This window comes from Wenjunlia vitaminophila DSM 41686, from assembly GCF_000380165.1.
Taxonomy (GTDB): domain Bacteria; phylum Actinomycetota; class Actinomycetes; order Streptomycetales; family Streptomycetaceae; genus Wenjunlia; species Wenjunlia vitaminophila.
In genome coordinates, this window is the sequence record NZ_KB904724.1 from 57,672 (window position 1) to 114,647 (window position 56,976).

General features: G+C 71.7%; 50 protein-coding genes and 2 tRNA genes (2 of these 52 running past the window's edge). 28 read left to right on the plus strand and 24 right to left on the minus strand.

What is annotated here, in order from left to right:
• The 5 genes from A3IG_RS31360 to era all read left to right on the plus strand — a co-directional run.
• Positions 1-567, plus strand: the 3' portion of a protein-coding gene (locus tag A3IG_RS31360) for a PhoH family protein (protein ID WP_018386501.1). Its footprint begins 522 nt before the window's first position; 567 of the gene's 1,089 nt are visible here — the last part of the coding sequence; its start codon lies beyond the left edge, outside the window; the stop codon is at positions 565-567.
• 15 nt (positions 568-582) lie between these two features.
• Entirely contained in the window at positions 583-1,050 is a 468-nt protein-coding gene (gene ybeY, locus A3IG_RS0125920; RefSeq protein WP_018386502.1) for an rRNA maturation RNase YbeY, read from the plus strand.
• 76 nt (positions 1,051-1,126) lie between these two features.
• Positions 1,127-2,455 (plus strand): hemolysin family protein, encoded by a 1,329-nt coding sequence (locus tag A3IG_RS0125925; RefSeq protein WP_018386503.1) that lies wholly within the window; start codon positions 1,127-1,129, stop codon positions 2,453-2,455.
• A gap of 44 nt (positions 2,456-2,499) precedes the next feature.
• Positions 2,500-2,865 (plus strand): hypothetical protein, encoded by a 366-nt coding sequence (locus A3IG_RS0125930; RefSeq protein WP_018386504.1) that lies wholly within the window; start codon positions 2,500-2,502, stop codon positions 2,863-2,865.
• Between the two features lie 74 nt (positions 2,866-2,939).
• Entirely contained in the window at positions 2,940-3,929 is a 990-nt protein-coding gene (gene era / locus A3IG_RS0125935) for a GTPase Era (protein WP_018386505.1), read from the plus strand.
• 30 nt (positions 3,930-3,959) lie between these two features.
• Here the strand turns inward: era and A3IG_RS0125940 are convergent, their stop codons facing one another.
• Both A3IG_RS0125940 and A3IG_RS0125945 read right to left on the minus strand, forming a co-directional pair.
• Positions 3,960-4,226 (minus strand): protealysin inhibitor emfourin, encoded by a 267-nt coding sequence (locus A3IG_RS0125940; RefSeq protein ID WP_018386506.1) that lies wholly within the window; start codon positions 4,224-4,226, stop codon positions 3,960-3,962.
• 27 nt (positions 4,227-4,253) lie between these two features.
• A complete protein-coding gene (locus tag A3IG_RS0125945) occupies positions 4,254-5,372 on the minus strand; it encodes a M4 family metallopeptidase (RefSeq protein WP_018386507.1) in 1,119 nt (372 codons plus the stop codon).
• Between the two features lie 363 nt (positions 5,373-5,735).
• Between A3IG_RS0125945 and leuA the strand changes: the two genes are divergently transcribed.
• The 6 genes from leuA (at position 5,736) to A3IG_RS0125975 (ending at position 12,069) form a co-directional block, all read left to right on the plus strand.
• Positions 5,736-7,508: a 2-isopropylmalate synthase gene (gene leuA, locus A3IG_RS0125950; protein ID WP_018386508.1), complete on the plus strand. Its 1,773-nt coding sequence runs from the start codon at positions 5,736-5,738 to the stop codon at positions 7,506-7,508.
• Positions 7,509-7,748: 240 nt separating this feature from the next.
• Complete coding sequence (locus A3IG_RS0125955; protein WP_026220678.1) at positions 7,749-8,444, plus strand: TerB family tellurite resistance protein; 696 nt, start codon at positions 7,749-7,751, stop codon at positions 8,442-8,444.
• Positions 8,445-8,733: 289 nt separating this feature from the next.
• Positions 8,734-9,480 carry a DNA repair protein RecO gene (gene recO, locus A3IG_RS0125960; protein WP_018386510.1) on the plus strand — a complete coding sequence of 249 codons (747 nt, stop codon included), beginning with the start codon at positions 8,734-8,736 and terminating at the stop codon, positions 9,478-9,480.
• Between the two features lie 3 nt (positions 9,481-9,483).
• The gene (locus tag A3IG_RS0125965; RefSeq protein WP_018386511.1) at positions 9,484-10,299 is read left to right on the plus strand and encodes an isoprenyl transferase; all 816 of its coding nucleotides are present in this window, start codon (positions 9,484-9,486) and stop codon (positions 10,297-10,299) included.
• Positions 10,300-10,454: 155 nt separating this feature from the next.
• Positions 10,455-10,859 (plus strand): winged helix-turn-helix transcriptional regulator, encoded by a 405-nt coding sequence (locus tag A3IG_RS0125970; protein WP_040912369.1) that lies wholly within the window; start codon positions 10,455-10,457, stop codon positions 10,857-10,859.
• Positions 10,860-11,214: 355 nt separating this feature from the next.
• A complete protein-coding gene (locus tag A3IG_RS0125975; RefSeq protein WP_018386513.1) occupies positions 11,215-12,069 on the plus strand; it encodes a dioxygenase family protein in 855 nt (284 codons plus the stop codon).
• Positions 12,070-12,126: 57 nt separating this feature from the next.
• On the opposite strand, the gene A3IG_RS0125980 is transcribed toward A3IG_RS0125975, so the two are convergent.
• From A3IG_RS0125980 to A3IG_RS0125995, 4 genes are all read right to left on the minus strand, one after another.
• A complete protein-coding gene (locus tag A3IG_RS0125980; RefSeq protein WP_026220679.1) occupies positions 12,127-12,534 on the minus strand; it encodes a Fur family transcriptional regulator in 408 nt (135 codons plus the stop codon).
• Between the two features lie 63 nt (positions 12,535-12,597).
• Positions 12,598-13,497, minus strand: coding sequence for a metal ABC transporter permease (locus tag A3IG_RS0125985; protein WP_018386515.1), 900 nt, complete (start codon positions 13,495-13,497; stop codon positions 12,598-12,600).
• The gene (locus tag A3IG_RS0125990) at positions 13,494-14,345 is read right to left on the minus strand and encodes a metal ABC transporter ATP-binding protein (RefSeq protein ID WP_018386516.1); all 852 of its coding nucleotides are present in this window, start codon (positions 14,343-14,345) and stop codon (positions 13,494-13,496) included. Before A3IG_RS0125990 ends, A3IG_RS0125985 begins: the two co-directional genes overlap by 4 nt.
• On the minus strand, positions 14,342-15,277 hold the full coding sequence (locus A3IG_RS0125995; protein WP_018386517.1) for a metal ABC transporter substrate-binding protein: 936 nt from the start codon (positions 15,275-15,277) through the stop codon (positions 14,342-14,344). Before A3IG_RS0125995 ends, A3IG_RS0125990 begins: the two co-directional genes overlap by 4 nt.
• Before the next feature lie 187 nt (positions 15,278-15,464).
• On the opposite strand from A3IG_RS0125995, the gene A3IG_RS0126000 reads away from it, so the two are divergent.
• A complete protein-coding gene (locus tag A3IG_RS0126000; protein WP_018386518.1) occupies positions 15,465-16,847 on the plus strand; it encodes a glycine--tRNA ligase in 1,383 nt (460 codons plus the stop codon).
• Between the two features lie 121 nt (positions 16,848-16,968).
• Here A3IG_RS0126000 and A3IG_RS0126005 read toward each other — a convergent pair whose 3' ends face one another.
• Positions 16,969-18,480, minus strand: a complete 1,512-nt coding sequence (locus A3IG_RS0126005; RefSeq protein ID WP_018386519.1) for an MFS transporter — start codon at positions 18,478-18,480, stop codon at positions 16,969-16,971.
• Between the two features lie 102 nt (positions 18,481-18,582).
• On the opposite strand from A3IG_RS0126005, the gene A3IG_RS31365 reads away from it, so the two are divergent.
• The 4 genes from A3IG_RS31365 to A3IG_RS0126025 all read left to right on the plus strand — a co-directional run bounded on the left by A3IG_RS31365 (position 18,583) and on the right by A3IG_RS0126025 (position 25,542).
• Positions 18,583-19,695 (plus strand): helix-turn-helix transcriptional regulator, encoded by a 1,113-nt coding sequence (locus tag A3IG_RS31365; RefSeq protein WP_018386520.1) that lies wholly within the window; start codon positions 18,583-18,585, stop codon positions 19,693-19,695.
• Positions 19,595-20,803: a tRNA dihydrouridine synthase DusB gene (dusB, locus tag A3IG_RS0126015; RefSeq protein WP_026220681.1), complete on the plus strand. Its 1,209-nt coding sequence runs from the start codon at positions 19,595-19,597 to the stop codon at positions 20,801-20,803. Before A3IG_RS31365 ends, dusB begins: the two co-directional genes overlap by 101 nt.
• A gap of 531 nt (positions 20,804-21,334) precedes the next feature.
• Positions 21,335-24,088 (plus strand): pyruvate, phosphate dikinase, encoded by a 2,754-nt coding sequence (gene ppdK, locus A3IG_RS0126020; RefSeq protein ID WP_018386522.1) that lies wholly within the window; start codon positions 21,335-21,337, stop codon positions 24,086-24,088.
• A gap of 281 nt (positions 24,089-24,369) precedes the next feature.
• The gene (locus A3IG_RS0126025) at positions 24,370-25,542 is read left to right on the plus strand and encodes an FAD-dependent oxidoreductase (RefSeq protein WP_018386523.1); all 1,173 of its coding nucleotides are present in this window, start codon (positions 24,370-24,372) and stop codon (positions 25,540-25,542) included.
• A 117-nt stretch (positions 25,543-25,659) separates the two neighbouring features.
• On the opposite strand, the gene A3IG_RS0126030 is transcribed toward A3IG_RS0126025, so the two are convergent.
• From A3IG_RS0126030 to A3IG_RS0126045, 3 genes are all read right to left on the minus strand, one after another.
• Positions 25,660-26,580 carry an oxidoreductase gene (locus A3IG_RS0126030; RefSeq protein WP_026220682.1) on the minus strand — a complete coding sequence of 307 codons (921 nt, stop codon included), beginning with the start codon at positions 26,578-26,580 and terminating at the stop codon, positions 25,660-25,662.
• Positions 26,581-26,665: 85 nt separating this feature from the next.
• Complete coding sequence (locus A3IG_RS0126035) at positions 26,666-28,819, minus strand: glycosyltransferase family 4 protein (protein ID WP_018386525.1); 2,154 nt, start codon at positions 28,817-28,819, stop codon at positions 26,666-26,668.
• A gap of 442 nt (positions 28,820-29,261) precedes the next feature.
• Positions 29,262-30,359, minus strand: a complete 1,098-nt coding sequence (locus tag A3IG_RS0126045) for a M23 family metallopeptidase (protein ID WP_026220683.1) — start codon at positions 30,357-30,359, stop codon at positions 29,262-29,264.
• A gap of 261 nt (positions 30,360-30,620) precedes the next feature.
• Here A3IG_RS0126045 and A3IG_RS0126050 point away from each other — a divergent pair, with 261 nt between their 5' ends.
• Positions 30,621-31,892, plus strand: a complete 1,272-nt coding sequence (locus A3IG_RS0126050) for a deoxyguanosinetriphosphate triphosphohydrolase (RefSeq protein WP_051087641.1) — start codon at positions 30,621-30,623, stop codon at positions 31,890-31,892.
• Positions 31,893-31,947: 55 nt separating this feature from the next.
• Here the strand turns inward: A3IG_RS0126050 and A3IG_RS0126055 are convergent, their stop codons facing one another.
• Positions 31,948-32,715 carry a TSUP family transporter gene (locus A3IG_RS0126055; protein WP_018386529.1) on the minus strand — a complete coding sequence of 256 codons (768 nt, stop codon included), beginning with the start codon at positions 32,713-32,715 and terminating at the stop codon, positions 31,948-31,950.
• A 355-nt stretch (positions 32,716-33,070) separates the two neighbouring features.
• Between A3IG_RS0126055 and A3IG_RS0126060 the strand changes: the two genes are divergently transcribed.
• The 3 genes from A3IG_RS0126060 (at position 33,071) to A3IG_RS0126070 (ending at position 38,003) form a co-directional block, all read left to right on the plus strand.
• Positions 33,071-34,336 (plus strand): NAD(P)/FAD-dependent oxidoreductase, encoded by a 1,266-nt coding sequence (locus A3IG_RS0126060; protein WP_026220685.1) that lies wholly within the window; start codon positions 33,071-33,073, stop codon positions 34,334-34,336.
• A gap of 95 nt (positions 34,337-34,431) precedes the next feature.
• Positions 34,432-36,390, plus strand: a complete 1,959-nt coding sequence (dnaG, locus tag A3IG_RS0126065; RefSeq protein ID WP_018386531.1) for a DNA primase — start codon at positions 34,432-34,434, stop codon at positions 36,388-36,390.
• A 254-nt stretch (positions 36,391-36,644) separates the two neighbouring features.
• Positions 36,645-38,003 carry an RNA polymerase sigma factor gene (locus A3IG_RS0126070; RefSeq protein WP_086019991.1) on the plus strand — a complete coding sequence of 453 codons (1,359 nt, stop codon included), beginning with the start codon at positions 36,645-36,647 and terminating at the stop codon, positions 38,001-38,003.
• A 29-nt stretch (positions 38,004-38,032) separates the two neighbouring features.
• Here A3IG_RS0126070 and A3IG_RS0126075 read toward each other — a convergent pair whose 3' ends face one another.
• Entirely contained in the window at positions 38,033-39,499 is a 1,467-nt protein-coding gene (locus A3IG_RS0126075) for an FGGY family carbohydrate kinase (RefSeq protein WP_026220686.1), read from the minus strand.
• Between the two features lie 131 nt (positions 39,500-39,630).
• Complete coding sequence (locus A3IG_RS0126080) at positions 39,631-39,924, minus strand: hypothetical protein (RefSeq protein WP_026220687.1); 294 nt, start codon at positions 39,922-39,924, stop codon at positions 39,631-39,633.
• 316 nt (positions 39,925-40,240) lie between these two features.
• Between A3IG_RS0126080 and A3IG_RS0126085 the strand changes: the two genes are divergently transcribed.
• From A3IG_RS0126085 to A3IG_RS0126095, 3 genes are all read left to right on the plus strand, one after another.
• Positions 40,241-40,313, plus strand: a tRNA-Asn gene (locus A3IG_RS0126085).
• 212 nt (positions 40,314-40,525) lie between these two features.
• Positions 40,526-40,599 (plus strand) — tRNA-Ile (locus A3IG_RS0126090).
• A 425-nt stretch (positions 40,600-41,024) separates the two neighbouring features.
• Positions 41,025-41,873, plus strand: a complete 849-nt coding sequence (locus A3IG_RS0126095; protein WP_018386535.1) for an SAM-dependent methyltransferase — start codon at positions 41,025-41,027, stop codon at positions 41,871-41,873.
• Positions 41,874-41,933: 60 nt separating this feature from the next.
• Here the strand turns inward: A3IG_RS0126095 and A3IG_RS0126100 are convergent, their stop codons facing one another.
• Together A3IG_RS0126100 and A3IG_RS33085 are read right to left on the minus strand one after the other, a co-directional pair.
• Positions 41,934-42,764 carry a helix-turn-helix domain-containing protein gene (locus tag A3IG_RS0126100; protein ID WP_018386536.1) on the minus strand — a complete coding sequence of 277 codons (831 nt, stop codon included), beginning with the start codon at positions 42,762-42,764 and terminating at the stop codon, positions 41,934-41,936.
• A 185-nt stretch (positions 42,765-42,949) separates the two neighbouring features.
• Positions 42,950-43,210, minus strand: a complete 261-nt coding sequence (locus A3IG_RS33085; RefSeq protein ID WP_078500953.1) for a DUF397 domain-containing protein — start codon at positions 43,208-43,210, stop codon at positions 42,950-42,952.
• A gap of 677 nt (positions 43,211-43,887) precedes the next feature.
• Here A3IG_RS33085 and A3IG_RS34430 point away from each other — a divergent pair.
• Both A3IG_RS34430 and A3IG_RS32150 read left to right on the plus strand, forming a co-directional pair.
• Complete coding sequence (locus A3IG_RS34430) at positions 43,888-44,061, plus strand: hypothetical protein (protein ID WP_018386537.1); 174 nt, start codon at positions 43,888-43,890, stop codon at positions 44,059-44,061.
• A 167-nt stretch (positions 44,062-44,228) separates the two neighbouring features.
• On the plus strand, positions 44,229-45,473 hold the full coding sequence (locus A3IG_RS32150) for a helix-turn-helix domain-containing protein (RefSeq protein WP_018386538.1): 1,245 nt from the start codon (positions 44,229-44,231) through the stop codon (positions 45,471-45,473).
• Here A3IG_RS32150 and A3IG_RS0126115 read toward each other — a convergent pair.
• The 8 genes from A3IG_RS0126115 to A3IG_RS0126150 are packed head-to-tail and all read right to left on the minus strand — an operon-like array spanning position 45,448 to position 52,616.
• On the minus strand, positions 45,448-46,566 hold the full coding sequence (locus A3IG_RS0126115) for a M20 family metallopeptidase (RefSeq protein ID WP_018386539.1): 1,119 nt from the start codon (positions 46,564-46,566) through the stop codon (positions 45,448-45,450). The two genes, A3IG_RS32150 and A3IG_RS0126115, sit on opposite strands and share 26 nt — an antisense overlap.
• A gap of 26 nt (positions 46,567-46,592) precedes the next feature.
• Positions 46,593-47,504: a ribokinase gene (locus A3IG_RS0126120; RefSeq protein WP_018386540.1), complete on the minus strand. Its 912-nt coding sequence runs from the start codon at positions 47,502-47,504 to the stop codon at positions 46,593-46,595.
• Positions 47,501-48,388, minus strand: a complete 888-nt coding sequence (locus A3IG_RS0126125; protein WP_018386541.1) for a nitrilase family protein — start codon at positions 48,386-48,388, stop codon at positions 47,501-47,503. Before A3IG_RS0126125 ends, A3IG_RS0126120 begins: the two co-directional genes overlap by 4 nt.
• A complete protein-coding gene (locus A3IG_RS0126130; RefSeq protein WP_018386542.1) occupies positions 48,385-49,275 on the minus strand; it encodes an ABC transporter permease in 891 nt (296 codons plus the stop codon). The genes A3IG_RS0126125 and A3IG_RS0126130 overlap by 4 nt, the downstream gene beginning before the upstream one ends.
• Positions 49,272-50,099: an ABC transporter ATP-binding protein gene (locus tag A3IG_RS0126135; protein ID WP_018386543.1), complete on the minus strand. Its 828-nt coding sequence runs from the start codon at positions 50,097-50,099 to the stop codon at positions 49,272-49,274. The genes A3IG_RS0126130 and A3IG_RS0126135 overlap by 4 nt, the downstream gene beginning before the upstream one ends.
• Complete coding sequence (locus A3IG_RS31375) at positions 50,096-50,770, minus strand: M24 family metallopeptidase (protein WP_157862360.1); 675 nt, start codon at positions 50,768-50,770, stop codon at positions 50,096-50,098. The genes A3IG_RS0126135 and A3IG_RS31375 overlap by 4 nt, the downstream gene beginning before the upstream one ends.
• The gene (locus A3IG_RS0126145; protein ID WP_018386545.1) at positions 50,767-51,558 is read right to left on the minus strand and encodes a glutamine amidotransferase; all 792 of its coding nucleotides are present in this window, start codon (positions 51,556-51,558) and stop codon (positions 50,767-50,769) included. The genes A3IG_RS31375 and A3IG_RS0126145 overlap by 4 nt, the downstream gene beginning before the upstream one ends.
• Positions 51,555-52,616 carry an ABC transporter substrate-binding protein gene (locus tag A3IG_RS0126150; RefSeq protein WP_157862361.1) on the minus strand — a complete coding sequence of 354 codons (1,062 nt, stop codon included), beginning with the start codon at positions 52,614-52,616 and terminating at the stop codon, positions 51,555-51,557. The genes A3IG_RS0126145 and A3IG_RS0126150 overlap by 4 nt, the downstream gene beginning before the upstream one ends.
• Positions 52,617-52,825: 209 nt before the next feature.
• On the opposite strand from A3IG_RS0126150, the gene A3IG_RS34435 reads away from it, so the two are divergent.
• A complete protein-coding gene (locus A3IG_RS34435) occupies positions 52,826-53,944 on the plus strand; it encodes a LacI family DNA-binding transcriptional regulator (protein WP_018386547.1) in 1,119 nt (372 codons plus the stop codon).
• 19 nt (positions 53,945-53,963) lie between these two features.
• On the opposite strand, the gene A3IG_RS0126160 is transcribed toward A3IG_RS34435, so the two are convergent.
• A complete protein-coding gene (locus A3IG_RS0126160) occupies positions 53,964-55,565 on the minus strand; it encodes a carbohydrate-binding protein (protein WP_018386548.1) in 1,602 nt (533 codons plus the stop codon).
• 237 nt (positions 55,566-55,802) lie between these two features.
• On the opposite strand from A3IG_RS0126160, the gene A3IG_RS0126165 reads away from it, so the two are divergent.
• A complete protein-coding gene (locus tag A3IG_RS0126165) occupies positions 55,803-56,816 on the plus strand; it encodes a LacI family DNA-binding transcriptional regulator (RefSeq protein ID WP_018386549.1) in 1,014 nt (337 codons plus the stop codon).
• 59 nt (positions 56,817-56,875) lie between these two features.
• Positions 56,876-56,976: the beginning of an FAD-dependent oxidoreductase gene (locus A3IG_RS0126170; protein WP_018386550.1), read on the plus strand. Its footprint extends 1,495 nt past the window's final position; the window shows 101 of its 1,596 coding nt (coding positions 1-101); it begins with the start codon at positions 56,876-56,878; its stop codon lies beyond the right edge, outside the window.

The window sequence follows — 56,976 nt, forward strand, 5'->3', positions numbered from 1 at the left end:
CGGATCATCCTCACCCGTCCCGCGGTGGAGGCCGGTGAGCGGCTCGGGTTCCTGCCCGGCACGCTCTACGAGAAGATCGACCCGTACCTGCGTCCGCTGTACGACGCGTTGCACGACATGGTCGATCCGGACTCCATCCCCCGGCTGATGGCGGCGGGCACCATCGAGGTCGCGCCGCTTGCCTACATGCGCGGGCGGACCCTCAACGACGCGTTCATCATCCTGGACGAGGCCCAGAACACCAGCACGGAACAGATGAAGATGTTCCTGACCCGGCTGGGCTTCGACTCCAAGATCGTGATCACCGGCGACGTGACCCAGGTGGACCTGCCCGGCAGCACCAAGAGCGGGCTGCGCCAGGTCCAGGACATCCTCCAGGGCGTCGAGGACATCCACTTCTCCATGCTGACCAGCACCGACGTGGTGCGGCACAAGCTGGTCGGGCGGATCGTGGACGCCTACGAGGCCCACCGCAGCCGCGAGGTCGAGGGCGTCCAGGACCCGCACCACGACGGCAGGCCCCGCGCCCCCCGACAGTCGTCCCGTCCCCAGAGCACCGAGAGCTGAGACCGGCCACCCCCCATGTCGATCGATGTGAACAACGAGTCCGGCTGGGAGGTCGATGAGCACCTGGTGCTCGACGTCGCCCGCCACGCCCTGGCGCGGATGCGCATCCACCCGCTCTCCGAGCTCTCGGTGATCTTCGTGGACGCCGACGCGATGGAACAGCTCCACATCCAGTGGATGGACGAGCCGGGCCCCACCGACGTGCTGTCCTTCCCGATGGACGAACTGCGTCCCGGCAAGGAGGACGAGGAGCCGCCGCAGGGGCTGCTCGGCGACATCGTGCTGTGTCCCGAGGTCGCCAAGAAACAGGGCGACGCCGCCGGGCACACCATGGACGACGAGCTGCACCTGCTCACCGTGCACGGCGTCCTGCACCTGCTCGGCTACGACCACGCCGAGCCGGAGGAGGAACGGGAGATGTTCGGTCTCCAGCAGGAGATCCTGCACTCCTGGCGGGCGCAGCGCGCCGCCCAGGACGACTGAGCCGCCGCGGTGGACGCGAAACGCACCGTCCGTGCCCGGCGTCGTCCCGGGCTCCCCGGCCCGGACGGAGCCTGAGGTGGCGGGGGACGTCACCGGAGGCTACCTGGCCGCCGCGGTGGCGTTGGTCGTGGTGGCCTGGTTGGCCGCGTGCGCGGAGGCCGGGCTCGCCCGGCTCTCCCGCTGGCGGGCCGAGGAGGCGGTGCGGGCCGGGCGGCGCGGCGGCGCCAAGCTGCTGGCGGTCACCGCCGACCCCACCCGGTACCTCAACGTCGCGCTGCTGGTCCGGGTCGGCTGCGAGATGGCCGCCGCGGTCCTGGTCACCCTGGTGTGCGCCGAGTCGTTCGACGAGAACTGGAAGGTGGTGCTCACCGCGGTCGGCGCCATGGTGCTGGTGTCGTACGTCGCGGTGGGGGTCTCCCCGCGCACCATCGGTCGTCAGCACCCGCTGAACACCGCCACCGCGGCGGCCTACGTGCTGCTGCCGCTGGCCCGGATCATGGGGCCGATCCCCCGCCTGCTGATCCTGCTGGGCAACGCCCTCACCCCGGGCAAGGGCTTCCGCCACGGCCCGTTCGCCTCCGAGGCGGAGCTGCGCGCCGTGGTGGACCTGGCGGAGAAGGACTCACTGATCGAGGACACCGAGCGCCGGATGGTGCACTCGGTGTTCGAGCTCGGCGACACCATCGTCCGGGAGCTGATGGTGCCGCGGACCGACCTGGTGATGATCGAGCGGTACAAGACCATCCGGCAGGCCCTGACCCTCGCCTTGCGCAGCGGGTTCTCCAGGATTCCGGTCACCGGGGAGAACGAGGACGACGTGGTGGGGGTGGTCTACGTCAAGGACCTGGCCCGCCGGGTGCACATCAACCGGGAGGCGGAGAGCGAGCCCGTCGCCACCGCGATGCGCCCGGCCGTGTTCGTGCCGGACACCAAGCCCGCCGGGGACCTGCTGCGGGAGATGCAGCGGGACCGCGGCCACGTCGCGGTGGTGGTGGACGAGTACGGCGCCACCGCCGGCCTCGTCACCATCGAGGACATCCTGGAAGAGATCGTCGGGGAGATCACCGACGAGTACGACCGCGAGCTGCCGCCGGTGGAGGACCTCGGCGGCGGCGAGTACCGGGTGACCGCCCGCCTGGACATCGACGACCTCGGCGACCTTTTCGGGGTGGAGATCCAGGAGGAGGACGTGGAGACCGTCGGGGGGCTGCTCGCCAAGGCGCTGGGCCGGGTGCCGATCCCGGGGGCCACCGCCGTGGTGGAGGGCGTCCGGATCACCGCGGAGAGCGTCGCCGGCCGCCGCAACCAGATCGGCACCGTGCTGGTCCGCCGGGAGCCCGAGGCCGAGCCCGAACCGCCGGAGGGGTCGGCCGCGGCACCGGACCCGTCCGGAGCCGAGGACTGACCCGCCGGCCCTGGCCGGCCGGGACGGGCGCCTACACTCACCGCATGAGCAACGAGAGCCCGGCCCCCGCCGAACTCGCCCCGGAGGACCGCAAGATCGTGACGTTGGCCCGTTCGGCCCGGGCTCGCAACGCCGCCGCCGAGGGCGCCGCGGTCCGGGACGAGACCGGACGCACCTACGTGGCCACGACCGTCACCCTGCCCTCGCTGCCGCTGAGCGCGGTGCGCACCGCCGTGGCCATGGCCGCCTCGAGCGGGGCACGCGGGCTGGAGGCCGTCGCCGTGGTCACCGACTCCGGCACGGCGGCCCCGGAGGACCTGGCCGCCGTGCGTGACCTCGGGGGCGCGGGCACCCCGGTGCTGCTCGCCGGGGCGGACGGCACGGTGCACACCACCGTGACCGCAGGGTGAACCGTCCGTCACGGGCCCGGGGGGTCGCCGGTCGGCGGGTGGGGACCGGCCGCGCCGTCGGGGAGAATGGGGGCATGAGCGTTCCCTCTTCCTCCGGCCCCGCCAAGGACCCCAGTGCCCCCGGCCCGTCCGGGGACACCGAGCGGCCCGCCGTCCACCGCTCCGGCTTCGCCTGCCTGGTCGGCCGTCCCAACGCCGGCAAGTCCACCCTGACGAACGCTCTGGTCGGCACCAAGGTCGCCATCACCTCGGGGCGTCCGCAGACCACCCGGCACACCGTGCGGGGCATCGTCCACCGCCCGGACGCCCAACTCGTCCTGGTGGACACCCCTGGACTGCACAAGCCCCGCACCCTCCTCGGGGAGCGGCTCAACGACCTGGTCCGGTCGACCTGGGCCGAGGTGGACGTGATCGGGTTCTGCCTGCCCGCCGACCAGCGGGTCGGCCCCGGGGACCGCTACATCGCCGGGGAGCTGGCCGAGGTCAGGCGCACCCCCAAGATCGCTGTGGTCACCAAGACCGACCTGGTGGACCCCGCGACCCTGGCGGAACGCCTGGTCGCCGTGGACCGGCTCGGCAAGGAGGCCGGCCTGGAGTGGGCCGAGATCGTCCCGGTGTCGGCCCTGCGGGACCGGCAGGTGGGGCTGCTGGCCGACCTGCTGGTGCCGCTGCTGCCGGAGGGACCGCCGCTGTACCCGGACGGGGACCTCACCGACGAACCGGAGCAGGTGATGGTCGCGGAGCTGATCCGGGAGGCGGCGCTGGAAGGCGTCCGGGACGAGCTCCCGCACTCGCTCGCCGTGGTCGTGGAGGAGATGCTGCCCCGGCAGGGGCGCCCGGAGGACAGGCCGCTGCTGGACATCCACGCGTTCGTCTACATCGAGCGCCCCAGCCAGAAGGGCATCGTCATCGGCGCCAAGGGAGCGCGGCTGAAGGAGGTCGGCACCCAGGCCCGCCGCCAGATCGAGGCGCTGCTGGGCACGCCGGTCTTCCTCGACCTGCACGTGAAGGTGGCCAAGGACTGGCAGCGGGACCCCAGACAGCTCCGCAAGCTCGGCTTCTGAGAGCCCTCCGGTCCGCCCCGCCCGCCGTGGTCAGGGGGATGCCCCGAAGAGCAGGGAGACCAGCTCCGCGGCGGGCTCCGGCACCTCCGGGTCCGCGAAGTACACCGTGCGGTCGCCCACGGTCAGGGCGTACCGGAAACCGTCCGGGACGCCGGGCGGCGGTGCCGCCCGGCCCACGGCGAGGGCCCTCAGGGCCAGGGCCCGCCACCGCTCGGCGTCGGGGCGGTCGGTGCTGTCCACCGCCGCCTCCCGGGTGGTGCCGGCGAATCCTCCGCTGCGCCTGACCTGGATACGCATGGCTCCAGCTTCCCTCGGTCCACCTCTTCAGGACGTGGGTTCCGGGGCCTCCTTCCCCGCTTGGTGGGGAACAGTCGTCCCGGAGTCGGACCCCCGGGTGGGCACCCCCACCCGGGACCAGGCCCCGGTCACCGCGCGGACCTCGGCGCCCGACCCGAAACGGGCCTCGGCGGCGGCCACGGTGAGCCGGGCGAACGAGGCGAAGTCGGCGTTCGGGGTCAGTTCGCCGCCGGTCAGCACGTCGTACCAGACCTGGCCGGGACGTTCCCAGGCGTGCCCGCCCAGTTCCGTGGCGAACAGGTAGAAGGCGCGGTTGGGGATGCCGGAGTTGATGTGCACGCCGCCGTTGTCGTCGGCGGTGTCCACGTAGTCGTCCATGTGCCCGGGCTGGGGGTCCTTGCCCAGGACGTCGTCGTCGTACGCGGACCCGGGCTCCTTCAGGGAACGCAGCGCCACGCCCTCCACCTCGCTGGTGAGCAGGTCCGCGCCGATCAGCCAGTCAGCCTCCGCCGCCGTCTGCCCCAGGGCGTACTGGCGCACCAGCGAGCCGAACACGTCGGAGACCGACTCGTTCAGCGCGCCTGACTGGTCCTGGTAGTCGAGGTTGGCGGTGTACTGGGTGACGCCGTGGGCCAGCTCGTGGCCGATCACGTCGAGCGACTTCGTGAAGTCGGTGAAGATCTCCCCGTCGCCGTCACCGAAGACCATCTGCTCGCCGTCCCAGAAGGCGTTCATGTAACGGCGGCCGTAGTGGACGGTGGCGTTGAGCCGCAGCCCTGACCCGTCGATGGAGTCCCGGGAGAAGGCGTCCAGGAAGAGCTTGAACGTGTCGCCCAGGCCCTCGTAGGCGCGGTTCACCGAGGGGTCGGCCACCGGACCGTCCCCCTCCGTGCGGACGATCCTGCCGGGCAGCCGTTGGTGCTGCTCGGCGTCCCCGATGGCGCGGTGGGGCTTGGGCCGGGCCTCGGCCCTGGGCCTGGCGGGCGGCGTCGGGGCACTGACCAGACCGATCCGTCGGTCACGGTGGACCGCGTCCAGGCGCAGCGCGCTGCGGGCGGCCTGGCGGACCGCTTCGCTGCCCGAGTCGGCCAGGCGGTCCAGGAGGTGGGGCGGGACGATGCCGCAGAAGACAGGGTTGACATCCATGTCACCCAACGTGGCAGAAAGGCCACAGCCTGTCACCCGATCCGGCGATGATTCCTAAAAAGGGGTGGAAAACTACGACGGGGGCTGTACCACCCGGCGGCGGAGGGGTAGGGGGCGGCGGAGTCGCAGCCCGTACGTCGTCCACCCGCCGTCCCAGATAGTGGGAAGCCGCTGGCGTGCGCTTCGGCCCGCGGCGCCGCTCGGCTAGGCTCGACCCCATCATGCGCTTCGGGCTGCTCCTCCTTAGCTGCCGCGGCGAGGGCCGGTAACAGGCTGACTCCTTCGCCGCGGAGTACGGCGCTGCGCGCTCCCCGCCCGCCGCCGTCGGCCGCAGCAGACCCGACCACAGGAGTACGTCGCCCCATGCGTTCCACCCCGCCGGTAGGCCGGCCCACCCCCATCACCGCGCACACCGTCACCCAGCGCCCTTCCGGGATGCCGATCCACCGGTACGCGCCGTTCCAGCCCGTCGAGCTGCCCGACCGGACCTGGCCCAACCGGCGGATCACCAAGGCCCCCCGCTGGCTCTCCACCGACCTGCGCGACGGCAACCAGGCGCTGATCGACCCGATGTCCCCGGTCCGCAAGCGGGCCATGTTCGACCTGCTGGTGTCCCTGGGCTACAAGGAGATCGAGGTCGGGTTCCCCTCCTCGGGCCAGACCGACTTCGACTTCGTCCGCTCCATCATCGAGCAGGACGCCATCCCCGAGGACGTCACCATCTCGGTGCTCACCCAGGGGCGGGAGGAACTGATCGAGCGGACGGTGCGGTCCCTGGTCGGGGCGCCCCGGGCGACGGTCCACCTGTACAACGCCACCTCGCCGGTGTTCCGCCGGGTGGTCTTCGGCAACGACCGGGAGGCGACCAAGGCGATCGCCACCGAGGGCACCCGGCTGGTCATGGGGTACGCGGAGAAGCTGCTGGGCGACGCGACCGTGTTCGGCTACCAGTACTCGCCGGAGATCTTCATCGACACCGAGCTGGAGTTCGCCCTGGAGGTCTGCGAGGGCGTGATGGACGTGTGGCAGCCCGAGGAGGGCCGGGAGATCATCCTCAACCTGCCGGCGACCATCGAGCGGGCCACCCCGAACGTCTACGCCGACCAGATCGAGTGGATGTCCAGGAACCTCTCCCGCCGTGAGTTCGTCTGCCTGTCCACCCACCCGCACAACGACCGCGGGACCGCGGTGGCGAGCGCCGAGCTGGCCGTGCTGGCCGGCGCCGAGCGGGTCGAGGGCTGCCTGTTCGGCCAGGGAGAGCGGACGGGGAACGTGGACCTGCTCACGCTGGGCATGAACCTGTTCAGCCAGGGGGTGGACCCGCAGATCGACTTCTCCCGGATCGACGAGATCCGACGCACCGCCGAGTACTGCAACCAGATGGAGATCCACCCCCGCCACCCGTATGCGGGCGACCTGGTCTACACGGCGTTCTCCGGCTCCCACCAGGACGCCATCAAGAAGGGCTTCGAGGCGCTGGAGGCCGAGGCGGCCTCCCGCGGTCAGTCCGTGGACGAGATCCAGTGGAACATGCCCTACCTGCCGGTCGACCCCAAGGACGTGGGCCGCTCCTACGAAGCGGTGATCCGGGTCAACTCCCAGTCGGGCAAGGGTGGCGTCGCCTACGTGCTGAAGGCCGAACACCGACTGGAGCTGCCCCGGCGGATGCAGATCGAGTTCTCCAAGACCATTCAGGCGAAGACCGACGCGGAGGGCGGCGAGGTCACCCCCGCCCAGATCTGGGCGGCGTTCCAGGACGAGTACCTGCCCACCCCGGACCGCCCCTGGGGCCGGATCCAGCTCAGCTCCCACCAGGCGTCCACCACGGTGGACGGCCGGGACTCACTGACCGTCGAGGCCGTGGTGGACGGCGAACCCGCCGTGCTGACCGGGACCGGGAACGGCCCCATCGCCGCGTTCTTCGACGCCCTGGCCGCGATCGACGTGGACGCGCGACTGCTGGACTACGCCGAGCACACGCTGAGCGGCGGCGCCGACGCGCAGGCCGCGGCCTACATCGAGTGCGCCATCGGCGACGAGGTGCTGTGGGGCGTGGGCATCGACGCGAACATCGTGCGCGCGTCCCTGAAGGCTGCGGTGAGCGCGGTCAACCGAGCCTCCCGACGCGGCGACTGACCTTCCCCGCGGGGCTGGACCGGCGGCACGACCGCAGGGCGGCACCCGGTGCCCGACGTGGCACCGGGTGCCGCCCTTCTCGTTTTGGCTTGAACTCTGCGGGCACGCGGTGCTGACTCGATGTCACTTGGTATGGCACCATCACGCCACCGGCACCGTTGCCGAAGCGTTATCGGACTGCTGTCCAGCGGCGCCCCGGTATCAGCCGCGGTGCTGGTGAGCGTACGAGGCGGGGAGTGTTTGGTGCAGATTTGGGGCCTGTGTATCTGGGGCGTGCGCACCGCGTGGCGCACCGAGGCGGACGGCGAGTTCTACTGCCCGGAGTGCGGTGGCGACCGCGGCTACCGCAGACGCGGCGGGACGCGAAGACTCACCGTGCTGGGTGTTCCGTTGCTGCGCCGCGGCTCCGCGGGCACGGTCGTGGAGTGCTCCGGATGCCGGACCCGCTACGGCCTCGAAGCCCTGGAACGTCCCACGAGTACCCGGTTCTCCGCGATGCTGCGTGACGCCGCCTACACCGTCGCCCTCGCCGTCCTGGTCGCCGGAGGCGCACAGAGCCGCCAGGCCAGGGACGCCGCCACCACGGCGGTCCGCGAGGCGGGATTCCCCGAGTGCACCGAGGAACGGCTGGACGCCATGCTGACCGCGCTGGCCGAGGACACCGACGAGCCGGCCTACCTGGAGTACGAGGACGCCATCGACGGCTGTGGGAGCTGGCTCTCCATCGAACTGCACGAGGTGCTCGAGCCACTGGCCGAACACCTCGCCCCGCAGGGCTGCGAGCGCATCCTCCTCCAAGGAGCACGCATCGCCCTCGCGGACGGCCCGTACCTCCCGGCGGAACGGGACGCGCTCGCCGCGATCGGCCGGTGCCTGCTGATGACTCCGAAGCGGACGCAGGGGGTGCTGGAGGCGGCGGAACGGACGCCGTTCTGATTGTGTTCGCTCGCCGCCGGCCGCTTGGGGGTGCCCCTGCCGGCGTTCCTCAGACCTGCTCCCTCGTTCCTCGGTCGCTGGTCTTCGTCTCTTCGGCAGGGGCAGCGGCCTTTGGCTCGCTCACGTCTTCGCGACGCCGGGGCGAAGGTGCACGACGCTGCGGCGTGGTGGGGTTCGCTCGCTGATGTTGGTGTCTCGGGGGCGGGGTGTGCGGCACGCCTGGGCTGGGGATGCGGAACAATGGTTGGGTGAGCCAGCCAACCGAGCGAACCGGCCAGGGGTGGGCCGGATGAGCCTGTTCCGTGACGACGGCGTGGTGCTGCGCACCCAGAAGCTGGGCGAGGCGGACCGGATCATCACCCTGCTCACCCGGCAGCACGGCCGGGTACGGGCGGTGGCCCGCGGGGTGCGCCGCACCAAGTCGAAGTTCGGTGCTCGCCTGGAACCGTTCTCCCACGTGGACGTGCAGTTCTTTGCCCGCGGGAGTGAACTGCTCGGACGTGGGCTGCCGCTGTGCACCCAGGTGGAGACCATAGCCCCGCACGGCGGCGAGATCGTCGGCGACTACCAGAGGTACACGGCGGGGACGGCGATGCTGGAGACCGCGGAGCGGTTCACCGACAGCGAGGGCGTGCCGGCCGTCCAGCAGTACCTGTTGCTGGTCGGGGCGCTGCGCACGCTGGCGGCCGGTACCCACGAGCCGCGTCTGGTGCTGGACGCGTTCCTGTTGCGTTCGCTGGCCGTCAACGGGTACGCGCCCAGCTTCGACGACTGCGCCAGGTGCGGACTCCCTGGACCGAACAGGTTCTTCTCGGTCGCCTCCGGGGGCACCGTCTGTGGCGATTGTCGGCCCCCGGGCAGCGTCGTACCCTCGCCGGAGTCCCTGGAGCTGCTGGGGGCGCTGCTCGCCGGGGACTGGGCGACCGCTGACGCGTGCGAACCGCGGTTCAGCCGTGAGGGCAGTGGCATGGTCGCCGCCTACCTACAGTGGCACCTCGAGCGGGGTCTCCGCTCCCTGAGATACGTGGAGAAGTAGCGCATGGCACGTCGTGGGATCCTCAGCCGGCAGCGTCGCGAGTACCTGCCGCCCGAACCGCATCCCTCGGGGGCCCAACCGCCCAAGCTGCCCGGAGAGCTGGTTCCCGGCCACGTGGCGATCGTCATGGACGGGAACGGCCGGTGGGCCAAGGCGCGCAACCTGCCTCGCACCGAGGGCCACAAGGTCGGCGAGGCGGTGGTGCTCGACGTGGTCAGGGGCTGCATCGAACTGGGGGTGCGGAACCTGTCCCTGTACGCGTTCTCCACCGAGAACTGGAAGCGTTCACCGGACGAGGTCCGCTTCCTGATGAACTTCAACCGGGACGTGATCCGCCGCCGCCGGGAGGAGCTCGGCGCCATGGGGGTGCGCATCCGCTGGGCCGGTCGGATGCCCAAGCTGTGGAAGAGCGTTGTCCACGAGTTGCAGATAGCGGAGGAGCACACCCGCGACAACGACCTGATGACGCTCTACATGTGCGTCAACTACGGTGGGCGGGCCGAGGTCGCCGACGCCGCGCAGGCACTCGCCCGGGATGTGGCGGCGGGCAGGGTGGACCCGTCCAAGGTCAACGAGAAGCTGTTCGCCCGGTACATGTACTACCCGGACATGCCGGACGTGGACCTGTTCATCCGTCCGTCCGGTGAGCAGCGGACCTCCAACTACCTGATATGGCAGTCGGCGTACGCGGAGATGGTGTTCCAGGACGTGCTGTGGCCGGACTTCGACCGCAGGAACCTGTGGGCGGCGTGCGAGGAGTACGCCTCCAGGGACCGCCGTTACGGCGGGACGTTGCCCACCGCCGCACGGAACTCCTAGCTGGTGGCCCCCGGGCAGCGCCCGGGGGCCACCCAGCACGGCGCCGTACTTGGGTGGGCGCGGTTTTCTCGTCCAGTGACAGCGATCACCGGTTTACGGTGTAAATGAAAGCGCAAACTTTTCCACAGTACTACCTGAGCCGGTACGCTGTGCTCATGGACACACCGCGATGCGCATCGGCGGCACCGGACACGTCAGTGGAGTTCGACGTGTTCGCCCGCGGCTGCCCTTCCCGGCCCGTCCTTGAACACCTCACCGGTCGCTGGGGAACGCTCGTCCTGGCCGCCCTCGCCAAGGGGCCCACCCGCTTCGGAGCGCTGCGCCGCCGGGTGGACGGGGTCAGCGAGAAGATGCTGTCCCAGACGCTGCACCTGCTGGAGCGCGACGGGTTCGTCCACCGCGAGGTGCGCAGCACCATCCCGCCGCACGTCGAGTACCGCCTCACCGAGTTGGGCGCGGACACCGCGCCCCGCCTGCTGGCCCTGATCGAGCACCTGGAGGCCCGCATGCCGGAGATCCTCGCCGCCCAACACCGCCACGGGGCGGGCTCGGCTGAGTGACGTCCCCTCGGGGACGTCAACGCCAGGTGCGCTCGATCCCGGTCGGGTTGTCGCCGGTCACCGGACCGATGAAGTCCTCCATCGCGCCGCGAGCTCGTCCATCGCCGTGTCCTCGGTGCGCTCGTCCAAGGCTGCCTCCGTGACCGGTCCCTTCCGGATGCCCCCGGGGCCCCGGTCGATTCCTGTCCGCCCGGCCGGTTCGGGCCGGCGGTAGCCGTCACGGGTGGCCGGGACGCCTGCGGCGGTCCTCGGGGCGGCAGGCGGTCACTTGTCCGCGTCGACACTTCGACTTATGCTTTCTAATCGTAAGTGGTTACTTTTCGAAAGTAATCGCCGCGCCGAAGGAAGCCGCGCCATGCCCAACGCCGCGTACGAACGATTCCTCTCCGAAGCGGGACCCCGGAGCGCCGCGCAGTCCCTCTGGACCGCCGCGGACGGCCCCCTCCCGGCGCTCTACCTGAGCCACGGTGCCCCGCCACTGCTGGACGACGCCGACTGGATGCGCCAGCTCAACGCCTGGGCCCTGTCGATGCCCAAGCCGCGCGGCATCCTCGTCGTCAGTGCCCACTGGGAGGCCGCGCCCGTCGCGGTCACGGCTCCCGCCGCGGCGACGCCGCTCGTCTACGACTTCCACGGGTTCGAAGAGCGCTACTACCGGATGACCTACCCCAGCCCGGACGCCGGTGACCTCACCCGCCGCGTCGTGGCCGCGCTGCCGGAACGGGTCCACGAGCACCCCGACCGGGGGCTCGACCACGGCGCCTGGGTCCCCCTCAAGGCGATGTACCCGCTCGCCGACGTCCCGGTCGTGCAGCTCAGCATGCCGACCCTCGCCGCGGAGCCCCTGCTGGACGTCGGGCGCAGACTGCGTGCCCTGCGCGACGAGGGCGTTCTCGTCGTCGGCTCGGGCTTCATGACCCACGGGCTCCCGTTCCTCACCCGCGAGATCATCGGGGGCGCGGTGCCGGAACCCGCCTGGTCCGTGGACTTCGACGCCTGGGCCGCCGACGCGCTGCGCCGCAACGACCTCGACGCGCTCGCCGACTTCCGGACCAAGGCGCCGGGCATGCCCTACGCCCACCCCACCGTCGAGCACTTCAGCCCGCTCTTCGTCGCCCTCGGCGCTTCGAGCGCCGGGGCGGAGCGGGCCAGGAGCGTCATCGACGGCTACTGGTGGGGGCTGTCCAAGCGCTCGTTCCAGGTGGCCTGACCGCGCCTGGGCTCCGCCGGTGTCACCCGGGGGTGCCCGTCCAGCCGCCCGCGCGGTTCAATCCCCGGCGCACTGGGCGCAGGTGCCGAAGATCTCCATCGTGTGTGCCACATCGACGAACCCGTGGTCGGCCGCGACCCCTTCGGCCCACTTCTCCACGGCCGGACCCTCGACCTCCACCGTCCGCCCGCAGGAGCGGCACACCAGGTGGTGGTGGTGTCCCCGGCTGCACCGCCGGTACATGGCCTCGCCCTCGTCGGTGCGCAGCACGTCCACCTCGCCCGCGTCGGCCAGGGACTGCAGGGTGCGGTAGACCGTGGTCAGCCCCACCGAGTCGCCGCGGTGCCGGAGCAGGTCGTGGAGTTCCTGGGCGCTGCGGAACTCGTCCACCTCGTCGAGGGCGGACGCGACCGCGGCGCGCTGCCGGGTCGCCCGGCCGCGCGTCGGGGGGTTGGCGGTGTTCACCGGTTTCTCCTCCTCGAGACTGGCCGTGCTGTCCTTCCGGCACATTGTGCCAGTAAGGCAACCCTAAACGGGTAGGTCGCCCTTGGGCGTGACCGAAGGGAGCGTGGGGAGGCGCTCGTCCGGGCGCTCCGCCTCCGCCCTGCGGGCGCGCCGCGCGGCCAGCGGCGTCGCGATCGCGGTGACCACGAGGAAGACACCGATGGCCAGGACGACGATGGTGGCTCCGGAGGGGGCGTCCACGTAGTAGGTGGAGACGGTGCCGGACAGGGTCACCGTCACGCCGATGGCCACGGCGATGACCAGGGTGCTGGCGAACGCCCGGGTGAGCTGTTGGGCGGCGGCGACCGGGATCACCATCAGGGCGCTGACCAGCAGCAGTCCGACCACCCGCATGGCCACCGTGACGGTGACTGCGGCGGTGACCGCCAGGGTGAGGTTGAGCAGGCGCACCGGCAGACCGGTCACCCGGGCGAACTCCTCGTCCTGGCAGACCGCGAAGAGCTGCCTGCGCAGCCCCAGGGTCACCGCCATCACCAGTCCGGCGAGCACGCTGATCACGATGACGTCGTCCTCGGAGACGGTGGTGATCGAACCGAACAGGTAGGAGAGCAACTGGGCGTTGCTGCCGTCGTCGGAGAGGTTGATCAGCAGCACACCGCCGGACATCCCGCCGTAGAAGAGCATGGCCAGGGCGATGTCGCCGTGGGTCTTGCCGTGGGCGCGGATCAGCTCCATGGCCACCGCGCCGAGGGTGGCGACCAGCACGGCCATCCAGACCGGGTCGGCGCTGAGCAGGAAGCCGAGCGCCACTCCGGCGAGCGCCACGTGGCCGATGCCGTCACCCATGATCGCCTGTCGGCGCTGCACCAGGTAGATGCCGACCGCGGGTGCGATGACCCCGATCAGTGCCGCGGCGATCAGCGCCCGCTGCATGAACGCGTGGTCGAGGAACTCCAGGGTCATGGCTGACCTGCCCAGGTGTCGAGGAAACCGGTCCGCCCCGGCTCCGTGGTCGCGTGCGGGTGGACGTGGTCGTGTCCGGGCAGCGCGTGCGGCCCGGTGGCGGCGGGCGGGGCACCCTCGTGCACCACGAGGCCGTCGCGCAGCACTACCGCCCGGTCGATCAACGACTCGAGGGCGCCGAGCTCGTGCAGGACCAGCAGCACGGTGGTGCCCGCCGCGACCCGCTGGCGCAGGGTGTCGGCCAGGACCTGCTGGCTGGCCAGGTCAACGCCGGCCATCGGTTCGTCCATGATCAGCAATTCGGGATCGGACGCCAGCGCCCGGGCGATCAGCACCCGCTGGTGCTGGCCCCCGGAGAGCGCGTTGACCGAGTCGTCCGCCCGGTTCGCCATGCCGACGAGCTCCAGGGCCCAGGTCACCGCCGCCCGGTCGGCGCGCCCGAGTGGGCGCAGCCCGGTGCGGGAGAGCCGACCGGTGGAGACCACCTCGCGCACGGTCGCCGGCACCCCGCTGGCCGCGGTGGTGCGCTGCGGTACGTAGCCGATCCGCCGCCACTGCCGGAAGCGCCTGCTCGGGGTGCCGAACAGCTCCAGCTCCCCGGTGGTCAGCGGAACCTGGCCGACCACCGCCCGGATGGTGGTGGACTTGCCGGAGCCGTTCCCGCCGAGGAGCGCCACCACCTCGCCGCGGTGGACGGTCAGGTCCACCCCGCGCAGCACCGGGCGCCCTCCGAGGGACGCGGTGGCGCCGCGCAGGGACACCACGGCGGGCGGGTGAGCCGCGCCGCTGTCGGGTGTCGTCGTGCGGGGTTCCGGCCGCTGCTTGGAGCGGCCCGCGGGAGCGGTCACGATGCCTCCAGGGCGACGCGTAGTTCCTTGAGGTTCTGCCGCATCACTGTGAAGTAGGTGCTCTTCTCCGGGTCGCTGACGCTCTCCAGGGGATTGAGCACCGCGGTGCGCAGGCCGAGGTCCTTGGCGAGCGTCTTCGCGGTCTTCGGGCTGGCCTGCGACTCGAAGAAGATCGTGGTCACCTTCTCGTCCTTGACCGTCTCCTCCAGGTCGGCGAGGCGGGCGGGGCTGGGCTCGGCCTCGGGGTTCACCCCGTTGATGGCCACCTGCTTCAGGTGGTAGCGCTCGGCCAGGTAACCGAACGCGGAGTGGGTGGTGACGAAGGTACGGTTCTGCACGGTGGCCAGGCCCTCCTGGAACTCCCTGTCCAGCGCCTTGAGCTCCTTGACCAGCGTCGCGGCGTTGGCCCGGTAGTCGTCGGCGTGGTCCGGATCGACGTCCGAGAGCTCGTCCCGCACGCCCTCGGCGACCTTGGCCAGCCGGGTGGGATCCAGCCAAATGTGCGGGTCGCCGTGGTCGTGGTCGTGGCCGCCCTCCTCGTCGCCGTGCTCCTCGCCCTCGTGTTCCACCAGGGCGGAGTACTCGGTGGCCTCCGCGACGTGGTCCACGCCGGCCTGCTCGACGGCCTCGTCCACCGCCGGTTGCAGGCCCTTGAGGTAGACCACCAGGTCGGCGTCGCCGAGCTCGCCGGTCTGCCGCGCGGAGAGTTCCAGGTCATGGGGCTCGGCACCGGGCTTGACGAGGTTGGTGACCTTCACGTGCGTCCCGCCCACGCGCTCGGTGACGTACTGCAGGGGGTAGAGGGTGGTGGTGGCGTCCACCCGGCCGTCGTCACCGACCGCCTCGTCCGAGGCGCATCCGGTGGCGCCGAACACGACGAGTGCGGCGACTCCGGCCACGGAGGCGGATATGAGCGGATCACGTACGTTCATGAAAATCATTATCAACAAATCTGGAAACGGTTGTCAATTGAGGTACGGTCCTGACCGGTCCGATGACCATCAACCGATTTGGAACCGGGGGTGCCAGCGCCGGTAACCTGAGGTATTCGCTCGGCACCGCGGCCCGCCCGCCCGCCAGCGGACCCCACTGACCGCTTCGTCGTATGAAGAGAGCACTGTGGCCGCCGACAAGATCGACACCATCGTCAGCCTGAGCAAGCGCCGTGGCTTCGTCTACCCCTGCAGTGAGATCTACGGAGGTCAGCGGGCGGCCTGGGACTACGGGCCGCTGGGAGTGGAGCTGAAGGAGAACCTCAAGCGCCAGTGGTGGCGGGCGATGGTCACCTCCCGTGACGACGTCGTCGGCATCGACTCCTCGGTCATCCTGGCCCGGGAGGTCTGGGAGGCGTCCGGCCACGTCTCCACGTTCACCGACCCGCTGACCGAGTGCACCTCGTGCCACAAGCGCTTCAGGGCCGACCACCTGGAGGAGGCCTACGAGGCCAAGCACGGCCGGCTGCCGGAGAACGGCCTGACCGACCTGAACTGCCCCAACTGCGGCAACAAGGGCACGTTCACCGAGCCCAAGCAGTTCTCCGGACTGCTCTCCACCCACCTCGGCCCCACCCAGGACACCGGGTCGGTGGCGTACCTGCGGCCCGAGACCGCCCAGGGCATCTTCATCAACTTCGCCGCGGTCCAGCAGACGTCCCGCCGGAAGCCCCCGTTCGGCATCGCCCAGACCGGGAAGTCCTTCCGCAACGAGATCACCCCGGGCAACTTCATCTTCCGCACCCGCGAGTTCGAACAGATGGAGATGGAGTTCTTCGTCAAGCCGGGCGAGGACGAGAAGTGGCACGAGTACTGGCTCGCCGAGCGCTGGAACTGGTACACCGGCCTGGGACTGCGCGAGGAGAACATGCGCTTCCTCGAGCACCCCAAGGAGAAGCTGTCCCACTACTCCAAGCGCACCGTGGACATCGAGTACCGCTTCGAGTTCGGCGGCGGCGAGTTCGGTGAGCTGGAGGGCATCGCCAACCGCACCGACTACGACCTGGCCGCCCACTCCAAGGCGTCCGGCACCGACCTCTCGTACTTCGACCAGGAGGCCGGGGAGCGCTGGTTCCCCTACGTGATCGAGCCGGCGGCCGGTGTGAACCGCGCCATGCTCGCCTTCCTCCTCGACGCCTACGTCGAGGACGAGGCGCCCAACGCCAAGGGCGTGATGGAGAAGCGGGTGGTGCTCCGCCTCGACCAGCGCCTGTCCCCGGTGAAGGTCGCGGTCCTCCCGCTGTCCCGGAACCCCGCACTCTCCCCGAAGGCCCGCGGTCTCGCCGCCGACCTGCGCCGCCACTGGAACGTGGAGTTCGACGACGCCGGCGCCATCGGCCGCCGCTACCGCCGCCAGGACGAGATCGGCACGCCGTACTGCGTCACCGTGGACTTCGACACCCTCGAGGACAACGCGGTCACCGTGCGCGAGCGGGACTCCATGGAGCAGCAGCGGATCTCCCTGGACCAGGTGGAGAGCTACCTGGCGGGACGCCTCCTGGGCTGCTGACCAGGGGCGGGCGCCCGCAGCTCCCGGGGGCGGCGGGCCCGACGACGCCGGAACAGCCCCACGCCGCGAAGGCGTGGGGCTGTTCCCGTGGCACCACGGCCAGCCCGGGCGTGGCCGCGGATCAGGCCACGCGGCGGGGCAGGCGGGTGGTGAGCCAGACGGTGGCCAGGCAGACGGCGAACTGGACGGCGAGGACCGTCCGCCACGCGTCGCCCATGCCGCCGTCGGACGACAGCTCCGCGAAGAGCGAGCCCAGCGTGGCCACGCCCAGGGCGAGGCTGGACTGCTGCGCGGTGATCAGCACCCCGCTGCCGACCCCGGCGCGGTCCCCGGGGACCTCGGCGAGCACCACCCGGAACAGCGGCGTCATGACCAGGCCCTGGCCGAAGCCGAACAGCGTCATCCCGGGCACCAGGTACCACGGCTCCAGGTCGGGCCAGCCGAGCGCGACGGTGCCCAGCAGCACCGCCACCCCGGAGGCCAGCAGCGCCGCACCCCCGGTGAGCACGCGACGGCCGTGGGCGACGATCCACCGCGGGGCGACGAGCGAGGCGAAGAAGAACGCCGCCGCCGTCGGCACCATGGTCGCACCGGCCACCACCGGGTCCAGGCCGAGCCCCTGCTGGAGCACCACCGCCATCACGAACATGAACCCGCCGAACCCGGCGAACAGCGGCAGCGCCGTGCCGAGGCCGGAGCGCACCGCGGGCACCGCCAGCAGGCTGGGCGGCACCAGCGGGACGCGCCCGGACCGCTCCGCGCGCCGCTCCACCGCGACGAACCCGGCCAGCAGCGCCGGCAGCGCGGCCAGCAGTACCCAGGACCACACCGGCCAGCCCGTGGCGCGCCCCTGGGTGAGCGGCACCAGCAGGGCGAGCAGGGACGAGGCGAGCAGCACCGTGCCGGGGACGTCGATCCCGGCCGGCTGCTCCGCGCGGGTGTCCGGCACCGTGCGCAGCGCCAGCACCAGCACCACCAGGACCACCGGCACGTTGACCAGGAAGATCGACCGCCAGCCGGTCCCGGCGACGTCCGCCTCCACCAGCACACCACCGAGCACCTGGCCGACGATGGTGGACAGGCCCGCCATGGCCCCGTACAGGCTGAGCGCCCGCGCCCGGCGCTCGCCCGCGCAGGCCGCGTGGATGGTGGCGAGCACCTGGGGCACCATCAGTGCGGCGGACGCGCCCTGCGCCATGCGGGCGGCCACCAGGGTGACCACACCCGGGGCAACCCCGCAGGCCAGGGAGGTGACCCCGAACGTGGACACGCCGATGAGGAACAACGTGCGCCGTCCGTAGGTGTCCCCCAGCCGCCCGCCGACGACCAGCAGCACCGCGTAGGTGATGCCGTAACCGGCCACGATCATCTCCAGTGTGGCCCCGTCGGCGTGGAGGTCGCTCTCGATGGTGGACAGGGCGACGTTGACGATGAAGAAGTCGAGGATCGACAGGGCGGCGCCGAGCAGGACGGTCAGCAACCCGAGGGTGCCGAGCAGCGGCCGGTCCGGTCCGGGGGAGCGTGCCGTGTGCGCGGCGGTGGAGTCGGGCTTCGGCTCGGACCGCGAGTGGCTGGGGTTGGGGACGGGTCGGCTCGGGATGGTGCTCGGGGCGTGGTGCGGTGTTCCTGTCACAGCGCCAACGATGTTGCTCGGCCAAGCCTGGTACCAGAGTGCAGTTATCCGGGTATTCGTACTACCTGGCGACCGGCTGGACGATGCCCCATCCTGGGGGGCATGAGCACCACCACGACGGTCGGCCGCGGCCCGGCCGAGGTCCCGGTCCAGGCGGCGGCCCCGGTCCAGGCGGCGGGCCCGGGAACACCCGCCGGTGACCTCCCGCCCACCGACCGGGCCAGACGCCGGGAACTCGCGGCGTTCCTGCGCAGCCGCCGGGAGCGGATCACGCCGGAGCAGGTGGGGCTGCCCCGCGGTCCCCGTCGCCGCACCCCGGGGCTGCGCCGGGAGGAGGTGGCCCAGCTCGCGGCCGTGGGGGTCACCTGGTACACCTGGCTCGAGCAGGCGAGGGACATCCACGTCTCCGCCCAGGTGCTGGACGCGGTGGCGCGCGCCCTGCTGCTGGACGCCAACGAGCGGCGGCACCTGTTCGTGCTGGCGGGGGAGTCCGACCCCACGCGCACGGGGCACTGCGCCGTGGTGACCCCGGCGGCGCTGGCGGCCATGCGGCAGCTCGAGCCGTTCCCGGCGTGCGTGCAGAACAGCAGGTACGACATCCTGGCCTACAACCGCACCTACGCGCTGCTCCTCGGGGACCTGGACCAACTCCCCCGCGAGGACCGCAACGTGCTGTGGCTGTCCCTCACCCACCCGGTGTGGCACGAGGCGCTGGTGGACCGGGAGGAAGCGGTCCGGGTGATGGCCGGGAAGCTCCGTGCCTCGATGGCCGAACACCTCACCGACCCGACCTGGAAGCACCTGCTCAGGCGGTTGCAGGACGCGTCGCCTGAGTTCTGCGAGGTGTGGCAGCGGCACGAGGTGGTCCAGCCGGACACCCGCGTCAAGTGCTTCCTCAACCCGTTCGTCGGCCGGCTCGACCTCGACCACACCTCGATGTGGCTGGGCCCCCGCCCCGGGCCGCGGATGGTGGTGTACACGCCGAGGAACGACAGCACCCGGGAGCGGCTGGTCCGGCTGCACGCCAGGGCGGTGCGGGCGTCCGTCGGGGAGGGCGCCCCGGCCGGGGCGTGGGAGAATGGGAGTTCTGCCGTCGCACTGCCGGAGGACGTCGTTGAGCCAGTTGCAGATCGGGCCGCACACCGTGGAACCCCCGGTGGTGCTGGCGCCGATGGCGGGGATCACCAACGCCCCGTTCCGCACCCTGTGCCGTGAGTTCGCCGCCACGGCCGGCTCCCCGCGCCCGGCCGCGCCCACCACCGCCGCCCCCGGCTCCGGGGGCGCCGCCCGGAGCCGGCCGGAGCCCCACCGGGGCCTGTTCGTCAGCGAGATGATCACGACCCGGGCGCTGGTGGAGCGGGACGCCAAGACCCTCCGGCTGATCCGTTTCCAGGACGGTGAACGCCCGCGTTCCCTGCAGTTGTACGGCGTGGACCCGGACACCGTCGGGCGCGCCGTGCGCATGATCGTGGACGAGGACCTGGCCGACCACGTGGACCTCAACTTCGGTTGCCCGGTGCCCAAGGTGACCCGCAGGGGCGGCGGTTCCGCGCTGCCGTACAAGCGGCCCCTGCTGCGGGCCATCCTGCGGGCCGCCGTGGGCAACGCCGGGTCGCTGCCGGTGACCATGAAGATGCGGACGGGCATCGACGACGACCACCTGACCTATCTCGACGCCGGCCGGATCGCCGCCGAGGAGGGTGTGGCCGCGATCGCGCTGCACGGCAGGACGGCGCAGCAGCACTACGGCGGCACCGCGGACTGGTCGGCCATCGCCCGGCTGAAGGAGGCCGTGTCCGAGGTGCCGGTGCTCGGCAACGGGGACGTCTTCAGCGCCGAGGACGCGGTGCGCATGGTCCGGGAGACCGGGTGCGACGGCGTGGTGGTGGGGCGCGGCTGTCTGGGGCGCCCCTGGCTCTTCGCGGACCTGGTGGGGGCCTTCACCGGCGGCGGGGCCCCGGCGCGGCCCACGCTGAAGGAGGTCGCCGCGGTGATGGTGCGGCACGCCGAACTGCTGGGCCTGTGGCTGGGCGATGAGGCACGGGGTGTCATCGACTTCCGTAAGCACGTGGCCTGGTACACCAAGGGCTTCGCGGTGGGTTCCACGCTGCGCCAGCGCATGGCCATGGCGTCGTCGCTGGCCGAGCTCGAGGAGCACCTGGCGGCGCTGGACCTGGACCAGCCGTGGCCGGTGGGGGCGGAGGGGCCCCGGGGGCGGACCACGGGGAGCCGGCGGGTGGTGCTTCCTGACGGCTGGCTTCGGGACCCGTACGACGCGGCCGTCCCCAGCGACGGGGCCGAGTCGGACGTCTCCGGCGGCTGAACCGGGCCCCCGGGCAGTGGTCGCGCGCCGGCCGGCGGGCCGGTCCAGTGGGGGATGCCCGGGTCCGCCCGCCCGTCGCCCGGGTTGATGTCCGTATGCCGAGATGGCCGGATGCGGGTCCTGGCGTGATCCTCACCACCTGCCACCCGGGGACAGGCGACCGTTTCGCGTCGCGTTGGCGGGCCCACCCGGTGGGGCCCCGCCGACAACTGTCCAAGACATGGCACCCCGTGCCACCTCTGCTGACTGCACAGGTCCAAGAGTCCGGTCACCCTGCGCAGTCGTCGGTCCGGCGGTTGCGCGTAGAACGGGCGGGTTCCGGTGCGGCGTGTCCTCGCCCGTTCAACCAGTGAACTCGCCATGACAACGTTGGCCCGATTGGAGGATCGTAGGCGCCATGGCGTGAATCCCTTTCGATCTTCTGTCGGATGGGTGGTTGGCCGCTGCCTGGCCGTCGTGAACGCTCTCATCCGCCTTTGATTTGGGTACGCTCCCCGCCGTCAGGGCATCCGTGCGGCGAGGAGCTGACCCGTGTCGGAACAGGCGCAGAAATTCGTCTACGACTTCACCGAGGGCAACAAAGACCTCAAGGACCTGCTCGGCGGGAAGGGGGCGAACCTCGCCGAGATGACCAACCTCGGCCTGCCCGTCCCTCCGGGCTTCACCATCACCACCGAGGCGTGTCGGGTCTATCTGGAAAGTGGCAGCGAGCCGGCCGCGCTGCGCGACGAGGTGAGTGCGCACCTCGAGGCGTTGGAGCGGCGGATGGGCAAGAAGCTGGGGCAGCAGGACGACCCGCTGCTGGTCTCCGTCCGGTCCGGGGCGAAGTTCTCCATGCCCGGGATGATGGACACCGTGCTCAACATCGGGCTGACCGACGCCTCGGTGTCGGGCCTGGCCCACCAGGCCGGGGACGAGCGGTTCGCCTGGGACTCCTACCGGCGGCTCGTCCAGATGTTCGGCAAGACGGTGCTCGGCGTGGACGGGGACCTGTTCGAGGAGGCGATGGCCGAGGCCAAGCGGGCCAGGGGCGCGGAGACCGACCTCGACCTCGACGCCGACGACCTGCGCCAGCTGGTCGAGGACTTCAAGGCGATCGTGCTCAAGGAAGCGGGGCGGGAGTTCCCGCAGGAACCCAGGGAGCAGATGGACCTGGCCGTACGTGCGGTCTTCGACTCCTGGAACGGCGAGCGGGCACGGCTCTACCGCCGCCAGGAGCGCATCCCCAACGACCTGGGCACGGCCGTCAACATATGTTCCATGGTCTTCGGCAACCTCGGTCCTGACTCCGGCACCGGGGTGGCGTTCACCCGTGACCCGGCCTCCGGCCACCAGGGGGTCTACGGGGACTACCTGTCCAACGCCCAGGGCGAGGACGTGGTGGCCGGCATCCGCAACACCATCCCGCTGGCCGAGCTCGAGCGGCTGGACGGCGCGTCGTACGCCGAGCTGTTGCGGATCATGGAGGTGCTGGAACGGCACTACCTGGACCTGTGCGACATCGAGTTCACCATCGAGCGGGGCAAGCTGTGGATGCTCCAGACGCGGGTGGGCAAGCGCACCGCCGCCGCCGCGTTCTGCATCGCCACGCAGTTGGTGGACGAGGGACTGATCGACGAGGCCGAGGCGCTGCAACGGGTGAACGGCAGCCAACTCGCCCAGTTGATGTTCCCCCGTTTCGACCCGGCCGCCCTCCAGGAACGGGGCAAGGGCGGCCCGTCGGGCGGCGTGGCCGCACCGGCGGAGCGGATCGCCTGGGGGATCGCCGCGTCGCCCGGCGCCGCGGTGGGCAAGGCGGTCTTCGACTCCTACACCGCGGTGAAGTGGTCGCGCTCCGGCGAGAAGGTCATCCTGATCCGCCGGGAGACCAACCCCGACGACCTCAACGGCATGATCGCGGCCGAGGGCATCCTCACCTCCAGGGGCGGCAAGACCTCGCACGCCGCGGTGGTCGCCCGGGGCATGGGCAAGACCTGCGTCTGCGGTGCCGAGGAGTTGGAGGTGGACACCAAGCGCCGTCGGATGACGGCGCCGGGCGGGGTGGTGATCGAGGAGGGTGACACCGTCTCCATCGACGGTTCCACCGGCCGGGTCTACACCGGTGAGGTCCCGGTGGTGCCGTCCCCGGTGGTGGAGTACTTCGAGGGCCGCATGCACGCGGGCGCGGAGGACGCCGACGAGCTGGTCCGGGCGGTCCACCGGATCATGGCCTACGCCGACCGGGTGCGCCGGCTGCGGGTGCGGGCCAACGCGGACAACGCCGAGGACGCGGCCAGGGCCCGGCGCTTCGGGGCGCAGGGCATCGGGCTGTGCCGCACGGAGCACATGTTCCTCGGGGAGCGGCGGGAGCTGGTGGAGAAGCTCATCCTCGCCGACACCGAGGAGGAGCGGGAACAGGCCCTCGCGGTGCTGCTCCCGCTCCAGGAGGACGACTTCGTCGAGCTGTTCGAGGCGATGGACGGGCTGCCGGTGACCGTCCGGCTCCTGGACCCGCCGCTGCACGAGTTCCTGCCGGACATCACCGAGCTGTCGGTGCGGGTGGCGCTGGCCGAGGCCCGCAAGGACGCCAACGAGAACGACCTGCGGCTGCTCCAGGCCGTGCACAAGCTGCACGAGCAGAACCCGATGCTGGGTCTGCGCGGGGTCCGGCTCGGCCTGGTGATCCCCGGGCTGTTCACCATGCAGGTCCGGGCCATCGCCCGGGCGGTGGCCCGGAGGCTCCGGGCCAACGGCGACCCGCGGGCAGAGATCATGATCCCGCTGGTCGGCACGGTGCAGGAGCTCGAGCTGGTCCGCGAGGAGGCGGAACAGGTCATCGACGAGGTCCGCGGGGACACCGGGGTGGATCTGTCGCTGGCCCTGGGGACGATGATCGAACTGCCCCGGGCCGCGTTGACCGCGGGGCAGATCGCCGAGGCGGCCGAGTTCTTCTCGTTCGGCACCAACGACCTCACCCAGACGGTGTGGGGATTCAGCCGGGACGACGTGGAGGCGTCCTTCTTCACCGCCTACCTGGAGAAGGGCATCTTCGGGGTCTCGCCATTCGAGACGATTGACCGGGACGGCGTGGGGGCGTTGGTCCGCCAGGCGGTCCGGGAGGGCCGGGGCACCCGTCCCGACCTGAAGCTGGGCGTCTGCGGGGAGCACGGCGGGGACCCGGAGTCGGTGCACTTCTTCCACGAGGTCGGCCTGGACTACGTGTCCTGCTCGCCGTTCCGCATCCCGGTGGCCAGGTTGGAGGCCGGTCGCGCGGCGGCCGAGGCCGTGGGCAGCGACAGCAGGTGAGCGCGGACCGCTAGACCACCGTGAATGGGGGCGGCGCCTGGTGCGGAGGCGCCGCCCCCGCTTTCGTGCACATGAACGATTTTGCTCAGGTAAAGGAGGGAGGTCTAGACCGCTATCCTGTGCGCCGCGTCTCCGCCTCACCGCTGAGTACTGGGAATCTACCGAGAATCCAGGGCCGACGCCCATATTCCGGATGGGCGAGAAAATCACCAGCCGCTGAATTAAGCTGGTGGTGAGGTACCAGCCTGCGGGCTGTCAGCACAGGGACGGAGGACCTCACGATGGCCGCACTTCCCACCCGCACAGATGTCCTGATCGTCGGCGCCGGCCCCACCGGGTTGGCCCTGGCCTCCACACTCGCCACCGCGGAGGTCCCCTTCGTGGCCGTGGACCAGGTGGACGAGGGCGCGAACTACTCCCGCGCCGTGGGTACCCTCCCCCGGACCCTCCAGATGCTCGACCAGCTCCAGGTCGCCGAGCGGCTGGCCAAGACGGGCAACCAGGCCCAGCGCATACGGGCGTTCTCCGGCGACCGTGACCGGACCATAGCCACGCTCCACGTGGACCGGCTCGCCACTCCGTACCCGTTCGCCGTGGTCATGCCGCAGCACCACACCGAGGAGGCCCTGCTCGGCCGGCTGCGGGAGCTGGGCGGCCGGGTGCACCGGCCGTGGCGGCTGACGGCGCTCACCCAGGACGAGGACGGGGTCACCGCGACCCTCCAGGGCTCGGACGGTGAGCGGCACACCCTGTGGGCCAGGTACGCCGTCGGCGCGGACGGAGCCCGCAGCGCGGTACGCAGGTACGCCGGGGTGGCCTTCCCCGGTGAGACGTTCCGGCAGTCGTTCCTCCTGGCCGACCTGCTCCTGAGCGACGGGCCGCCGCCCGACGAGATCCACCTGTTCTTCTCCCGCCACGGGGCCGTCATCATGGGGCGGATGCCGTCGGGGCTCCACCGGGTGTGCATCTCGGTGGACCAGGTGCCCGAGCAGCCGCTCAGCCCGCAGCTCGCCCAGGAGCTGCTCAGGCTCCGGGCCCCGGAGAGTCACCGCATCCGGGTGCGCGAGGTGGTGGGCAGCTCCCACACCAAGGTCCACCACCGGATCGCGGAGCGTTTCCGCGCAGGACGGATCTTCCTCGCCGGCGACGCCGCCCACCTGAACAGCCCCATCGTCGGGCAGGGCATGAACCTCGGCATCCAGGACGGCATCACCCTCGGCAACACCCTGGTCTCCACGCTGCGCGACGGGGTGGACACCCTCGACGACTACGAGCGGGTCCGACGTCAGATCGCCAAGGAGGCCGTGGAGTTCACCCGGCGGATCAACGACCTCGCCACGGCCAAGAGCCCGTCCATGGGGGCCGTGCGGGACCGGGTCGCGCCCCTGGTCTCCTCGCTCCCCCCGGTCAACCGCCGCCTGATCGCCAGGCTGGCCAGGGTCATCGACGGCTGACCCCACGATCGGGAGGCCGCGGGAAACCCCCCGCACCCGCGGCCTCCTTCGACCCGGCCGCCGGGCCCGCCCGGCCCGGCAGGGCCCGGCAACCGGAACCCCCGGGGCCCTCGCGGGTCAGAACTCCGGGAACCGCACCTTGGTGAGCTGTTCCGAGGCGCTCCACAGCAGCTCCGCGGGCTTGTCGTCGCGCGTCCTGCGGGCGCGCCAGGAAGGGGCCGGGGAGCCGCGCCAGGACAGGAAGCGCGGACCGTGGAAGGAGTTGGGGCGCACCCCCGCGGCGGTGGCGGCGTACAGCGTGGGGAGGGCGCCGGCGTCGGGGGACTGGGCGAACAGGCGGTCCCCCAGGGCGGCGAGGCGTTCCCGGGTGCGGCGGCCCTCCATGCGGGCGCCGGCCGTGGTGAGGTTGGTGGAGGCGTAGCCGGGGTGCGCGGCGGTGGCGACGAGGTCGGCGCCGGCGGCCTCCGCACGGCGGGCCAGCTCGTGGGTGAACAGCAGGTTGGCGCTCTTGCTGCGCCCGTAGGCCAACCAACGGTGGTACGCGCGTTCGCTGTTGAGGTCACCGAAGTCCGGGTTGCCCAGGACGTGCAGGCCGCTGGACACGCTCACCACCCGGGCGCCGGGCCTGGCGAGCAGCTTGGGCAGGAGCAGCCCCGTCAGGGCGAAGTGCCCCAGGTGGTTCACCCCGAACTGCGTCTCGAAACCGTCCGCGGTGGTGCGGCGTGGCAACGCCATCACTCCGGCGTTGTTGACCAGCAGGTCCAGGCCGTCCGGTGGGTACTCCTCGGCGAACGACCGTATCGAGGCGAGGTCGGCCAGGTCGAGCGGGGCCAGCACCAGGTCGGCGTCCGGCACTTCCGCGCGGATGCGGTCAAGGGCAGTCCTGCCCCGGGCCTGGTCCCGACAGCCGAGTACCACCCGGGCACCGTGCCGGGCCAGTTCGCGTGCGGTGCAGTAGCCGAGGCCGCTGTTGGCTCCGGTCACCACGGCTGTGCGCCCGCTCTGATCGGGTATGTCTGCTGCTGTCCAGCCTGCCACTGCCGTCTCCCGGGTCCGGGGGTCTGCGGGTGCCGTGCCTGTGCAGCCCCAGGGTAGACGGGCCCGGTGGGGGCGGGACCCGTCCCTACCCGGCGGCCGGGTCCGCGTCCAGGACGCTGAGGGCGAGGTCGTTGTCGGCGCTGAAGCACGGCCAGACCCAGGTCGGGCCCCGCTGTCCGACGTCCACCCGGGCTGCCGGGTGGACGTCCACGGCGCTGCGGTCGGGGACGTCCCCGAAGATCCGGCCCACCCGCACCGGCTCCGCGGCCGGGCCGGGGAGCAACGACAGGTCCCACAGGTCGGTCTCCGCGGTGCGCCGGGTGACCAGCGCCTCGTGGGGGACCCGGAAGGTGAACCGGCCGTCCGTGCCCGGCCGCGCCGCCACCTCGAACTGCCCGCCCGCACCGACCCGCGGCCGGACCCGCACCGTCCCACCGGGGACCAGCACCGCGGCCGGGTGCGCCACCGCGGTGACCTCGACCCCGGTGTCGTCCACCCGCACCTCGGCCACCTCGGCGTGGGCGGGCCGCCGCCAGACGCGCACCGCGAGGAACCCCGTGGAGGTCGTGTAGGGAATCCAGGTCCTGACGCCGTGCGCGTCGTCGGGGACGCGGTGCACCAGGTGCCGCTGCTCGACCAGGGCGGCGGCGACCCGGCGGAGCTTGCCGCTCGCTTCGGCCTCGACGAAGGCGTCCCAGCGGCCCTCGGCGAGGTCGAGCGCCCCGTGCTCGAGCACCATGGTGACCCGTTCCCCCCGCAGCTCGGTGAGCGGTGGCAGGGGGACCCGCACCTCGACGGGGTCCGCGGTGCCGCGCAGCCGGAGCAGCAGGTTGAGCCGCCCCCCGGGCAGCCCCCGGGCCCCGATCCGCACGGTGATGTTGGCCTTGTCGTCCACCAGGCAGTGCGCGGTGGGCCGCAGCCACCCGCGGCTGGTCGGCGGTGCGGGTGGTGGGGACGGGATGCGCACCGGCTCGGGTTGGAGCAGCGCGGGGACCAGCGAGCGCGCGGCGGCGCGGGCCCGGGCGACGGGTCCCGGGCGGGGCGCGGCCGGGTGCGGCCGGGCGAAGTAGCGATCGGCGAGCAGGTCCCGGATCACCGACTCGTACCGTTGGGCGATCACCGAGGGGTTGTACGACCTTGCCTTGCGGCGGGCGGCCCGCCCCATCTCCTGCCGCCGCATCGGGTCGTCGATCAGCTCGAGCAGCGCGGCGGCGTACGCCTCCACCGTCCGCTCCGGGTCCTGGTCGTCGAGCGGCACCAGGCTGCCGTCCACCCCGTCCTCGATGATCTCGGCAGGGCCGAACGGGCAGTCCGTGGAGACGACCGGCACCCCGCAGTGCATGGCCTCGACGATGGTCATCCCGAAGGACTCGGCGTCGGACGAGACCGCGGCGATGGAGCCCTTGGCCCACTCCGTCTCGATGGGGGAGCGCGGGCCCATCAGCAGGACGTTGTTGCCGACGCCGAGTTCGTCGACCAGCCGGCGCAGCTCCTGGCGCTGCGGTCCGCGGCCGTAGATGCGCAAGGACCAGTCCGGGCGTTCGGCGGCGACCCGGGCGAACGCCCTGACCAGCCGGTCGTACCGTTTCACCGCGACCAGCCGGCCGGCCGCGACCACCAGCTTGGTCTCCACGTCGGACGTCTCCACCTGGGGTTCGGGCACCGCGTTGGGGATGCACAGGATGCGGGTGCTCACCTCGGGGAGCGCCTCGCGGTAGGCGGCGGCGTCCGCCTCGGAGACGGTGACGAACGCGTCGAGCTCGGCCAGCGCCGCGTTCTGGTCCCGGCGCAGCGGTTCCTGGTGGGACCTGAGGCTCAGGTGCTCCTGGCCGATCCGTAGGTAGCGGTCGCTGCCGAAGCGGGCCAGGTAGCCGTTGAGCACCGGCCGGGTGGCGATGACCACGTCGGCGTCGGTGGAGGTCAGGTACTCGGCCACCCGCTCGTCGGTGAGCGCGGTGGGGGCCAGCCGCTTGCCGGGCCCGGCCACGCCGGGGTCGTGGAACATGGTGCTCGGCTGTGCGGCGAGCCGGTGGTCGCCGTCCCTGGAGTCCCTGCGCATGTCGATCAGGGAGGTGATCCGCACCCGGGGGTCCACCGGGAGCAGGGGGGTGCTGGCCACCCGGTGCACGCTGACGACCTCCACGTCGTGCCGTGCAGAAAGGGCGCGGGAGAGGTTGACGGTGGAGCGGATGGTGCCGCCGATCCCGTACACGTTGTAGATGAGGAAAGCAATCTTCATGCGGCCCCTCCAGGGCGTGCGCCGGCAGCGCGCCCGGCGGGGTACGGCACGCGGCTGCCGGTGAAGGAACGTGACACCGCCGGCCCGTCCAGTCTGCCCCTGTGAGCTGGCACGATGGTGTGCGCCTGTCTCCTTCCCGCTGGCGCACGGGGCGGATCGCAGGAGCGAGCGAATCTTACCGCCGTTACGCGCCAAGCCGGCTAACTGTGCTTTCGTAGCAATTTCCCCATTCAGTCCGGCCGGTCGCCCGTTCGGTGACCCGGGGCTCAAGGGAGGGGAAGGGCGCCGGGATGCGCACCGCCTCTTCGCCGAGGCAGACCCCGGTGCACAGGTCGAAACGCTGTTTGGGCATGGCCACGAACAGGCGGCCGCCGGGCGGGCGCCTCGGAGCCCCACCGCATCTCACGGCAGGGCTCCGAGGCACGCGTTGCCGAGGCGGTGGTCAGCTGGTGCGGTTGTAGATCGCTGTACCGGGGCAGGCGGTGTAGCCGAGGCGGGTGGCGCAGCCGGTGTACTGGCTGGAGCCGTTCCACCAGGTCCAGCCGCCGATGGTCCGGCCGTTCAGCCAGGTGTACTGACCGAAGAGGTTGGCGTCGTACGTGCGCAGGCTCCAGTGCACGTGGGCGCCAGTCGCCGAACCGCCGGCGCAGACGTCGGTGCCTATGGTGCCGAGCAGGGCGCTGGAGCCGATCGACGTCCCGTTGTAGTAGGTCGTGTTCCACATGTGGTAATAGTCCGTCGAGAAGCCGCCGGGGTGGATCACCCTGGTCCAGCCGCCACCGGCACCGCACATCGAGGTCGCTGTGCCCTCACGGGACGATCGGACCCGCCCGCTGGCGTTGCCACCGGCGAAGTCCAGGCTGCTCCAGTAGCCGGACCCGCCGGTGTGGGAGTGCGGACCGCCGGTCAGGGTCATGTAGTAGTCAGGCATCCAAGGCAGCAGCAGCCCGCCGGTGTTGGCCGTGGCCGCCGTCGGTGACGCCTCCTTGTCCGAGGTCACCCTACGCGCGTAGTCCATCATGGTTTTCCGCTCCGCCTTGCCGACCAGCGGTGATGTCGCCACGTGGTCGGTGAACTCGGGGTCGCCTTCGAGGCCGGAGACCCAGCGCCCGTTCTCGCGGTGGGCGATGAACAGCCAGCCCTCCGGCTGGCTGTGGACCGTGCGCGGCGCTTCGACGTACGCGACACCCCGGGCCCACCCGGGTGAGGCGGTGCGGACGTCGACGACGACCTCGCGGCCCTCGGCAGCGAGTTTGCTGACGGCGTTCGCCGGGGCGAGGCCCTTGGCGTCGTGGGACTGGGAGAGGACATCGGTGGAGACGGCGTCGATCAGCGCCTCGCGGCCGGCGCCGAGATGGTCAGCGACCCGGTCCGGCAGCTTCACGGTGACACCGGCGGACGGCGACGTGTCGGACGCCGGTGCCGCTGCGGGTGTCGCTACCGCGTCCCGGGAGGTCGCCACCGCCGAGGGCGCGGTGGCGAGCAGCCCGAAGACGGCAAGGGTGGCGAGGGTGGATCTCACGGACAATTTGGAGAGCAAGGGTGGTACTCCTTCCATGCGTGAGGGCCCGTCCCGCGGACAGGCCGCCGGAGTATGACAGAACGCGGTCAAGTCGAGCGAGATGTTGACGTCAGGGAACCGGAGGTCGAGCGACCCTTGCCGCTCCCGGGGGTTGTCTCACACGGCGAGGTGAGCGAGCTTCTTGGAGCAGGTCAGGGCGGTCGTGACCCGGACAACCCGGAGACCCGTCCGATGGCGGGTTCCTGGGGTCTCCGGGTGATACCGGGTTACCGTGCGGGCATGGTCGGCGAGAACAGTCCGCGTCCCCCCGGGGACCCCCACTACGGGCCGGCAGCACGGGAGCGTTGGGTGCCCGAGCCGGACAAGCGCCCCGGCCGCACCGCGTTCCAGCGGGACCGTGCCCGGGTGCTGCACTCCGCCGCGCTGCGCAGGCTGGCCGGGAAGACACAGGTGGTGCCGCCCCTGGAGGGCGACTTCCCGCGCACCCGACTCACCCACTCGCTGGAGTGCGCCCAGGTCGGCCGGGAACTCGGCGCCGCCCTGGGCTGTGACCCGGACCTGGTGGAAGCGGCCTGCCTCGCGCACGACCTGGGCCATCCACCGTTCGGCCACAACGGGGAGCAGGTGCTGGACGAGGTCGCCGCCCGCTGCGGGGGGTTCGAGGGCAACGCCCAGTCGCTGCGGCTGCTCACCCGGCTCGAGCCCAAGCGCTTCGGGGCCGAGGGGGGCAGCGTCGGCCTCAACCTCACCCGGGCGACCCTGGACGCCGCCACCAAGTACCCGTGGCCGCGCGGCGGCCACCCCGTGGACCCCGGTTCCACCAAGTTCGGCGTGTACCCCGACGACCGTCCGGTGTTCGACTGGCTGCGGGCCGGGGCTCCCGCGGGGCGGCGCTGCTTCGAGGCGCAGGTGATGGACTGGTCCGACGACGTCGCCTACTCGGTGCACGACCTGGAGGACGGCCTGCACGCGGGTCATGTGGACCCCAGGCTGCTGGTCGCGGAGCCGGAGCGGCAGGCGCTGGCCGCGCTCGCGGCGAGCCGCTACGCGGTCCCGGGAACCGATCCCCAGGAGCTGGTCGAGGCGCTTGACCGACTGCTGGCGCAGGAGTGGTGGCCGCGTTCCTTCGACGGCTCCTCGATGGCCGAGGCCCGGTTGAAGGACGCCACCAGCCAGCTCATCGGTCGGTTCTGCCTCGCCGCGGAACGTGCCACCCGGGCCCGCCACGGACCTGGGCGGCTCACCCGCTACCGCGCGGACCTCGTCGTCCCGCCGGCCGTCCTCGGGGAGTGCGCCGTGCTGAAGGCGGTCACCGACCGCTGTGTGATGCAGCGCGCGGACCAGGAACGACGCCGGTCCCGGCAGCGCCTGCTGCTCGAGGAGCTCAGCGACACCCTGGTCCGGCAGGCCCCGCGGGGGCTCACCCCGCCGTTCCGCGCCCTGTTCCACCAGGCCCCGGACGACGCTGCCCGGCTCCGTGCGGTGGTGGACCAGGTGGCGTCCCTCACCGACGCCTCCGCCCTAGCGCTGCACCAGCGGCTCGTGGGCTGAGCGACCGGACGGTGCTGCGTCCCCCGGCCCGACCCGGGCAGGGGCCGCGACCGGCTCACCCCCACTGGTCGTGGCCCAGCTTGACCAGGATCAGCAGGACCACGACGAGCAGCACGCCGCGTACGAAACCCGCTCCCCTGCTCAGGGCCACCCTGGCTCCGACCGTGCCACCGGCGACGTTGCAGCAGGCCATACCGAGGCCGAGGAGCCACAGCACGTGGCCCTGGACGGCGAACACCAGCAGGGCGCCGGCGTTGGTCCCCAGGTTCACCCACTTGGCCATGGCCGAGCCGCCCACGAAGTCCGCCCCGAGCAGCGCGACGAACGTGATGATGAGGAAGGTGCCCGTGCCGGCCCCCAGGACGCCGTCGTAGAAGCCGATGCCGCCGCCGGCCAGCGCCGCCGCGGCGTACAGCCGGCCCCTGCTCGCGGTGCCCTCCCGGGCCGACCGGCCGAACGCCGGGCGCAGGGTGACGAAGAGGGCGACGCCCAGCAGCACCACCATGATCGCCGGTCGGAACACGTCCGCGGGCAGCTCGGAGGCGATCAGGGCGCCCGCCGCGGAACAGGGCACCGCCAGTGCGGCGGCCCGGCCCACCGTGCGCCAGTCCACGCTCGTCCGCCGCGCGTAGGAGACCGCCGCCGCGGTGGTCCCGGTGATGGCCACCAGCTTGTTGGTGCCCAGGGCGGTGGCGATCGGGGCGTTGGGCAGCGCCAGCAGCAGCGCGGGGAACTGGATCAGCCCTCCGCCGCCGACCACCGCGTCCACCCAGCCGGCGGCGAAGGCGACGCACAGCAGCGCCGCGATCACCTCGACGTCCACGCGTCGCCCCCCTGCCCCTGTCCATCGACTGCGCCCTCCGCGGGCCGAAGGGGACGAACATTGAAATCAAATCGCCATTGAACGCTTGATTTCAGAGCTATTTGATCCGTTTCGGACTCCACCAGGCGATCGGTGTCGAGTCGGAACCGGTGGAAAGCATGGCACACCACCGCCCGTACCCCGCACGGCGGTTCGCTCTGTGGTGACTGAGTACGATGCGATCTTGACTGCCATGTCGCCGTCTCGTTTCCTGCTCTTCACGGAAGCGATGCATTGCGGCACGCTCCAAGAGGCATGGCGCGTGATGGAGGGCGAAGCGCACGACGCGGGGGACGATGCGAGATCGGAGAGCACGGTGGTGAAGGAACACGCGACATTCGTGATCGTCGGAGGCGGTCTCGCCGGCGCCAGGGCCGCGCAGACCCTCCGTTCCGAGGGATTCACCGGCCGGGTGATCCTGATCGGTGATGAGCGTGATCAGCCCTATGAACGACCGCCTCTGTCCAAAGGTTTTCTGACCGGTGCCGCTGAGCGCGAGACCCTGCACGTCCACGCCCATTCCTGGTACGCCAACCATGATGTGGAACTGCACCTCGGCCAGGCCGTCACCCACCTCGACCGCGCCGCCAAGACCGTCCGCCTCGGCGACGGCACCGTGATCCGCTACGACAAGCTCCTGCTCACCACCGGGGCCGAGCCCCGCCGCCTGGACGTCCCGGGAACGGGCCTCGCCGGGGTGTACCACCTGCGCCGCATCGCCCACGCCGAACTCCTGCGGGGTGTCCTGGCCAACCTCGGCCGGGAGAACGGCCGGCTGCTCATCGCGGGTGCCGGCTGGATCGGGCTCGAGGTGGCCGCCGCCGCCCGGCACTACGGCGCCGAGGTCACCGTGGTGGAGCCGCAGCCCACCCCGCTGCACGGGGTGGTGGGGCCGGAACTCGGGGCGTTCTTCGCCGACCTGCACCGCGAGCACGGGGTCCGCTTCCACTTCGGTACCCGACTCACCGAGATCGTCGGCCAGGACGGCATGGTCTTCTCCGCCGTCACCGCCGACGGCGAGGAACACCCCGCGCACGCCGTGCTGGCCGCGCTCGGCGCCGCGCCGCGCACCGCGCTCGCCGAGGCCGCGGGACTCGCCCTCGCCACCCCCGAACAGGGCGGAGGCATCCTCGTCGACTCCACCCTGCGCACCAGTGACGCCGACGTCTACGCCGCGGGGGACGTGGCCAACGCCGAGCACCCGCTCCTCGGCCGCCACCTGCGCACCGAGCACTGGGCCAACGCCCACGACGGCGGCCCGGCCGCGGCCCGCGCCATGCTCGGCCGGAACGTCCGCTACGACCGCGTCCCCTACTTCTTCAGCGACCAGTACGACCTGGGCATGGAGTACTCCGGCCACGCCGCTCCGGGCACCTATGACCAGGTGGTGTGCCGGGGGGACATCGCCAAACGGGTCTTCGTCGCCTTCTGGCTGCGCGGGGACCGGGTGCTCGCCGGCATGAACGTCAACGTCTGGGACGTCGCCGACGACATCCAGGACCTTGTCCGACGCGGCGTGCGGGTCGATCCCGAGCGCCTCGCCGACCCCGACGTGCCGCTGTCCTCGGCCGCGGTGGACTGACGCGGAAGCAGCGGACGCGGCGCACCGGACCGGTCGCGTGCCGGGAGGGGGCGGGCACCGGCGCACCCCTCCCGGGCCGGCCGTAGAATCGCCGCGTGGCAGGCAGGATCAGGGATGAGGACGTCAAGGCCGTCCGCGGCGCGGTCCCCATCGACGTGGTCGTCTCCGAGTACCTCCAGTTGCGCAACGCCGGTGGCGGGAACCTCAAGGGGCTGTGTCCCTTCCACGAGGAGAAGAGCCCGTCCTTCCAGGTCAGCCCCTCCAAGGGGCTCTACTTCTGCTTCGGCTGCCAGGAGGGCGGGGACACCCTCGACTTTGTGATGAAGCTCGAGCACATCACCTTTGCCGAAGCGGTGGAGCGGCTCGCCGCGCAGGCCGGGATCGCGCTGCGCTACGAGGAGGGCGGCTACACCCCTGGCCGCCAGCAGGGTGAGCGCACCCGTCTGCTCGAGGCGCACCGGGTGGCCGCGGCCTGGTTCGTGGAGCAGTTGGACGGGCCGGAGGCCGAGCCGGCCCGCAGGTTCCTCAGCGAGCGCGGCTTCGACCAGGCGGCGGCGCAGCACTTCGGTGTGGGGTACGCCCCGGGCGGCTGGGAGAACCTGGTCCGCTTCCTGCGCGGGAAGGGGTTCACCGAGCGGGAGCTGCTCACCTCCGGGCTGGCCAGCGAGGGCCGCCGCGGCCCCATGGACCGGTTCCGCGGCCGACTGCTGTGGCCGATCCGGGACATCACCGGCGAGGTCATCGGCTTCGGCGCACGCCGGTTGCGGGACGACGACAACGGCCCCAAGTACCTCAACACCCCCGAGACCCCGATCTACAAGAAGTCCCAGGTGCTGTACGGCATCGACCTGGCCAAACGGGAGATCGCCAAGACCGGCCGGGCGGTGGTCGTCGAGGGCTACACCGACGTGATGGCCTGTCACCTCGCCGGGATCACCACCGCCATCGCGACCTGCGGCACCTCGTTCGGCGAGGAGCACATCAGGATCCTGCGCCGGCTGCTGATGGACAGCTCCGAGTTCCGCGGCGAGGTCGTGTACACCTTCGACGGCGACGCCGCGGGGCAGAAGGCCGCGCTGCGGGCGTTCGAGGGCGACCAGAAGTTCGCCGCCAGGACCTTCATCGCGGTGGGACCGGACGGCATGGACCCGTGCGACCTGCGGCTGGCCCGGGGTGACGGCGCCGTGCGGGACCTGGTGGAGGGACGCCGGCCGCTGTTCGACTTCGCCATCCGCTCCCTGGTGGACCGCTACGACGTGGAGACCCCGGAGGGGCAGGCCGCCGCCCTCCAGGCGGCCGTCCCGTTGATCGCCAGGATCAAGGACGAGTACGTCCGCGAGTCCTACGGCCGCCAGCTCGCCTCGATGCTGGGGGTGCTGGACGAGCGGTCGGTGATCCGCCGGGTCGCCCAGCTCGCCCACTGGGAGCGGGAGCGCCGGCGCCAGGGCGGTTCCGCCGCGGGGCCGGGGCGCCGGGACCAGGGGGCGCCGGCCCGCGGCCCGTCCGGTGCCCCCGGCCACGGCGGTGCACCCGGGCCCCAGGGCGGCCGGGCGCCCCAGGCCAGGCCCTCCGGGCCGCGCCTGGACCTGCGGAACCCGGTGCACATGGCGGAGCGGGAGCTGCTCAAGCTGGCCCTGCAGACCCCGGCCCTGGTGGCGCCGGCGTTCGACGCCTACGGCGAGGACGAGTTCACCGCGCCCCCGTACGCCGCGGTGTGCCGGGCCGTCGCCGAAGCCGGTGGGACGTCCGGGGCGGACGACGACTACCTCGCCCGGGTCCGCGAGGCGGCCCCCGACGACCAGCTCCGCTCACTGGTCACCGAACTCGCGGTGGAGCCGATGCGGACCCCCCGGCAGGTGGACGCCGTCTACGCGGGCGAGCAGTTGGTCGCCGTCCGGCTCCGTGCCGTGGACCGGCGGATCACCGTGGTCCGCGGGCAGTTGCGGCGTCTGGACCCGCGGGACGCCGAACGGGCCGCGGCCGTCACCGAGGAGCTGTGGACGCTCCAGCAGTACGCCCAGGGCCTGCGCGACAGGGGTGCCGCGGCCCTGTGACCGGTTGACCGCGCACCGCGACCAGCACTGGAAAAAGTACCCGCAGCCCCCTCGTGGCGGTGCGGCGTCGTGCCCCACACTGGGTTCCGGTGCCCCAGTCATCGCAGCGCGGAACGCCTGGACCCGAGGGGTTCCCGCCAACGAAGTCCCGGGCGGAGGACGGCTCGGCCGCATCCGTTCCGGTTGGGCACGTCCCCGTAGCGCACGCCACCGCGAAGCCGCCGTTACCCGCGCCCACTGTGGAGGCCGTCCCCGTGCCGACGCGAGTGCTCCCCGCCAGCCCTCTCCCCGCCACGTCGCGGTCCACGGCCCAGCACCCCGGGGGTGCCCTGCCCACCACCGCCCAGCCGCCCGCAGCCCTGCCCGCCACCGCCCAGCCCGCCACCGACCGCCTCCAGGTCCGGTCCGCGGCCCACCCGTCCCCCGTTCCCGAGCCCGCCCCCGCCGGCCGCGCCCGGGACGACCCACGGGACGCGGCACCCCCCGCGCCGACAGGACGGCGCCCCCGCGCCCGCGGCGTCACCCGCGACACCCCCGGAGTCAGCGCCGTCGTGGACCAGGACATCCCGGACCCGGAACCCCTCGACGGCCCACCGCCGGACCTCGGCCCCGACCTGGCCGAGCCGGACCCGGTGCTCCTCGGGTCCCGGTCGTCGGACCCGGACCCCGACGCCGACCGGTCGCGACGCGAGGAGTCCACCGGTCCCTCCGCCGACCTGTTCCGCCAGTACCTGCGCGAGATCGGCCGGATCAGCCTGCTCACCGCCGCGGAGGAAGTGGAGCTGGCGCGTCGGGTGGAGGCCGGTCTGTTCGCCGAGGCGGAGCTCGCCGACCACGCCGACCTCGACTCCACGCTCGCCGAGGAACTCGACCAACTGGTGGTGCTCGGCCGGATCGCCAAGCGCCGACTGATCGAGGCCAACCTGCGGTTGGTGGTCTCCGTCGCCAAACGCTACGTCGGACGCGGCCTGACCATGCTGGACCTGGTGCAGGAGGGCAACCTCGGGCTGATCCGTGCGGTGGAGAAGTTCGACTACGCCCGTGGCTACAAGTTCTCCACCTACGCCACCTGGTGGATCCGCCAGGCGATGAGCCGGGCGCTGGCCGACCAGGCCCGCACCATACGGGTGCCGGTGCACGTCGTCGAACTGATCAACCGGGTGGTGCGTGTCCAGCGCCGACTGCTCCAGGAGCGGGGCTACGAGCCGAGCACCGCCGAGGTCGCCGCCCAGCTCGGACTGCCGGAGGAACGGATCAGCGAGGTCCTGCGGCTGGCCCAGGAACCGGTGTCGCTGCACGCGCCGGTGGGCGAGGAGGACGACGTCTCCCTCGGCGACCTGATCGAGGACGGCGACGCCGCCTCCCCCGTGGAGTCCGCCGCGTTCCTGCTGCTCCGCGAGCACCTGGAGGCCGTGCTCTCCACCCTCGGAGAACGCGAGCGCCGGGTGGTGCAGCTCCGCTACGGGCTGGTGGACGGCCGTCCCCGGACCCTGGAGGAGATCGGCCGGATCTTCGGGGTGACCCGCGAACGCATCCGGCAGATCGAGTCCAAGACCCTCGGTAAGCTCCGCGACCACGCCTTCGCCGACCAGCTCCGCGGCTACCTGGACTGACGCCCCGGGAGCGCCCGTCGCGGCCGGCTTCAGGAGAGCTGGGGCGTGCGGGCGAACGCGTCCGGATGGGTATCGTCCCGCACCGCGCCGAACTGCTGCCGCACCGCCGCGCCGATCGCCAGGTCCTCCTCGCCGGGCTCCGGGCCCGGCTCGCTGTCCAGCGTCGGCCACTGCGGCGGCTGCGCCGCCACCGCACCGGTCCGTTCGCCCGCGAGCACCCAGGCGGCCTGCCGGGCCGCGCCCAGCGCGGCGTACTCGGCCGGCCGGGGGACGGTCACCGGGGCGCCGAAGAACAGCGGGGCGAGCTGCCGCACCGCCGGCAGGTTGGCCGTCGCGCCCAGCAGGAACACCCGCCGTACCTGGACGCCTCGCCCGCGCAGCACGTCCAGGGCGTCGGCCAGCCCGCAGAGCATCCCCTCCACCGCGGCCCTGGCCAGGTGCTCGCGCTTCATGCTCTCCCGGCGCAGCCCGGCCAGGGTGCCCGCGGTGTGCGGCAGGTAGGGGGTGCGCTCGCCCTCCAGGTACGGCAACAGCACCAGGCCCGAGGCCCCGGGGGTGGACCGCAGCGCGAGCTCGGAGAGCGTTTCGAGTTCCAGGCCGAGCAGCTCGGCCGTGCCGCGCAGCACCCGTGAGGCGTTGAGGGTGTGCACCATCGGCAGGTGGTGGCCGGTGGCGTCGGCGAACGAGGCGATCGTCCCGGCCGGATCGACCAGCGGCTCGCCGTGCACGGCGAAGATCGTGGAGGAGGCGCCGAGCGACACCACCGCGTCCCCGGGACCGATCCCCAGCCCCAGGGCCGCCGCCATGGTGTCCCCGGTGCCCGCAGAGATCAACAACCCCTCCGGGGTGTGCCCGGCGGGCTCCGCGGGACCGAGCACCCTGGGCAGCGCCACCGGGTGCCCGAGCGCCAACTCCACCAGGTCGGTGCGGTACTCGCCGGTGGCCGCCGACCAGTAGCCGGTGCCCGACACGTCGCCCCGGTCGGTGCAGCGGGCCGCGGGACGGCCAAGCAACTGCCAGGTGAGCCAGTCGTGGGGGAGGAGCACCTCGGCGGTGCGTTGTGCGGAGAGCGGCTCGGCCTGGGCCAGCCAGCGCAGTTTCGCCACCGTGGAGGCGGCCTGGGGGACGAACCCCACGGCCTGCGCCCACCCGGCCGGACCGCCCAGGGCCTCGACGAGGTCGGCGGCGGCTCCGGTCGCCCGCTTGTCGTTCCACAGGATCGCCGGCCGGACCAGCACCCCGCCCGCGTCCAGCGCGAGCAACCCGTGCTGCTGGGCGGCGATCCCGATCGCCTGCACCCCTTCGAGGAGCCCGCCGGCGGCCGCCTCGCCGAGGGAGAGCAACCATGCCTGGGGGTCGATCTCCGTCTTCTCCCTCGGCCCGGGCAGATCGGGGTGCGGGGCATGGCCCTGCCGCAGTATGGTGCCCGTCTCCGCGTCACAAACGACGATCTTGGTGAACTGAGACGAGCATTCGATGCCGGCGACTATCCCCATGCCGCAGATCATATTGATCCGGCGAGCCGGTCCGGGCCACGGCGAGCCGCGCGGGCCGGGCGCGGCGCCAGGAGCGGGGCGGAGGGCCACCGGCCCGGTGCCCCCGGCGGGGCCCGCCGGGGCCGGCGACGTCAGGCGGTGTCGCTGCCCCAGCCGTCATCCGAGCCGTGTTCGCGCAGGTAGCGGACCCGTTCGGTGATCTGGTCGGGGAGCTTGTCGCCCGCTGCCCCGGCCACCGTGTCCGCTGCCCTCGCCGCAGCGGTGCGCCCGGCGTCGAGGGCGTTCTTCGCCGCGTCGTGAACGGCGGGGTTCTGGGTGACCCGGTGGGCCGCCTTGCGCAGCCGCTCGTACTGCTCCCGCCCGGCCCTGGTGCCGAGCACGTACCCCACGGCCAGCCCGCTCACGAATGTCAGCCGATACCGCATGGCTCCGCCCTTCCTCCCGCGTCCGGCGCTGTCGATGTCCGTCACAAGCCTGTGTGCTGGGCGCCCCGCCCCGGTGTGCCCGGTAGCGACTACCCCTGACGGCGCCCGGTGAATCCGCGGCGGCCGGTGAATCCCATTGGCGGAGCACCCCCCTGGTTGCGCTACTGTATGTCTCACAGCGAGCGTCCACCGCCTGACCTGGCGGGGGGCGTGAGTGGAATGGTCCTCATCGGGGGCATTCCTCCTTGGATACACTCTTCCATGGATGCGGTTCTCCGTGGATGTGTTCCTTGAGGAGCGTCTCCTTGAGAAGCGGTCCCCTGTAGCTCAATTGGCAGAGCAGCCGGCTGTTAACCGGCAGGTTACTGGTTCGAGTCCAGTCGGGGGAGCGGCTGAGCGGCCCCCTGGCACTGGCCATGGGGGCCGTTCTTCGTCTCACCAGTCCTTGTGCCACCAGTAGTCACGGAGCGTTACGGACGGCAGGTCGCGCTGCTGCTGCGGAAGCAGTCAGTGATCTTTCCTACCCGCGAGGGCGACAGATCCTATGAACGGCTATGCTGCGGCAGACGGTACGGACGTTGTCCAGCGACGTGCCGTTTCCGGGGCGGTAGCTCAGCCGGTTAGAGCAGCGGACTCATAATCCGTGGGTCGTGGGTTCGAGTCCCACCCGCCCCACCCGGCCACTTCGGCGCAGGGTCAGGCCCGGCCCGCAACCGCGTCAACGAGCAACGGTCATGAAGGTTACGAAGCCCCGCGCGGTTGCCGGCCCCCGTTGGCCGTCGTCCCGGCCGACGTCTCCCGGCTGTGCGCCCCGTCCCGCCCCGCTGTCCCCGGTGTCCCGCGCGCCCCTGCGTGCCCTCGGTCCGGCCGTGCGGTCCCCGCCGGAGCGGGTCCGGTGGCGCCCCAGGGGCGCGCGTGGTGGCCGAGGTGCTGCGATGGGGTGCACCAGGAGGTGGCGCGGGGAGGCGGCCACTGGATAAGACTGGACTCCCACGGGTAGTTGCCAGGAGTCCGCACCTGCGTCGATCCGTCCGTAGGCGTTGACGTGAGCCCGGTGACAACATCCCGTGCTTGGGGCGGAGCAGGACGAAGGGGGCAGCATGGGCAAGGGTGAGTCGTCGTACACGGACAACGGTGTCGAGGCTCCTGACCGGTTACGGCAGGACCGACCGCACAGTGCGCGGATGTACGACTACTACCTCGGAGGCAAGACCAACTACGCCGTTGACCGGGCCGCGGCGGAGCAGGTGATCAGCAGGTTCCCCGCCATCAGAACGGTGGCGCAGGTGAACCGGGCGTTCGTGCACCGCTCCGCGCGGTTCCTCGCCCGGGAGCGCGGCGTTCGGCAGTTCCTCGACATCGGGACGGGCATCCCCACCGCGCCCACCCTGCACGACGTCGTCCAACAGGAGGTGCCGGAGGCGAGGGTCGCCTACGTGGACAACGACCCGATCGTGCTGGTCTACGCCGACAGCCTGCTCAGCGGCTCCCCGCAGGGGCTGACCGACTACGTCGAGGCCGACGTCACGGACCCGCAGGCGCTGCTGGAGAAGGTGGAGGAGTCGGCTTCGCGCTGCATCGACTTCGACCAACCCGTGGGCCTGAGCCTCAACGCCGTGCTCCACTTCGTCCCCGACGGGATGGACCCCTACGGCGTGGTGCGCACGCTGGTGGCGCGGCTGGCGCCCGGGTCGTACCTGACCATCTCGCACTGCACCCCGGACTTCGACCCGTTGGCGTGGGCGGAGATCGTGGACGTCTACAACCGCAGCGGGACCCCCACCCAGGTCCGCGGCAAGGACGAGGTGGCGCGGTTCTTCGACGGGCTGGACCTCATCGACCCCGGTGTGGTGCTCGCCAACCGGTGGCGGCCCGAGCCGGGCAGCGGCCCGGGCGTCGTCTCCGACGCCCAGGTGTCCCTGTACGTCGGGGTGGCCCGCAAACCGTAGCGGGCGCGTGGGCACCACCCGTTGGCGGTGCCGCGGCACCGCCAACGGGGTCACGGCGTCTCAGGTGGCGTACTTCTTGCGGTGGTCCATGAGCCTGCGCACACACGCCCTGTGGTGCAGCGAGGCCTGCATGAGCTGGTCGAAACCCTTGATCAGCTCGTCCACGTCCTGGGGTTCCTGGAGGTACAGCCCGCCGTTGACCCGCTCGATGTAGACGATCTCGGGGAGTTGGCCGTCCTCGAAGTCGAAGACGGTCATCGGCCCGATCTGCACGGGCAGGTTCGGCGCGCTCATCTCGGCCAGGCGGAAGGAGATCCGCCGGTGGTCGGCGAGGTCCAGCAGGTGCTCGATCTGTCGGCGCATGACCTGCCTGTCCCCATAGCCCCGGGTCAGGGTGACCTCGTCCAGGACGCACCGCAGCACCATGCGTGAGTCCTCCATGAACCGCTTCTGGCGCATCTCCCGCAGTTCGACGATGCGGTCGATCTCCCGTTTCTCCTTGGACCTGCTGTTGGCCCGGACCAGGGCCGCGGTGTAGTCGGGTATCTGGAGCAGGCCGTGCAACTGACCGCTCTCGTAGGAGCGGATGCGCTGGGCCAACGACTCAAGGCTCACGTATGTCTGGAGTGCCTTGGTGGTGACGTCTCTCCACGGGTCCCACCAGCCACGCTCGTTGGCCTTGCTGGCCAGCTCCAGCAGTCGTTCCCGCTCTTGGGGAACAGTGACGCCGTAGATGTCCAGCAACCGTTGGACATCGGTCCTCTTGAAGTCGTGCAGGCCGTGCTCGAGCCGATTGATCTTGGAAGCCGAGTACCTGGTCCGGCGAGCGACCTCGCTCTCGGAGAGGCCACTCGCCAGGCGACGTTGTCGCAGGGTGTTGCCGAACATCATGCGCTGCGCTGTCGGGGCCCTTCCGGACAGGTCGCTGACGATGCGATGACTCCGAGGGCTACGAGAGGGCTGAGTGGACACGGGTGAGCTCTCCTTGCGGTTCGAGGGGTGTTTCCCCTTCATAGCTCACACATCGTGCCCCAGTCATGGACTGGGTGTAGTTGTGAACTCGTACAGATGGCCGGTTATCGCCGAACGGCGATTCCCGCGTGGGCGACACCAGCGAGGAACGCTGTCGCTTCCTGGCGGGTGAAGACCAGAACTGGCCCGCTCGGGTCCTTCGAGTCGCGGAACGCGATCGTTTCCTGATCTATTCTGGCCAATTCGACGCAGGCGCTCTGATGGTTGCTGTACGAACTCTTTCGCCACTGGAGCGAGGACTTGGCTGCCGCCGTGCTCGCCTCCGTGGTTACGGCCCGCGATGAGCTGTGCTGACGTTCACTCATGTCTCACCTGTCTCTTCCTGCCATGATCGCTCACATAAGACGGACTGCAATTGCACGCCACCGTCATTTTTTATGATGTCCGTTTGATGAGGGGCTTACGCGCTAACCGTGCGGGCAGTCTGGTCAACCGCGGGGGGAGCGCTCTGCAAGTGCGCGCTCGATGGGCCCTGTTCACCGAGGGAACGGTGCGGTTGTGGGACACGGCGCGAGGACCGCTGGACGGGCCGGGGGTGCGACGGCCGGCGCCCCGCGGCCGAAAGCGCGCTCTGGAGTCCTACCTGCGGCAGTGCATGGGTGTTCGAAAAGTCCCGGACAGGGATCGGGAATAGTCGCGAGAGCCGTTCTTCTGCGACTTCCTGACGCCCTGTGTCAGTCGCCACGCCGAGGAAGCGCCCGTATGGGTGCGACTTGTGGCTTGATGGAGCGCGCTAAAGTTCGAGGGCGATGATCCGCGGAGCACCCCCGACCCTCACACGCCGTCGGAGGCCGGTCCGCCACAGGTTCGGATCATCGTCACACCCGCAGGGCCCTGGCCCCACCTGGTTGGTCGCCACGGCGCCAGGGCCCTGCGTCGATCGACGAATCGAAGGAGTAAGGCAATGCCGACTTCCCCCAACCGTCGCAGCGGCAGCCGAAAAGGTCGCCGCCGGGAGTCCAAGGCTAACAGGAACGCGCAAATGCGCGCGTGGAGAACGCTCGCTGTCAACACCTCGGTGCTGGTGCCGTTCTACGGCACCGCCACCCCCCACGGGCCCCAGTTCCCCCTCGATCCGATGACGGCGTTCGCGGCGCTGGTCGGTTCGGCCCTCATCACCTGGGTCAACGTCTCGGGGAACAGCGGCCGACCGTGACCGCGGGGCCGCGGGCACCACGCCCGCGGCCCGTCGCCCGTCCGTGCCCGCCGGGCCGGCCACGGCGACGCAAAGGCGCCCGTTGCCCGTGGCCAACGACGAAACGGCGCGGCCCCCCGCCGTTTCGTCACCAGCCGACATCCGCGCGTACCAGGGAGGAGACCGCTGTGACCACGCCCACCGCCTGCCTGCACTGCGGCATCGAACTCACGCCGCGTGCGGGGACGCCGGGCCGACCGCCCGACTACTGTGGCACCGCCTGCCGGCAGGCGGCGTACCGCAGGCGCCGCCGGGGGGAGCCGACGCCCGAGGCCCCAGCGACCGTCGCGGACACCGCCGTGCGGGAGCTCGCGCAGGACGTCCTTGAGGAAGCTCGGCACCTCGTGCGGGTGCTCTCCTCCCCGGACGCCCCCCTGCTCGACCCCTTGGAACAGGCCGCCAACCTCAGCCGGGTGATGGACGTGCTGACCGCCGCGCTCGTGGGTCGAGCCCGGCTGCGGCGTGTTCCCTGGGCCCGCCTCGGGCCGGCCCTGTCCATGCGACCGGACACCGCCCGACGGACGTACCACGCCGAAGCGGTCAGTCGGCGGATGCGGGAGGCGTCCCCCCAACGGCGTCCCGAGCGGGTGGCGCAACCGGCCCGGCCGGACGGCCCCGAGCCGGCCCCGGCCCCGCGGTCCCGGTCGCACCTGGCCCCGGTCCTGGCCCGCCTGCAACGGGCCTCCCGGCTGTCCCTGCGGGCGCTCGCCGCCCGGCTGGACGTCTCCCCGTCCCAGATGTCCCGCGTGCTGTCCGGTGAGAGGTTCCCCAGTTGGTACCTCACCGAACGGTTCGCCCGCGCCTGCGGCGCCGACCCCCTGGTGCTGCGCAAGGTGTGGGAGGCCGAGAAGCTCCGCGAGGAGCGACCGCCCGACCCCTCGGCCGACACCGGCGAACCCCCCGACGAGCGGCTCCGCACGGCCCTGCGCACCCTCCACGTCAAGGCGGGCCGTCCCACCGCGGAGGTCCTCGCCGAAGCCAGCCGGCACACGCTGGGGCCGGGGGACGTCAGTGCGGTGCTCGCCGGGAACCTCCCGAACTGGCCGCTGTTGGCCGACGTGGTGCAGAGCCTCGACGGCGACCTGACGTACTTCCAGTCCCTGTGGGGTTCCGCGTTCGGACGGCGCCCGGCGACGCCGGTGGACCCGGCCGGCGCCGACCCCGGCCCCCCGCCGCGCCGGGCCACCGACGAGCGGCTGGTCCGTCTCTTCCAGGTCTTCGGCCCGGTGCTGTCGGCCGCCCTCGAACCGGTGACCGAGCCCGCGCCGGTCCGCGCGCCTCACCGGGGAGCGCTGGCCGGGCGCCCCGGGCCGTTCCTCCCGCCCCGGGCGGAACGCGTCCGTCGGGTCACAGGCCGCACCATGCGCGGATGATCCGCTCGTAGATCGTCACTGATTCCTGGATCTTCGTCACCGAGCACCACTCGTCGGTGGCGTGGGCGAGTTCCGGTTGGCCGGGGCCGCAGATCAGGGTGGGTACCGAGCCGAGGAGCGGGGTCAGGACCGCTGCGTCGGTGAAGAAGGTGGCGGCCTGGGGACGGTGGGTCCGGCTGCCCGTGACGTCGGAGACGACGCCGCTCACGCCGCGGACCCATTCGTCGTCCGGCTCGGTCCACACCGGGGGGAGGTCGAGGAGCGTGGTGTAGCTGATGTCGGGGCCGGTGCGTCGCGTCAGCTCGGCGATGACCTCGGCGTGCTCCTGACCGGCCACGGTGCGCACGTCCACCGTGGCCCGGGCCTGGTCAGGGACGGAGTTGGGGTTGAGTCCGGCCTGGAAGGTGGCGGTGTTGAGGGTGGGGGCGCCCATCACCGGGTGCGGTGCCACCGGGAAGGTGAGGGATTCCAGGCGGGTGACCGCGCGCGCGAGCTTGTACAGGGCGTTGTCGCCCAGGTGCGGCGTGGAACCGTGGGCGGTGACGCCGCTGGCGCGCGCTTCGAGCCAGAGGGCGCCCTTGTGCCCGTGCACGATGGTGTTGGCGGTCGGCTCAGCGATGAGCAGGGGGCCACTGCGGCACCGGTGCAGGGCCGTCCGCAGGTGGCGCGCGCCGAGGGCACCGGTCTCCTCGGCGGCGGTGAGGACCAGCCGCAGGCCCGCCCTGCGGGGACGCCCCTCGCCGGCCGCCCCCACGGCGGCCCGGACGATGGCTGCCACACCGGCCTTCATGTCGCTGGCGCCCCGGCCGTGGAGACGGTCCCCGTCGATGTCGCCGGCGAAGGGGTCGTGTTGCCAGGACTGGGCTCCGAGCGGAACGGTGTCCACGTGACCGGAGAGGCACAGCGGTGCGACCTCCGTGTCCGTGGCCCACTCGGCCACCAGGCTGCCGCGCCCGGGCAGGTGCTCGAAGGTGCGGACGGTGAAGCCGGCCTCCTCGAGCAGCGGCCCCAGGATGTCGTGGGCGTGGCCCTCGTCCCGGTCCACCGTGTTGAGCCTGACGAGCCGGCGTGTGAGATCGACGACGTCTGTCATGCGTGTGTTCCCCCTGCTGGTCGGGCCTACGAACCCTCCGCGGCCGGCACCTGCTCCGCGGTCGGGAAGGAGTCCTGCGCCCCGGCCCGGGTCACCGCCGCCGCGCCGACGCGGACGGCGAACCCCACTGCCTGGGCCAGGGTGTCGCCCCTGGCGAGTCTCGAGGCCAGGGCCCCGGTGAAGGCGTCACCCGCGCCGGTGGTGTCCACGGCGACCACGGGGATTCCGGGCACCCGGACGACGCCCGACGGGTCCGCCGCCACAGCCCCTCGCGCACCGAGGGTCACCACGACGGACCGCGGTCCCCGCTCCAGCAGGGCGGTGCACCACGCCTCCGGGGTGTCCTCCGTCGCCCCGCCCAGCATCTCCAGGGCCTCGTGTTCGTTGAGGACCAGGGGATCGCAGGCCGCGAGTACCGGGGCCGGCAGCGGCGCCGACGGCGAGGCGTTGAGCATGACCCGGGTCCCGGGAGCGACCACGGCGACGGCCTCCGCGACCGTCTCCAGGGGGATCTCCAGTTGCAGCGAGACCACCCGGGCGGCGGACAACAGGTCCCTGGACGCCCGCACGTCCTGCGCGGAGAGCAGCGCGTTGGCCCCGGGGGACACCACGATGCTGTTGTCACCCCGCGGCCCGACGACGATGAGTGCGACACCTGTCGGTGCCCCCCCGACCCGGACCGCGCGGGTGTCGACCCCCGCCGCCCGCTGCGCGTCGAGGAGGAAACGGCCGTGGGCGTCGTCGCCGACCCGGCCCACCAGCGCGACGGTGGAACCCAGCCGCGCCGCGGCGACCGCCTGGTTGCCGCCCTTGCCGCCGGGATGGACGGCCAGGTCCGACCCCAGGACCGTCTCCCCGGCCGCGGGGCGGCGTTCGACCCCGACGACCAGGTCGGCGTTGGCGGAGCCGACCACCACCACGTCGTACCGCCGCGTCATCCGCGTCGCCCTCCCCGCTGTTCCTCGCCGCCGGTGTACGGGGCGTAGACCTCCGGGCGCCGGTTGGCGAGCGGGTCGTTGTGGGTGTTCCACCGGCGCAGCCGCCGTCCGTCGGTCAGGTCGGTCGTGGCCAGCACCGTCTCCGGCTCCTGGCTGCCGGCCGGGGGGACCAGCGGCCACCCGGTGGGGCCGACGATGACGCTCTGGCCGATGAAGGGCTGTTCCCGTTCCGTTCCGACCCGGTCCGCGGCGATGACGTGGATGCTGTTGACGTGGGCCGCCGCCTGGCACAGCGACAGCGCCATGGCCGGTTCGCCGGGCTGCTGCCCGGGGATGGGAACCCAGTTGGTGGGCAGGCAGACCGCGTCGGCCCCCTGGAGGGCGAGCGCTCGGAAGGCCTCCGGGAACCAGGCGTCGTAACAGACCAGCATGCCGAGCCGGCCGTGGGGGGTGTCGAAGACCGGCAGGCCGAGGTTGCCCGGTTCGAAGATGGTGTTCTCGTTGTCCCAGAGGTGGACCTTGCGGTAGGTGCCCAGGTGGCCGTCCGGGCCGAGGAGCACCGCGCTGTTGTAGAGGAGGTCACCCTCCCGCTCGGCGATCCCCGCCACCAGGTGGACCCCCAGCTCGGAACACAGCCCGGTCAGGGACCGTGTGCTCGGCCCGGTCGGAACCTCCTCGGCGAGGGCACGGGCCTCCTCGCGCGAGGCGAACACGTAGCCGGTCGTGCACAGCTCCGGCAGGACGACCAGTCGGGCTCCGCGCTCGGCGGCCCGCGTGACGGCCTCGGTGATCGCGGCGAGGTTGCCCCGCACGTCACCGATGACCGGCTGCGTCTGCACGGCGGCGACGGTGATCGACGGTCGTCCGGTTCCCTGGTTCGTCACCGTGCCCCCTTGGACGCCGGAACGGGCGGTGCCGCCTCCGCTGGCCTCACTTCTGACCCGGGGGCCACGTCGCCCGGCCGGGAGACGTGGGTGCGCCACCGGCGTGGTGCGCTGCCGTGCCTGCGCCACGGTGTGGCGATCGTCTCCAGGACGGCGATCAGCGCGAAGGCGATGATGCCCATGGCGGCGAGCAGGACGATGTCGGCGAAGACAGCGGCGGTGTTCAGCCGGGACTGCTGCTGGGTCAGGTACACCCCCAGTCCGCCGGTGCTGGACGCGGTCTGCTCGCCGATGACGGCTCCGGTGACGCTGAACGTCGCCGACATCTTCAGCGCCGAGAAGAGCGGTGTGTAGGTGGCGGGCAGGCGGACGGTCCGGAAGGTGCGCCAGGGCCCGCCGCCCATCGACCGGGCGAGGTTGATGGAGTCCTCGTCCACCGACGACAGGCCGTCGAGCACGTTGACCACCACCGGGAAGAACACGATGAGGGCGACGATGACGACCTTGGGGGTCAGGCCGAAGCCCAGCCAGATCACCAGGGCCGCGCCGATGGCGATGATGGGCACGGCCTGGCTGGCTATGAGGATCGGGTACAGGGCCCGCAGCACCCACCGCGACTGGGCCATGAACACCGCGAGGCCGAAGCCCGTCGCCGTGCCCACGAGGAAACCCAGGACGAACTCCTTGCCGGTGATGACGATGCCGTCCGACAGGACGTCCCAGTCGTCGGCGATGGCCCGCACCGTGGCGCTCGGCGAGGGCAGCACGTAGGGGGCGACGCCCACGCCGTGCACCAGCAGCAGCCACACGGCCACCACGGCGAGTACCGACAGGACCGGCACGGCCAGCCGCAACCACAGCTTGTCCTGGTGGCGCGCGCGGATCATGCCTGCCTCCCGTTGGGCGTGGACGACGGGGATTCGCCACCGGATGACGGCGACGGTGCGCCGGGGGCCGCGTCCCGCTCGTAGATCAGCGCGAGGATGTCGCGCTTGAGGGTGGTGAACTCCGGCGTCGTCAGCGTCTCCAGGTCCCGGGGGCGCTGGAGCTCCACATCGAACACCTGGCGGATGCGGCCCGGCCGGGGGGACATCACGACGACGCGGTCAGCGAGGAAGATGGCCTCGTCCACGTCGTGGGTGACGAAAAGGATCGTGCTGCGCTGCTCCGCCCAGACCCTCAGCAGCCACTGCTGCATCTCCATCCGGGTCTGGGAGTCCAGGGCGCCGAACGGCTCGTCCAGGAGCATGACGTCGCGCGCGAAGGCGAGGGTGCGCATGAGGGCCACCCGCTGTCGCATGCCGCCGCTCATCGCGTGCGGATAGTGGTCGAGGAAGTCGCCCAGCCCGTACTGGGTGGCCAGGCCGGCCGCGTGGGCGCGGTCCGCGCGGGAGACCCGCCGGGTCAGTGAGGCGCCCAGCAGGATGTTGTCCAACGTGGACCGCCAGGGCAGGAGCAGGTCCTTCTGGAGCATGTACCCCACCTGGCCGGACCGGCCGGTCACGTCCGACCCCTCGAGGAGGACCCGTCCCCCGGTGGGCCGTTGGATGCCGGAGACGATGTTGAACAGGGTGCTCTTGCCGCATCCCGACGGGCCGACGATCGAGATGAACTCGCCGTCCCGCACGTTCAGGGACGTACGGGAGAGGGCAACCGTGGAGTCGAAGCGCTGCTCGACGTCACGGATCTCCAGCTTCGCCGTCGTACTCATCTGATCACCACGCAGTTGTCCCGGCCGAACCAGATGACGTCCTCCTGCTTCACGCCCCACAGGTGGTTGCCCATGAACGGCTCGACGGCCCAGGCGCCCCACAGGCGGGTCTCGTTCCAGGGGTCGAGGTAGCCCAGGTCGTAGGAGGTGCTCCGGTCCAGCGAGTGGCCGATGTTGTTGAGCCGGTCGAGCAGCAGCAGACCGGTCGGTTCCAGCGCCTCCTGGAAGGCGAAGAACAGGTCACACGCCCGCATCCCGGGCCGGGCCGCGGCCAGCGTGGTCTCGTGGACGTGCCGCATGGTCTCCAACGCCTCGCGGTAGCCCGGGTTGTCGCCCCGCATGAAACTGCGGGTGCAGTCCCCCCACCACCCGTCCGCCGTGATGGGGTGTACGTCGACGAAACCGAGGTCGATGTTCCACAGGACGCGGTCGCTCGGCTTGTCCGTGGGGAAGCAACTGAGCGTTCCCGCGCCGAATCCGACGTTGGTCGGGGTCCACACGCCGGTGCTGCCGCGCGCGTCCAGCAGCCCCTCGGTCCAGTCGCGCACCGCGATCTCGGTCTGCCCTGCCCGGGCCTGCGCGGCCACCAGCTCGGCGACCGCGACGGCCAGGCGCTGGGCGGTCACCAGACCGGTCGGGGGCGCCTCGGTCAGTCCTTCGGGGGGAGTCACGGCGCGGACACCGCCTGGAGCCTGTCGGCCGCGGGGCCGGGGGTGGCGGAGCACAGCCACCGGACCGACTGCTGCCAGAACGGGTCGTAGCCGCTCCAGGTCACGAAGTCGTCGGGCAGCCAGTGCGGCCCCATGTCCGAGGTGAAGGCCATCACCCGTCCCTTCCCCGCCCGGCCGGTCACGGCCAGGGGCTGACCGTCCACTTCGACCAGGACGTCCGCGCCGGCTCGGGCCCGCACGCGCTGGAAGCCGAGGATCTGCGGCCACACGCGCGGAAGGCCTCGGGTGACGGGGTGCTCGGGGTTGGTGACGACGGGGGCGACCCCGTGGGGTGTCTCCTCCCGGTCGTCCCCGCTCTCCATCTCCACGGGCAGCACGTCGGCGATGGCGGTGTTGACGTAGTTCGCCTTGGCCTCGATGCCCTGGAAACTCAGGTAGCCGCCCACCATCAGCAGGGACCCGCCGGCCCGGACCCACGAGGCGAGGGCGTCGAGTCGGTTGGGGGTGCGGGTGCCCGCCAGGAACGTCGCCGCCGACAGCAGCAGGGTGTTGGCGCCGATGTCGCTGAGCACCACGAGGTCGAAGGAGTCCAGCTCCGCCTCGGTGGACGGGAAGTGGTCAGCGGCCACGTGATTGGGCAGGTACGTCACCTCGTGGCCGGCCGACCGCAGCGCCTTCAGGAACGGGCCCGCCCCCTCGGCGTAGGTCGAGGTGACGAACGAGTCGAAACCCTTGGTGTGGGTCGAGGTCGTCGTCCACGACTCACCGGCCAGCAGGACACGGCTCACTTGCTCTCCAGAAGCTCGTTGGTGAAGTGCGCGCTCGGCGCGTCGGTCTTCTTCGCCAGCTCGTAGTCGTTCGCGGCCTTCAGCAGGGACTCCCAGTCGGCGTCGCTCTGCTTGAGGCTGTTCGCTGTGACGTCCTTGCCGAACAGGGCACTCGTGGCCTCCCACTGGAGCGTGGTGAACTCACGGGTCTGCGCCTTGGGGTAGGTGGTCAGGAACGTGTCGACGGCTTCCTCGGGGTGCGCGATCGCGTACTTCAGCCCCTCGATGGTGGCGTCCATGAACTTCTGCGCGGTGTCCTGGTGGCCCGAGAGCCACTTGCTGTTCGCCGCCAGCACCCACACCGGGCTGTTCGGCACGCCGTGGTCCTTGGCGAGCGTCATCGCGTAGTCGTCGACGCCCTGCGACGCGAGCGAGCTCCCCTCGGCGTTGGTGACGCCGGTGATGGCGTCGACCTTCTTCTGCAGCAGCAGCGGCACGGTGTCGCTCGACGCGGTGACCAGGTGGACGTCTGACAGCTTCAGCCCCTGGCTGTCCAGCATGATCTGCAACTGCGCCTTGGACCACGCGTCGTTGTAGGTGCCGATCGTCTTGCCCTTGACCGAGGCGAAGTCCAGCGGCTTGTCCGGGGAGCTGATCAGCCCCCAGTTGTTGCCCGTGCCGTACCGGGCGATGCTCACCATCGGCGCGCCCTGGGAGCGTGCGAAGACGATGTCCATCGAGGTGGCGAAGGCGAGGTCGGCCCGCCCCGTGCCGATGTACTGCGTGGTGGCGGCCGTGTTCGGCGGTGGAATGATCTTCAGGTCGATACCGGCCTTGCGGTAGAACCCCTGCTTCTGGGCGACGACCCACGGAATCCAGAACCCGTCGGCGACCGGCCACTCCTGGACCATGCGCACCGTCGTCAGGCCGTCGGCCTCGTCCGACCCGCCGGAAGCGGAAGGCTGACTGCTTCCGCAGGCGGTGGCCGCCAGCGCGCAGACCGTGGCGACCGCGAGAACCCGCCAGCCCGTCCTACGGGATCGGTGAGGGACATCGGGGTCGTATCTCTGGACGTCCATAGTGCTCCTCAGTGGCTGGACCGTCGCGGAAATCGATTGCCGTGAATCATGGGTCGGCCCCGCGAGCCCTGTCAAGGGGTAAGTTTTGCGGTAATTCAGGCGAAACATCGGGGTTACCCAGGGGGAGCCCGCCGACGGCACCTCGCGGCCCGCCCCGTGACGACCACAGGGGCCGCACCGCACGGCTCCCATGGCATACTCGCCCGGAAGTGACCGCCGTCAGTGGCGACGGCACCCCACCGGAGGACCTCGGGATCACCGTGCAAGCCAGCATCTACGACGTCGCGAAGGCCGCCGGAGTGTCCGCGTCGACCGTGTCGCGGGTGCTCAGCGGCGCCCGCTCGGTGCGGCCGGAGTCAGCCGCGGCCGTGATGGCCGCGGTCGAGGAGCTCGGCTACCGGCCCAACCAGCTCGGGCGCGCCCTGCGCCGGCGCTCCACCCAGGCGATCGGCATGATCGTGCCCAGGGTGGACAACCCGTTCTTCCCGAGCGTGGTCCAGCACACCGAGGAGTACCTGCGCCTCCAGGGGTACGCGCTGTTGCTGTGCACCTCCAACGACGACCCCGGCATCGAGGCGCAGCGCCTTGACATGCTCACCGAGCGCCAGGTGGACGGCCTGCTGATCAGCCCCTGCCACCAGACCCGGAGCCTGCCCGCGGTGCGGCGGGCGGCGGAACGCATACCGCTCGTCCAGTTGGACCGCAGCGTCGAGGGGGAGACCTACGACTTCGTGGGTGTCGACGACGCCGGGGGCATCCGACAACTCATCACGCACATGCGGTCACTGGGCCGGTGGGACATCGCCTATGTCGGCGGCGACCGCGGCAACTGGTCCGGCGCGCAACGGCACACCGCCTTCCTCGCCGCCCTCGACGGCTCAGAACCCGACCCCGAACGCGTCCTGCTCGCCTCGTTCTCCGAGAGGTGGGGCCGGGAAGCGGCCGAACGACTCCTCACGTCGCCGACACCACCGGACGCCATCGTGTGCGGGAACGACCTGATCGCCCTCGGTGTGCTCAGCGCCGCCGCGCGTCTCGGGCTGCGCGTGCCCCAGGACGTCACGGTCAGCGGCTACGACGACATCAGCATGGCCGTACTCGCCCAGCCCTCCCTGACCACCGTCCGGCAACCGGTCGAGGAACTGACGAGACAGGCCGCCGACCTGCTCCTGGCGCGCATCACCGAACCGGGCCGCGAGCCGTGCACGCTCACCCTCCCGACCCAGGTCATCGTCCGGGGCAGCACCTGCCCCACGCACGCCGACGAGGGCCCGCTGCACGCCGGCGGGGCCGCTGACGGAGTCCCAGGCGTTCACGTCGCCCGCTGAGCACGCCTCTTGCCGCTGGTCACATGCGCGGGGCGGGGACGAGTCGGCGCAGGCCGACCCGGTCCAGGGCGCAGGTACCGGGGACCGCGGTGCTCTCCGGGCGCTGCCCGACGTGGGTCAGGCGCAGCTCGTTCCTCCCGGCCCGCAACGGCACCGGGGCGAACTCCGGCTCCGCGTACGCCGTCACCGGGCTGTACAGGTCCAGCGGCTCGCCGATGTCGGTGCCGTTCACCGAGAGTTGGTAGGTGCCGCGGGAGTGGTGACGTTTCACCCGTAGCCGCAGTGCCCGCGGACCGGCCAGGGGAACCCGCACCGACCAGGACAGCGCGCCGTCGGGCGCGGTCGGGGTGAACAGCAGGCCGTGCCCAGCGCCGCACTGCGGGTCGGCGAAGACCTCGGCGCGGCCTCCCGTGGTGGTGACCTCCAGGGTCTCCGCCTCCTCCTGCGAGTCCAGGGGGTGCGGTGCCCAGTCACCGCCCGACTCGAACAGCACCACCCGGGTGCGGTCGGTGGCGGCCTCGGTGTCGGTGTGGGCGACGAGCGTGCCGTCGGGGGAGAACGCCGGGTGGGGGTGGCCCGGGTGGGCGGAGCCCCAACCCGCGAGGCCGAGGGTGCGCGGCGGGTGCACCCCCGTCAGGTCCACCAGAGTCACCGCGCCCACCTGGCCCCGCGCCGAGCCCCGGGCGCCGTTGGTGTCGACCACCGCCCAGTGGCCGTCCGCGGTCAGGTCGCAGTGGTTGTAGGCGCCGTTGGCGCCGGAGGGGCCGGGTGCCACCAGCCGGTCCGGCCGGTCGTCGGGGTGGACCATCCACAGTCCCGCCGCGTCACCGCCGACGGCGACCGCCAGGCAGCCGGTCACGGTCCGGGACTTCCACACCTCGTGGGTCCCGACGGGAACCCCGGCCGCGGCCTGGTCCCAGATCAGCTTCCCCCGCGGTGCGTGTTCCGGGTGCAGGGCCCAGGAGCGGGTGCTCCCGCCGAGCGAGTAGCCGATCCACTCGGGATCGTGGGCGCCGTACTGGAAGTGGGTGGCGAAGACGTCGCCGGAGAAGACGTCCCGGGAGCGCCCGCTGGCGAGTTCGACCTCCACCGCCGTGGTGGGGCCACCGGTGATCGGTGCCGGATAGTGGCTGCACAGGACGCGGTCCCCGGCCGGGTGCAGGTTGACCACCACGCTCAGCGCACGGCCGGCGGGCGGCTGGTAGAGCGTGGTCGGTGCGGGAGCGGCCAGGTCGATCAGCCAGATCGCGTTCTCGGCGCAGGTCACGAGGCGGCCGGAGTGGATGTTCCACCACACGAAGGGGTTCCGGTCGTCAGCCGGGGTGGCGAACCGGGCGAGGAAACGCTCCTGTCCCGACTCCAGGTCCACCTCCCACAGGCTGGTCGCACCGGTCTCCCGCTGCCCCAGCACGATGCGGCGCGCATCGACGAAGCCGTTGTGGGTGGGGTAGGTGAAGTAGCGCTGCTGCTCGAACGAGCTCAGGTAACGCGGTGTGAACGGCTCCTGTGCCGCGTCGCGCGGGGACGCACGGGCGAAGGAGCCCGTGGCGAGGCTCAGACCCGTGGTGAGCGCGGTCAGTCCGGCGAGGCGGCCGAACGCTCGTCGGGTGAGGTCGTTCATGGCGGGCGTCCTCCCGTTGGGTGACGCTCAGCATCCGGCCCGCCCATCGGGCAGTCAAGAGCTAATACGAATTAACTCGCCCTGTGGAGCTCTCGTGCCCGCATCGCCCCCTCCGGCCAGCTAATCCGTATTGCTTCTGGGGCTCACCCCTTGACTGACGTCTCGAGGGCTCCTTACTCTCCTCGGGCCAGCCATCGGCAATTCGTATTAGCTACGCACCGTAGGGGGTTCTCACTCATGCACCGAGGTCCCGCCAGGCTCACCCAGCGTGACATAGCCAGGCTGGCCGGGGTCAGCCAGACGACGGTGTCCCTGGTGCTCAACAACCGCCTCGACGCGGCGGCGCGCATCGCCCCGGAGACCCGGGAGCGTGTGCTGCGGGTCATCCGGGAGACGGGGTACGTCGCTGACCCGTTGGCCCGCCGCATGCTCAAACAGCTCAACCAGATCCTCGGCGTCTTCACCTACGAACCGGTCTTCCCCAGCACCAGCGCCGACTTCTACTACCCCTTCCTGCGCGGCATCGAGGAGAGCGCCGAGCGCAGCGGCTGCGACCTGCTGCTGTTCACCAGCGCGCCGGTGCGCAACGGACAGCGGCGCATCTTCCACGAGAACAACCGCCTGCGGGTGGCGGACGGCTGCCTGCTGCTCGGACGGGAGATCCCTTCGGCCGAGCTCAGCCGGCTGGTGGCGGAGGACTACCCGTTCGTCTGCGTGGGACGCCGCGACGACGCCGACGGGCAGCCGGTGCCCTACGTCGGAGTGGACTACGTGACCGCCACGGCACGCCTCGTGCGGCAGGCCGTCGCCCTGGGGCACCGCAGGTTCGCGTACCTCGGTCCCGAGCCCCTCGCCGAGTCGTCCGCCGACCGGCTGAGGGGTTTCCGCGAGGTCGCCGGGGCGGACGCACCGCACCTGTTGGACGGTGCGCACACGCCGCAGGAGCACCTGGCCCGGTTGCTCGAGCACGGGGTGACCGCGGCGTTCGTGGAGTTCCCCGTCACCGCCGCCGCCCTGGTCGAGGCCGCGGCGGAACGCGGGCTCGACGTGCCCGGCGACCTGTCGCTGGTCGTGCTCGGCGCCCCGGCAAGCGCGGGTGACCTCACCGGTTTCCGCATCCCCCGGGAGGAGATGGGCCACCAGGCCGTCGCCCTCCTCCTGGACGTGCTGCACGGTCAGGCGACCGAGGTCCAGCAACTCCTGCGGTGCGAGCCGGCACAGGGGCGCACGCTCGCCGCGCCGCGCGACTGACCGCCGGCCCGTCCGGCCCGTCCGACCCCACCTCGCCCAGCGAACCAGCAAGGAGACCCATGCACGCGGACGTCCTCGTCGTCGGCGGTGGCACCGGAGGTGTCGCGGCGGCGCTCGGCGCGCTGCGCGTCGGCCGGACCGTGATCCTCACCGAGGAGTA

Excerpts from the sequence above, each read along its gene's own strand:
- A3IG_RS0126100 (WP_018386536.1), bottom strand. The coding sequence starts at position 42,764 with ATGATGTTCGGCAACACCCTGCGACAACGTCGCCTGGCGAGTGGCCTC.
- A3IG_RS31365 (WP_018386520.1), top strand. The coding sequence starts at position 18,583 with ATGAGCACCACCACGACGGTCGGCCGCGGCCCGGCCGAGGTCCCGGTC.
- A3IG_RS0126075 (WP_026220686.1), bottom strand. The coding sequence starts at position 39,499 with ATGGGGATAGTCGCCGGCATCGAATGCTCGTCTCAGTTCACCAAGATC.
- A3IG_RS0125940 (WP_018386506.1), bottom strand. The coding sequence starts at position 4,226 with ATGCGTATCCAGGTCAGGCGCAGCGGAGGATTCGCCGGCACCACCCGG.
- A3IG_RS0126095 (WP_018386535.1), top strand. The coding sequence starts at position 41,025 with ATGGGCAAGGGTGAGTCGTCGTACACGGACAACGGTGTCGAGGCTCCT.
- A3IG_RS0125970 (WP_040912369.1), top strand. The coding sequence starts at position 10,455 with ATGGACACACCGCGATGCGCATCGGCGGCACCGGACACGTCAGTGGAG.
- A3IG_RS0125930 (WP_018386504.1), top strand. The coding sequence starts at position 2,500 with ATGAGCAACGAGAGCCCGGCCCCCGCCGAACTCGCCCCGGAGGACCGC.
- A3IG_RS0126115 (WP_018386539.1), bottom strand. The coding sequence starts at position 46,566 with ATGACAGACGTCGTCGATCTCACACGCCGGCTCGTCAGGCTCAACACG.
- A3IG_RS34430 (WP_018386537.1), top strand. The coding sequence starts at position 43,888 with ATGCGCGCGTGGAGAACGCTCGCTGTCAACACCTCGGTGCTGGTGCCG.
- ybeY (WP_018386502.1), top strand. The coding sequence starts at position 583 with ATGTCGATCGATGTGAACAACGAGTCCGGCTGGGAGGTCGATGAGCAC.
- A3IG_RS33085 (WP_078500953.1), bottom strand. The coding sequence starts at position 43,210 with ATGAGTGAACGTCAGCACAGCTCATCGCGGGCCGTAACCACGGAGGCG.
- A3IG_RS0125975 (WP_018386513.1), top strand. The coding sequence starts at position 11,215 with ATGCCCAACGCCGCGTACGAACGATTCCTCTCCGAAGCGGGACCCCGG.
- A3IG_RS0126165 (WP_018386549.1), top strand. The coding sequence starts at position 55,803 with ATGCACCGAGGTCCCGCCAGGCTCACCCAGCGTGACATAGCCAGGCTG.
- A3IG_RS0126130 (WP_018386542.1), bottom strand. The coding sequence starts at position 49,275 with ATGATCCGCGCGCGCCACCAGGACAAGCTGTGGTTGCGGCTGGCCGTG.
- A3IG_RS0125985 (WP_018386515.1), bottom strand. The coding sequence starts at position 13,497 with ATGACCCTGGAGTTCCTCGACCACGCGTTCATGCAGCGGGCGCTGATC.
- era (WP_018386505.1), top strand. The coding sequence starts at position 2,940 with ATGAGCGTTCCCTCTTCCTCCGGCCCCGCCAAGGACCCCAGTGCCCCC.
- A3IG_RS0126150 (WP_157862361.1), bottom strand. The coding sequence starts at position 52,616 with ATGGACGTCCAGAGATACGACCCCGATGTCCCTCACCGATCCCGTAGG.
- A3IG_RS0126160 (WP_018386548.1), bottom strand. The coding sequence starts at position 55,565 with ATGAACGACCTCACCCGACGAGCGTTCGGCCGCCTCGCCGGACTGACC.
- A3IG_RS0125995 (WP_018386517.1), bottom strand. The coding sequence starts at position 15,277 with ATGAACGTACGTGATCCGCTCATATCCGCCTCCGTGGCCGGAGTCGCC.
- A3IG_RS0125965 (WP_018386511.1), top strand. The coding sequence starts at position 9,484 with ATGGCACGTCGTGGGATCCTCAGCCGGCAGCGTCGCGAGTACCTGCCG.
- A3IG_RS0126080 (WP_026220687.1), bottom strand. The coding sequence starts at position 39,924 with ATGCGGTATCGGCTGACATTCGTGAGCGGGCTGGCCGTGGGGTACGTG.
- A3IG_RS0126135 (WP_018386543.1), bottom strand. The coding sequence starts at position 50,099 with ATGAGTACGACGGCGAAGCTGGAGATCCGTGACGTCGAGCAGCGCTTC.
- A3IG_RS0126025 (WP_018386523.1), top strand. The coding sequence starts at position 24,370 with ATGGCCGCACTTCCCACCCGCACAGATGTCCTGATCGTCGGCGCCGGC.
- recO (WP_018386510.1), top strand. The coding sequence starts at position 8,734 with ATGAGCCTGTTCCGTGACGACGGCGTGGTGCTGCGCACCCAGAAGCTG.
- A3IG_RS0125945 (WP_018386507.1), bottom strand. The coding sequence starts at position 5,372 with ATGGATGTCAACCCTGTCTTCTGCGGCATCGTCCCGCCCCACCTCCTG.
- A3IG_RS0126120 (WP_018386540.1), bottom strand. The coding sequence starts at position 47,504 with ATGACGCGGCGGTACGACGTGGTGGTGGTCGGCTCCGCCAACGCCGAC.
- leuA (WP_018386508.1), top strand. The coding sequence starts at position 5,736 with ATGCGTTCCACCCCGCCGGTAGGCCGGCCCACCCCCATCACCGCGCAC.
- A3IG_RS0126050 (WP_051087641.1), top strand. The coding sequence starts at position 30,621 with ATGGTCGGCGAGAACAGTCCGCGTCCCCCCGGGGACCCCCACTACGGG.
- A3IG_RS0126035 (WP_018386525.1), bottom strand. The coding sequence starts at position 28,819 with ATGAAGATTGCTTTCCTCATCTACAACGTGTACGGGATCGGCGGCACC.